The sequence below is a fragment of the Pseudomonas sp. Van50 genome, from assembly GCF_055390755.1.
Genome location: NZ_AP024343.1, coordinates 1,319,584 through 1,376,496 on the forward strand (window position 1 = coordinate 1,319,584; position 56,913 = coordinate 1,376,496).

Sequence of the window (56,913 nt, forward strand, 5' to 3'; positions counted from 1 at the left end):
GCGCCCGTTCGTCACCGGCAGCATCCCGGACGCCGATTTCAAGAAGATCCTGGAAGAGACCTATGGGGTCTTTTCCCACAATGCCATCGCACCGCTGCGCCAGCTCAACGGTAACGAATGGGTCATGGAACTGTTCCACGGCCCGACCCTGGCGTTCAAGGACTTCGCCCTGCAACTGCTCGGTCGCCTGCTGGACTACGTGCTGCAAAAGCGTGGCGAGCGCGTGGTGATCGTCGGTGCCACCTCTGGCGACACCGGTTCGGCGGCCATCGAAGGCTGCAAGCATTGCGAAAACGTCGACATTTTCATCCTGCATCCGCACAACCGGGTCTCGGAAGTGCAGCGTCGCCAGATGACGACGATTTTCGGCGACAACATCCACAACATCGCCATCGAAGGCAACTTCGATGACTGCCAGGAAATGGTCAAGGCCAGCTTCGCCGACCAGAGCTTCCTCAAGGGCACGCGGCTGGTGGCGGTGAACTCGATCAACTGGGCGCGGATCATGGCCCAGATCGTCTATTACTTCCACGCGGCCCTGCAATTGGGCGGTCCGGCCCGTTCCGTATCGTTCTCGGTGCCGACCGGCAACTTCGGCGATATCTTCGCCGGTTACCTGGCGCGCAACATGGGGCTGCCGATCAACCAATTGATCGTCGCCACCAACCGCAACGACATCCTGCACCGCTTCATGAGCGGCAACCAGTACGTCAAGGAAACCCTGCACGCCACGCTGTCGCCTTCGATGGACATCATGGTGTCGTCGAACTTCGAGCGCCTGCTGTTCGACCTGCACGGTCGCAACGGTGCGGCGATTGCCGGGCTGATGGACAGCTTCCGCCAGGGCGGCGGTTTCAGCGTCGAGCCTGAGCGCTGGACCGAAGCCCGCAAGTTGTTCGACTCCCTGGCCGTGGACGATGAGCAGACCTGCGAAACCATCGCCGAGGTGTTCGCGCAGAGCGGCGAACTGCTCGACCCGCACACGGCCATCGGCGTCAGGGCGGCCCGTGAATGCCGTCGCAGCCTGGACCTCCCGATGGTGATCCTGGGCACCGCTCACCCGGTCAAGTTCCCGGAAGCGGTGGAGAAAGCCGGTGTAGGAAAAGCGCTCGAACTGCCTGCGCATCTTTCTGATTTGTTTGAGCGAGATGAGCGTTGCACCGTGTTGCCCAACGACTTGAAAGCCGTGCAGGCCTTTGTCAGCCAGCATGGCAATCGCGGCAAGCCTCTCTGACCGGGTAAACCTGTCACATTTTGAAGCCCGTCTCCTGACGGGCTTTCTTGTTTCTGCATGCCAAACTGGCCGGGTTTTCGCCCTTGGAGGGATGGGCGAGTCATCTCGAAGGAAATGCAGATGTCGTTTTTTATCAAAGGCAAACCGGCCCTGGGCTGGGTAATGGGCCTGGCCCTGATGTACTGGACGCAGGGAGGCAACGCGGCGCCGCTGGCGGCTTTCGAAACGCCACCGCCCAACCCTGGCGAACGGCTGGTGCTGGACGCGCAGGAGTTGAAGTGGATCAAGGAGAACCCCCGGGTCATCGTGGCCACGATGCAGTTTCCGTTGTACCTGTTCAAGAACGAACAGGGGCAGTGGAATGGGCTGAACCACGACGTTCTCCAGCGCATCGCGCACATGACCGGCCTTGAGTTCGTGCATCGTGAATCGTTCTCCCCCGGCGAGTTGCTGACAATGCTGGAGAATGGCGAGGCCGACATGACGACCCTGCTGGCGATGAATGAAGAACGTCGGGACTTCCTGAGTTTCAGCCACGCATTCGGGGGTTCCGGTTGGGTATTCGTCGGCCGTGACGGGGAATCGTCCCTCCATTCGCTGGAGCAGCTCGAAGGGAAGGTCCTGGCACTGCCGGCACGGCATGCATTGGAGGCGGAAATCAGGCGCGATTACCCGGCGATCAAATTGCGTACGACCAAGACCTTTGGCGAGGCGCGGGCGTTGGTGGAGAGCCGGGAAGCCTATGCCACCATCGAAAATGAAACCGGGGTGCATCTCTATCCCGCCGGGCAGTTGCAGGTCGGCAGCGGCCTTGAGGGCAAGTGGGAACCGGACTACCTGGCAGTGCGCCAGGACCTGACCGTGCTGTTGAGTATCTTGAACAAAGCGCTGGAAGCCTTCCCCGCCGAGGACATGCGTGCACTGCGTTCGAAATGGATGGCCGGTGTGACGCCCGTCCAGGCGCCATCGATCTGGGAGCGGATGTCCCGCTGGGGTTACTGGTGTGTGACCGTGGTCGTGGTGTTTGGCCTCTTGTCCCTGCTGTGGAACCGCCGCCTGCAGATACAGATCGACCAACGCCTCAAGGCCGAAGCGGTCCTCAAGGACCAGTTGATGCTCCAGCGGGCCTTGATGGATGCCATTCCCGACCCGATTTTCATCTGTGATCTGGAAGGGCGCCTGATCATGTGCAACAAAAGCTATGAAGACCAGTTTGCGACCCGCTTCGAAAAACTGCGGGGCACGCGGCTTACCGACTCGGCATCATTCCTGCCGGCCACCGCCGAGCTGCTGCACGGGGAAGTGATGGAGCAATTGCGCACCGGCCAATCTCGATTCGTCGACCGGCAATTGATGTTCAGCGGCGGATTGCGGGAAATCTATCATTGGTCGGTGCCGTTCTATGGGGCTGATGGGCAGCTGCGCGGCATTCTGGGCGGCTGGACCGATGTCGGGCGGCGGTGGCGTCGTTGCGACAGGGGCCTGTCTGAGCCGGCCGTCACCTCGTAACAGCTCTCGCAGAGCGCTGTTGTTTACCTGTCATATTGGACGCGCATGCTCGGTTGAACAGGTTGAAGGCATGCCGGTTCGGTGCGCTGACGAACTTTCTGCTGCGGCCCACGGTCATTTACTGTGCACATGCAGTTGTTTCGGACTATTGAAGGGTGAGCGAATGGAAAGTATCAGCCTATTGCTGAATGAAGCCTTAAGCCCGTATCAGGTCTCGCTGACTCCCTCCGGCGCCAAGGGCGAATGCCGGGTGACGCTGAAGAATGCCAGCGGGGTCATCATGGTCGAGCGAGTGTTCAATCAGGCCCAATTGACCGACAAGCGTCAGTTGACGGACGTAGTCGATGGCCTGCATCGCGATGTGCTGATTGCCGAGGGGCGCCTGGAGCCCTGTGTGATTGCGGCGCTGCGCAATCTGGCGCGCGACAAGGTCATGGTCGCGGCGAATTGACTGGGCTTTTGTGGGAACCTTCCTACGCCTTGACCAGTCAGACCCTTTACCAGCAAGAGCGAGCATTGTGCTCCGGTGCTTGTCGCTTGTTGTACGGACCTTGAATGGTCACGTTTAACCCCGAGTCGTCTCCCCACTTCTCGGGGTTTCTTTTTGCCCGGCGTTTATGTTTTTTGGTGTGTTCTGTCGGGCGCAGGAAGCTTTTGTGGGAGCGAGCTTGCTCGCGATAGCGGAGTGTCAGTCGATATCGATGCGGCTGATCTGACGCTATCGCGAGCAAGCTCGCTCCCACGGTTTGATCTCCAGTGACTGCCTCCCTGCGGTGCCTCAAATGGCGCCGTCGCTGCGCAGTTTGGCGATCTGCTGCGGGTCGTAGCCCAGCTCACCGAGCACTTGTGCGTTGTGTTCACCCAGTGCCGGCCCGACCCATTCGCAGGTGCCCGGGGTGTCGGAGAGCTTCGGTACGATCCCCGGCAGCTTGAACGCCTTGCCGTCCGGCAGCTTGGCCTGCAGGAACATCTCACGGGCGAGGAACTGCGGGTCGCTGAACATATCCTCGGCGCTGAAGATCCGACTGGCCGGCACCCCGGCCTGGTTCAGTTGGTCGATAACGCTATCGAGCGGCAGCGCGTTGACCCAGCGATCGATGACCCCGTACAGCTCGTCACGCCGGCTGTCACGGCCATCATTGCTGGCCAGTTGCGGGTCATTGGCCAGGTCGTCACGGCCGATGATCTGCATGAAACGCTTGAAGATCGCATCGCCGTTGGCGCCAATCTGCACGTGCTTGCCATCGGCGCTGGTGTGGATGGACGAGGGGGTGATGCCGGGCATGATATTGCCGGTGCGCTCGCGGATGAAACCGAACACGTCGAACTCCGGCACCATGCTTTCCATCATGGCGAAAATCGCCTCGTACAAGGCCACGTCCACCACTTGTCCGGTGCCGCCGTTGATCTCCCGGTGACGCAGGGCCATCAATGCGCCAATCACCCCCCAGAGGGCGGCGATGGAGTCGCCGATGGAAATCCCGGTGCGCACCGGTGGGCGGTCTTCGAACCCGGTGATGTAGCGCAGGCCGCCCATGGATTCGCCCACCGCGCCAAACCCCGGCTGGTCTTTCATCGGCCCGGTCTGGCCGAAGCCCGAAAGCCGCACCATCACCAGTTTCGGGTTCAGTGCATGCAGCACCTCCCAGCCCAGGCCGAGCTTCTCCAACACGCCGGGGCGAAAGTTTTCGATCAGGATGTCGGCCTCGCCGAGCAGTTTTTTCAGGATCGCCAGGCCTTCGGGGTGCTTGAGGTTCAAGGTCAGAGATTTCTTGTTGCGTGCCTGGACGAACCACCACAACGAGGTGCCTTCGTACAGCTTGCGCCACTTGCGCAGTGGATCACCGCCGTCGGGCGATTCGACCTTGATGACATCGGCACCGAATTCGCCGCAGATGCGCGAGGCGAAGGGCCCGGCGATCAAGGTGCCCAGTTCGATGACTTTGACGCCGGCAAGGGGTTTGGCAGTAAGCGACATGGCGGATCCTGTAGGACAAAGGCAGAACGAATAGAGCGTTTTATCATAGGCCAGGGCCGGTCGCCGCAGGTTGATGGTCGGCAATTCGTGGATTGCCCGCGTCATCGGTTAGACTTGCCGCCTTTCCTCGTATCAAGAAGCCCGTTCATGGCCCAGCCGTCCACGACCTACAAGTTTGAACTGAACCTCACCGACCTCGACCGCAATGTGTACGAGAATGTGAAGCAGACCATCGCCCGCCACCCTTCGGAAACCGAAGAGCGCATGACCGTGCGCCTGCTGGCCTACGCGTTCTGGTACAACGAGCTGCTGGCATTTGGTCGTGGTCTGTCAGACGTCGATGAACCTGCGCTGTGGGAAAAAAGCCTGGATGACCGTGTGCTGCACTGGATCGAAGTCGGCCAGCCGGATGCCGATCGCCTGACCTGGTGCTCGCGCCGGACCGAGCGCACCAGCCTGCTGGCCTATGGCAGCCTGCGGGTGTGGGAAGGCAAGGTGATCCCGGCGGTCAGGAACCTGAAGAACGTCAACATCGCCGCCGTGCCCCAGGACGTGCTCGAAACCCTGGCCCAGGACATGCCCCGGGTGATCAAGTGGGATGTGATGATCAGCGAGGGCACGATTTTCGTGACCGACGACCGTGGCCAGCATGAAGTCCAGCTGCAATGGTTGCTGGGCGAGCGTGGTTGAACCGCCCCGGCATCAAGTGAACTCATTGTGGGAGCGAGCTTGCTCGCGAATACGGTAGATCAGTTTGCATTTATGTTGAATGTGCCGCCGCTTTCGCGAGCAAGCTCGCTCCCACACAAGCTCCCTGCCAGAATTTTCACGATTATCCAGAGAAATGTCGTCACCCCATGCGCATAGAACCCCGCCAACTGCCCGACACCCTGCCATTTCTCGGTGACCTGCCGCCCCTGTTGACGCGCCTGTACGCGGCACGCGGCGTACAGTCCGAGGCTGAACTGGACAAGAGCCTGGCGCGCCTGATTCCCTTTCAGCAGCTCAAGGGGATCGACGCCGCGGTGGATCTGTTGGTGACGGCATTGGAGCAGCGCCAGCGCATCCTGATCGTGGGTGACTTCGATGCCGATGGCGCGACCGCCAGCACCGTGGGGATGCTCGGGTTGCGCCTGCTCGGTGCAGCCCATGTCGATTACCTGGTGCCCAATCGCTTCGAATATGGCTACGGGCTGACCCCGGAAATCGTCGAAGTCGCCCTGGCCCGCGCACCGCAGTTGCTGATCACCGTGGATAACGGCATCTCCAGCGTGGAAGGCGTGGCGGCGGCGAAAGCGGCGGGGCTCCAGGTGCTGGTCACCGACCACCACTTGCCTGGCCTCGAATTGCCGGCGGCCGATGCCATTGTCAATCCGAACCAGCCGGGTTGCGAATTCCCGAGCAAGGCCCTGGCCGGTGTCGGGGTGATTTTTTATGTGCTGATGGCTCTGCGGGCGCGTCTGCGCAGCCTGGGGTGGTATGCCAGCACCCCCAGCCGAACATCGGCGAATTGCTCGACCTGGTGGCCCTGGGCAGCGTGGCCGACGTAGTGCCCCTGGACGCGAATAACCGGATCCTGGTGCACCAGGGCCTGGAACGGATTCGCGCCGGACGCGCCCGGCCCGGCATCAAGGCGATCCTGGAAGTGGCCAAGCGCGACGCTTCACGGATTACCTCCACCGACCTCGGATTTATCCTCGGGCCACGTCTGAATGCGGCAGGGCGCCTGGACGACATGAGCCTGGGCATCGAATGCCTGCTCACCGACGACCCGGCCCTGGCGCGGGAGATGGCGGCGCAACTGGACGGCATGAACCAGGACCGCAAGTCCATCGAGCAGGGCATGCAGCGTGAAGCCCTGGCTCAGCTCAAGGACCTGCCAGTGGAGTCGATGCCATTCGGTTTGTGCCTCTTCGACCCGCAGTGGCACCAAGGGGTCATCGGCATTCTCGCCTCGCGAATGAAAGAGCGCTATTTCCGCCCGACCATCGCCTTTGCCGATGCCGGGGACGGTTTGCTCAAGGGTTCGGGGCGCTCGGTACCGGGTTTTCACATTCGCGATGCGCTGAGCGTGGTGGCGGCGCAGCATCCGACCCTGATCAGCAAGTACGGCGGTCACGCCATGGCGGCGGGGCTGACGTTGCCGGAAGCGAATTTTCCGTTGTTCGCCGAAGCGTTCGACGCGGAAGTGCGTCGGCAATTGCGCGAAGAAGACCTGACCGGCCGGTTGTTGTCGGATGGCACCCTGGCGGTGGAGGAATTCCACCTCGAACTGGCCCGGGCGCTGCGCCATGCCGGTCCCTGGGGCCAGCATTTCCCGGAGCCGATGTTCCATGGCGTGTTTCAGTTGGTCGAACAACGGGTGGTGGGCGAACGGCACCTGAAGGTCATTCTCAAGAGCGAGTGCGGCTCGGTGAAGCTCGACGGCATCGCCTTCGGCATCGACCGCGAGATCTGGCCAAACCCTACCGTGCGTTGGGTGGAACTGGCCTACAAGCTCGACCTCAACGAGTTCCGCGGCCAGGAAACGGTGCAGTTGATGATTGCCCATATCGAACCGCGCTAGCCGATGGGTCTTCGTGGCGAGGGAGCTTGCTCCCGCTGGGCTGCGAAGCGGCCCCCTGAACTTCAGCCATCACATCGCAAGGGGACGCTGGCGCGTCCAGCGGGAGCAAGCTCCCTCGCCACAGGGGTACGCCATTGCGTCACACCGTCGGTTTTTAAGTTCTGAACCCTCCCGCCTCCCGGGTTGTCGACTAGGCTCTAAGCACTGCTTGATAGCCCTTGTGACGTCTTGTCGATTTTTTTGCCCGCGGGGGCGGGTGTTGCACCTTCTTGTCACTCGTCGACTTTTCAAACAGAACCCTGGAGCCTGCCCACTGATTCGAGAGGTGCCCCATGAGTCTGCTGCTGGAACCCTATACCCTTCGCCAATTGACCCTGCCCAATCGCATCGCGGTATCGCCGATGTGCCAGTATTCGAGCACCGATGGCCTGGCCAACGATTGGCACCTGGTGCACTTGGGCAGCCGCGCCGTGGGCGGTGCCGGCCTGGTGTTCACCGAAGCCACCGCCGTGACCGCCGACGGTCGTATCACCGCCCAGGATCTGGGGCTGTGGAACGATGAACAGATCGAACCCTTGCAACGCATCACCCGGTTCATCACCGCCCAAGGCGCCGTGCCGGGCATACAGCTGGCCCATGCCGGGCGCAAGGCCAGCACCTGGCGACCTTGGCTGGGCAAGCATGGCAGCGTCAAACCGGCGGATGGCGGCTGGGTGCCGGTCGGTCCGTCGCCGATTGCCTTCGACCCGCAACACACCCAGCCGGTGCAGTTGGACGAAGGGCAGATCGCCGGAGTCATCCAGGCCTTCGTGGATTCGGCCAAGCGCGCCCGCACGGCCGGTTTCAAGGTGGTCGAGGTCCACGCGGCCCATGGTTATCTGCTGCATCAGTTCCTCTCGCCCTTGAGCAATCAGCGGCGCGATCAATACGGCGGCTCGTTCGAGAACCGCATCCGCCTGGTGCTGCAAGTCACTGAAGCGATCCGGGCCGTATGGCCGCAAGAGCTGCCGGTGTTCGTTCGCGTCTCCGCCACCGATTGGGTCGAGGACGGTTGGAACCCGGATGAAACCGTGGAGCTGGCGCGGCGCTTCAGGGCGCTGGGGGTGGACCTGATCGACGTGTCATCGGGCGGAACGGCCGCCAATGCGGAAATCCCCACCGGCCCGGGTTACCAGACACGCTTCGCCGAGCGGGTGCGCAAGGAGTCGGAAATCGCCACCGGCACCGTCGGCATGATCACCGAACCGGCCCAGGCCGAACACATCCTGCGCACCTGCCAGGCCGACATCATTTTCCTGGCCCGCGAATTGTTGCGCGATCCGTACTGGGCCCTGCATGCCGATGATGACCTGGGCGGCCGCAAGGCGACGTGGCCGGCGCAGTACCAGCGGGCCACGCATCGGGACCAGCCGATTCATGAGTCGGATTTGCGCGATTGAGTGCCCGATAAAACAAAAAGCCCCGGTCGTCATTGGCCGGGGCTTTTTCATCTCTGAAATCGCTGGTGCCTGTGCTGCCGTCTTCGCGAGCAAGCTCGCTCCCACAGGGTAGAACATCAATCTACTGTGGGAGCGAGCTTGCTCGCGATAGGGCCAGCCCAGATACCCGATCCCTGTCAGGGATACTTGCGCTTATCCGGTGCCGGCGGGAAGTACTGGTACAACCAGGTCTCGCTCAAGGTGCGGTCCTTGGTGCGAATGAACAGGCGCATCTGCACCGGGTCCACCCGGTCGTCGGTCGGGTACCAGTCGAAGGTAATGCGGTAGCCCTTGATCGCATCCAGCACCAACACGTTGAAGTCCTTCACTTCGCCGTGGGAGCAGGTCACCACCGGTTCGATGCCGGTGCCCGGCGGCAGTTGGTCGAGGCCGCCGCCGCTGAAGTCCACAGCGAAACGACGTGCCCAGACGGTCGGGTAATGCTCGCCCGGTGCCCAGCCTTCGATGAACCCGCCCATGCCTGAACGGGTGGCGTCGACGTGGGCCAGGTCGGTGCTGACCGGCGGCAGCGCGCTCCAGTAGAGCTTGTAGCCATAGTTCAGCGAATCACCGGCGGCCACCGGTTTTTTCGGCGTCCAGAACGCGACGATGTTGTCCAGGGTCTCTCCGGTGGTAGGAATTTCCAGCAGGTCCACCGAGCCTTCGCCCCACGCCGTCGTCGGTTCGACCCACAGGCTTGGGCGCTTGCTGTACCAGTCCACGGTGTCCTGGTAGCTGGCGAAGTCGTGGTCGGTCTGCACCAGGCCGAAACCTTTCGGATTGTTGTCGGCGAAGGCATTGAATTGCAGGGTGGCAGGGTTGTTCAACGGACGGCAGACCCACTCGCCGTTGCCGCGCCACATGGCCAGCCGGTCGGAGTCGTGGATTTGCGGGTGAATGGTGTCGCACATGCGCCGTTCGACGGTACCGCAGCTGAACATGCTGGTCATGGGGGCGATACCCAGTTGCTCGATGGCGGTACGGGCATTGATGTGCGCATCGATTTCCATCACCACCCGGGTCGGCTGGCAATCGATGTCGAACCGATAGGCACCGGTGGCGCTGGGGGAGTCGAGCAGGGCGTAGACCACGAAACGGGTGCTGTTCTTGTCCGGGGTTTCGAACCAGAACTTGGTGAAGTCCGGGAATTCCTCCCGCTTCTTGGCATAAGTGTCGATGGCCAAGCCGCGAGCCGACAGCCCGTACTGGCCGCTGGCATCCACGGCGCGGAAATAGCTGGCCCCCAGGAACGAAACGATGTCGTGTCGATCCAGCTCCGGCGCCTTGAAGACACGAAAGCCGGCGAAGCCCAGGTCACCCGTCAGTTGCGAGGTGTTGACCGTGGTTTTCTCATAGTTGAACAGTTCCGGACGGAAGTGCACTTCACGGGCCATACGCGTCTTCGGGTCGACGCTGTACATGCGCACCGGCTGCTTGAAACCCATGCCGACGTGGAAGAACTGTGCATCCAGTTGTCGCCCTTCCAGGTCATTCCATAACGAGTGATTGACGTCGTATTGGATGGCGTTGAACTGCAGCGGCGACATTTGCGCCAGGGTGGGTGGCAGGACTTGCTTGGTGTCGACGTAGCGGCTTTCGGCCAGCCGCCGGGCCTGATCCTTCAAACCGTTGAAATCGAAGGGACGGGCTTCGCCGTCGGCAGTCTGATCGGCGGCCCAGGCGCGAGCGGCCATGAGCCCGGAGGCCGACAGCCCGGTGTAGGCGGCGAAGGCCATGGAGGCCTTGAGCAGATTCCTGCGGTGCATAAATACAACCTTTCTCGAAACAATCCCGCGCCGATCCTGGCAACAAAGACTGATAAAAGAGTTCGGACATGCCTTTGGCCAAACGCGACGAACGTTAGAACAGATACCTGAGAGCTGGATCGGTTCACCGAGGCGCAAAATCATAGGGGAAATACAGGCTTTGAGAGCAAGGAAAGCGTGGCTTGGTCAAATTTTCTTACAGTTATTTCTTTTTTTATAAGGATTGCGGCATTTTTTGACTAATTACTCTAAAACTCCCTTTTCACGCTTTGAATCCTCCCTATTCTTTAGCGTGATAGACGATCTAACCCGGGTTCAGACGGCGCTATCAGGTCAACCTCGACGTAAAGAAGGACAACTCATGACAAAAATACAGGGCATTACCGAAATGCTGGGGATCTTTCCAGGCCTGACCAACCCGCGCAGGACACGCCGCCTCAGCCTTGAAGAATTGAGACTGGTGGAGCGCTATCGGGAGTTGTCGGAAAACGACCGCATCGCCATGCGCTATCTGGTGGATGCGATGAGGAGTGTTTCGCGGTTTTGAAGCGTGGCGCAGGTGAGCGGTCGGGGCAGGCGCGCCGGCCGACATCACTCCACCGACCAGTCCTGGGGACGTTCGGTGCGCTGGTGCAGTATCCGCAGGACTTGCAGTTGCCCCTGATGGAGCCGGTAGGGGGCAACGAACGGGTAGCGTGTCAACACCAGCTCTCGAATATCGGGAACGACCGAAGGACGGCCCGAGCCGGGAAAGCGTTGCAGTTGGCGCAATGTCTCCAGGATGGCGAGGATGACCTCATCGGCGCCTTCTGCGCCGATAGCGCTTTGGTAATGTTCGTGGATCGAGTCGAGGTCACTCTGTGCTTTGTCGGTCAGTACGATGCTTGGCACGCTTTGCCCACTTAGCCTTCACGGCGTCCAGATCGGTCAGATTTCCAGCGTCGGCATCGGCCATGCCTTCGCTGATGGCTTGCAGATGCCAGGATTCGGCTTCCACATATCGAACCAGTGCACGCTTGAGGTGATATTGGCGGTCGCGGTCGGTGGCGGCAGCCAGCAAGTCCAGCTGTTGGGCCAGACCTTCTTCCACACGAAAGGACAAAACGGGCGAGGCCATGGCTGATCTCCAAGGTGTATACGTTGTAGACACCCTAGGTGCTGCCAGGATTTCCGTCAACCGGCGGGCGTGCACCGATCGACGAAAACCTTAGCAGGACGAACGCCGGGCAGGCGCGAGCATGTGTTGCCAACGTTGTCTTGTCGTCAATGCTTGAACATCACATGCCGCACCACCGTGTAGTCCTCCAGCCCATACATGGACATGTCCTTGCCATAGCCGGAACGTTTCTGACCGCCATGGGGCATTTCACTGACGAGCATGAAGTGGGTGTTCACCCAGGTGCAACCATATTGCAGGCGTGCCGACAGGCGATGGGCGCGGCCGATGTCGGCGGTCCAGACCGATGAAGCCAGGCCATAATCCGAGTCGTTGGCCCAGGCCAGCACTTGCGCTTCGTCGAGGAACGGGGTGACGGACACCACCGGCCCGAAGACTTCCCGGCGGACGATTTCGTCATCCTGCTGGGCGTCGGCCAGCACCGTCGGTTCGAAAAAGAACCCGTTGCCGTCCACGGCCTTGCCACCGGTGACCAGGCGGATATGCGGCTGGGCGATGGCCCGCTCGACGAAAGCGGCCACGCGGTCGCGGTGCTGGGCGGTGATCAGCGGGCCCATCTCGGTGTCGGACGCGGTTTGCAGGCCGTACTTGATGCTGCCCACCGCGGCGCCGAGTTTCTCGACGAACTGCTCGTAGATGCCTTGCTGGGCATAGATGCGGCAGGCGGCGGTGCAGTCCTGGCCGGCGTTGTAGAAACCGAAGGTGCGGATGCCCTCCACGGCCGCGTCGATGTCGGCATCGTCGAAAATGATCACCGGGGCTTTGCCGCCCAGTTCCATGTGCATGCGCTTGACGCTGTCGGACGTGCTGGAAATGATGTTCGAGCCGGTGGCGATGGAGCCGGTCAGCGACACCATGCGCACTTTCGGGTGGGTGACCAGCGGGTTGCCGACGGTCTGCCCACGGCCGAAGATCACGTTGAGCACGCCGGCCGGGAAAATTTCCGACGCCAGTTCCGCCAGGCGCAACGCTGTCAGTGGGGTTTGCTCCGACGGCTTGAGCACCACGGTATTGCCGGCGGCCAGGGCCGGGGCGATTTTCCAGGCGACCATCATCAGCGGGTAGTTCCATGGCGCGATGGAGGCGATGACGCCCACCGGGTCGCGACGGATCATCGACGTGTGCCCCGGCAGGTACTCGCCGCCCGCCGAGCCGCTCATGCAGCGGCTGGCACCGGCAAAGAAACGGAACACGTCGGCAATCGCCGGGATCTCGTCGTTCAGCGCGGCGCTAAGGGGTTTGCCGCAGTTGTCCGACTCCAGCTTCGCCAGTTCTTCGCCGTGGGCTTCGATGGCGTCGGCCAGCTTGAGCAGCAACAGGGAACGGTCCTTGGGCGCAACCTGCGACCAGCTGTCGAAGGCGCTGTCGGCCGCACGCACGGCGGCATCGACCTGGGCTTCGCTGGCCTCGTTGATTTCCACCAGCACTCGCCCCAGCGAGGGGTTAAACACGGCCTGGCCGGGGCCTTCGCCGTCTACCAGGTGGCCGTTGATCAGCAGTTTGGTTTGCATGTCCAAGTCCTCTTGAATGTTTCCCAAATCCCCTGTGGGAGCGAGCTTGCTCGCGATAGCGGTGGTCATTCACCCTTTGCAGCGACTGCCACGACGCCTTCGCGAGCAAGCTCGCTCCCACAGGATTGCGGTTCCCCAGTGAGCGATCACTGTTGATTATTTCCCGCCGCTACCGGCCACGCTCTCACCCCGCGGGTCAGGTAATACGCGCCCAATATCGGCAACATCGTGACCATCATCACCAGCATCGCCACTACGTTGGTCACCGGCACGTCGCGCGGACGGCTGAGCTGGTTGAGCAGCCACAGCGGCAGGGTGCGTTCGTGGCCAGCGGTGAAGGTGGTGACGATGATTTCGTCGAACGACAGGGCGAAGGCCAGCATCCCGCCGGCCAGCAGTGCCGACCCCAGGTTAGGCAGGATGATGTAGCGAAAGGTCTGCCAGCCGTCGGCACCCAGGTCCATCGAGGCCTCGATCAGGCTGTGGGAGGTGCGGCGCAGGCGGGCGATCACGTTGTTGTAGACGATCACCACGCAGAAGGTGGCGTGGCCGACGACGATGGTGAACATCCCCGGTTCGATGCCCAGGGCCTTGAAGGTCGCCAGCAGGGCAATGCCGGTGATGATCCCCGGCAAGGCAATCGGCAGGATCAGCATCAGCGAAATGCCCTGTTTACCGAAGAAGTCGCGACGGTACAGCGCCGCCGAAGCCAGGGTGCCGAGCACCATGGCGATCAGCGTGGCGATGGCCGCGACCTGCAACGACAGCTTGATCGCCTCCAGCACATCCGGGCGCGAGAAGGCGACGCTGAACCACTTCAGGGTCAGGCCCTTGGGGGGAAACTGAAGGCCGCGTCCTCGGTGTTGAAGGCATAGAGGAAGATGATCAGGATCGGGAAATGCAGGAACAGCAGCCCGCCCCACGCCGCGATCCGCAAGCCCCACGAGGCTCGGTCTTGAGAGTCAGAGCGCATCGAAAGCTCCCAGTCGCTTGACGATGGATAGATAGACCGCGATCAGCACGATAGGCACCAGCGTGAACGCCGCGGCCATGGGCATGTTGCCGATGGCGCCTTGCTGGGCGTAGACCATGCTGCCGACGAAGTAACCCGGCGGGCCCACCAACTGGGGCACGATGAAATCCCCCAGGGTCAGCGAGAAGGTGAAGATCGAGCCGGCGGCAATGCCCGGGATCGACAGCGGCAGGATCACCTGCGTGAACGTCTGGCGTGGCCTGGCGCCCAGGTCCGCCGAGGCTTGCAGCAGCGAGGGCGGCAGGCGCTCCAGGGACGCCTGGATCGGCAGGATCATGAACGGCAGCCAGATGTAGACGAACACCAGGAAACGTCCCAGGTGCGAGGTGGACAAGGTGCTGCCACCCACGCCTGGGATCCCCAGCACGAACTGCAACACCGGCCCCAGGCCCAGGTGGTGGACGAACCACTGCGCCACGCCGCCCTTGGCCAGCAGCAGCGTCCAGGCGTAGGCCTTGACGATATAGCTGGCCCACATCGGCAGCATCACCGCGATGTAGAAAAACGCCTTGGTCTTGCCGCGGGTGTAGCGCGCCATGTAGTAGGCGATCGGGAACGCGACGATGGCGCTGGCGATGGACACGGCAATCGCCATGCTCAGGGTGCGCAAAATAATGTCGAAGTTCGAGGGCTGGAACAGCGCCGCGAAGTTCGCCAGGGTCAGGTCCGGCGTGACCGCCATGGTGAAGTCATCGAAGGTGTAGAACCCCTGCCACAGCAAGGTCAGCAGCGAGCCGAGGTAGATCGCGCCGAACCAGAGCAGCGGCGGCACCAGCAACATCGACAGGTACAGGTTGGGCCGTCGGTACAGCAGGTTGGCAAAGCGCCGCAGCGGCGAACCGGGCGCAGGCGCTTGGGTGATGGCCAGGGTGTTCATCTCACACCTCGCCACTGACGGTGTCGTGCAGCGCGACCATCGCCTCACGGGCCCAGCGAACACTGAGGGGTTGGCCGGTCTGGTGCTGGGCTGCGTTGTCGAGCCACTGGGTGTTGGCCTGGCTGAGGTTCAGGGTCTGGCCGTTGGCAAGTTTCAATTCGTAGCGTGTGGCGCTGCCCTGGTACTGGATGTCGTGCAGCAGGCCGTGGACCTCGATCTCATCGCTGGCCAACGGGCCCTCGGCGAAACGCACGTGTTCCGGGCGGATCGAGAACGGCTGTGGATAACCGCTCAGTTCCCGGGCCAGCTCGCCACGAATCACGTTGGAGGTGCCGACGAATTCGGCGACGAAGGTGGTCGCCGGTTTCATGTACAGGTTGCGTGGGGTATCGACCTGTTCGATGCGCCCCTTGTTGAACACCGCCACGCGGTCGGACATCGACAGCGCTTCGGTCTGGTCGTGGGTGACGAAAATGAAGGTGATGCCCAGCTGGCGTTGCAGCTTCTTCAATTCGCCCTGCATCTGTTCGCGCAGCTTCAGGTCCAGGGCGCCCAAGGGTTCATCGAGCAACAACACCCGCGGACGGTTGACCAGCGCCCGGGCCAGGGCCACGCGTTGGCGTTGACCGCCGGAGAGCTGCACCGGCTTGCGTTCGCCATAGCCACCCAAGGCCACCATTTCCAGGGCTTCGTTGGCGCGCTGGATGCGCTCGGCCTTGGCGACGCCTTTGACTTTCAAGCCGTAGGCCACGTTGTCACGTACGTTCATGTGGGGGAAAAGGGCGTAATCCTGGAAAACGGTGTTCACGTCCCGCTGATACGGCGCGAGCCCGGTGGCTTCTTCGCCGTGGATGCGAATCGAGCCGGCACTGGGTTGCTCGAACCCGGCGATCAGCCGCAGGCAGGTGGTCTTGCCCGAGCCGGACGGGCCCAGCATGGAAAAGAACTCGCCGTCCTGGATATCAATGGAGACCCGGTCAACGGCTTTCACATCGCCGAACTGACGGGATACCTGGGTGAACTGGACTGCAAGCGTCATGGTGCGGGGCTCCAAAAACGGGGCTTGTGTTGAACATGGCTGAATCGTCGGGCGAGGGGCTTGGTGGGAGCAAAGCTTGCTCGCGATACGGGCGTCTCGGTTTTCCAAGAAGCCGCGTCCTCTTCATCGCGGGCAAGCCTTGCTCCCACACAGCGAACTACACCGGCTGATTGGGCTTAGCGCCCACCCATGATCGCAATGTAGTCCTGGGTCCAGCGGCTGTACGGCACGAACTTGCCGCCCTCGGCCTGTGGGGTTTTCCAGAAGGCGATCTTGTCGAACTGATCGAAGCCGTTGGTCTTGCAGCCTTCGGCGCCCAGCAGTTCGCTGCCCTTGCACGCTGCCGGCACCGCAGGCAAGGAACCGAACCACGCGGCCACGTCACCCTGGACTTTCGGTTGCAGCGACCAGTCCATCCACTTGTACGCGCAGTTGGGATGCTTGGCCTCGGCGTGGAGCATCGTCGTATCGGCCCAGCCGGTGGCGCCTTCTTTCGGAATGGTCGAGGCGATCGGTTGCTTCTCGTTCATCAGGCCGTTGACCTGATACGGCCAGGCACCGGACGCCACCACGCCTTCGTTCTTGAAGTCGCTCATCTGCACAGTGGTGTCGTGCCAGTAGCGGTGGATCAACGGCTGCTGAGCCCTCAGCAATTCCAGCACGGCCTTGTACTGGGCTTCGTCGAGTTGGTACGGGTCCTTGATGCCCAGTTCAGGCTTGGCGGTCTTGAGGTACAGCGCCGCGTCGGCGATGTAGATCGGGCCATCGTAGGCTTGCACGCGCCCCTTGTTCGGCTTGCCGTCGGGCAGGTCCTGGGCATTGAACAGCACGCTCCAACTGGTGGGCGCCTGCTTGAACACGTCGGTGTTGTACATCAGCACGTTCGGGCCCCATTGGTAGGGGGTGCCGTAGGTCTGCTGGTTGACCACGTACCACGGCGCATCCTTCAGGCGCGGGTCGAGATTCTTCCAGTTGGCGATCAGCGCGGTGTTGATCGGCTGCACGCGCTTGCCGGCAATCAGCCGCAACGAGGCGTCGCCGGAGGCGGTGACCAGGTCATAGCCGCCCTTGGTCATCAGGCTGACCATTTCGTCGGACGTGGCGGCGGTTTTCACATTGACCTTGCAGCCGGTTTCTTTCTCGAAACCGCTGACCCAGTCGTAGGCCTTGTCGCTTTCGCCGCGTTCGATGTAACCCGGCCAGGCAACGATATCCAGTTGACCTTCGCCGGCACCGACGGCCTTGAGCGGTTCGGCGGCCTGGAGGCTGACGCTGGTCAGCAGCGCCGTGGTGAGTGCACTGAGCAATACGGTCTTGTGCGCGTACATGGAAATCCCTCTTGCTTTAATTATGGTCGGGGCAGTGTTCGAACCGGGTGAAGCGCCATGGCTGGCCTGTTATTAGAGTAGTTCTGTTAGCTACAGATGCTGGCCGTGGCGGGCCATGATGTGGCGCACCACGCTGTAGTCCTGGAGCGAATCGCTGGACAGGTCTTTCCCATAACCCGAACGTTTCAGGCCGCCGTGGGGCATTTCGCTGACCAGCATGAAATGGCTGTTGATCCAGGTGCAGCCGTATTGAAGCCGCGCCGCCACCTGCATGGCCTTGTCCAGGTTCTGCGTCCACACCGAGGAGGCCAGGCCGTATTCGGAATCGTTGGCCCAGTCCACCGCCTGGCTGAGTTCGTCGAAACGGGTCACGGTGACGACCGGGCCGAACACCTCGCGCTGGACGATTTCATCGCTTTGCTTGCAGCCGGCCAGCAGCGTGGGTTGGTAATAGAAACCGGCGCCGGAATGCACCGCCGCGCCGGTGATGCGTTCGATGTGCGGCTGGCCGAGGGCGCGCTCGACAAAACTGGCCACGCGGTCGCGCTGGCGGGTGCTGATCAGCGGGCCGATCTCATTGTCGGCGTCGCGCTTGCCGGCAAAGCGCAGGCTGCTGACCGCCGCGCCGAGCTCGGCCACCAGGCGGTCGTGAATCCCGTCCTGGGCGTAGATCCGGCAGGCTGCGGTGCAATCCTGCCCGGCGTTGTAATAGCCGTAGGTGCGCACGCCTTCGACCACGGCCTGGATGTCGGCGTCGTTGCACACGATCACCGGCGCCTTGCCGCCCAGTTCCAGGTGCGTGCGCTTGAGGGTTTTCGCCGCCGCCTGGAGGATCTTCTGCCCGGTGACGATGTCGCCGGTCAGCGAGACCATGCGCACTTTCGGGTGGCTGACCAGATGGCTGCCCACACCTTCGCCGCCCCCGCAAATGATATTGATGACGCCTCGCGGCAGGATCCTGGCCAGTGCCGGGGCCAGGGCCAGGATCGACAGCGGCGTGTGTTCCGAGGGCTTGAACACCAGCGTATTGCCGGCGGCCAGGGCCGGGGCGATTTTCCAGGCGGCCATCATGATCGGGTAATTCCACGGTGCAATGGACGCCACTACGCCGATTGGGTCGCGGCGCACCATGCTGGTGTAGCCGGGCAGGTATTCGCCACTGAGCTGGCCGGTCTGGCAGCGCACGGCGCCAGCGAAGAAACGGAACACGTCCACCGTGGCGCTCAGGTCATCCTGGCGCGCCAGGTGCAGCGGCTTGCCGCAGTTCAGGGATTCGAGGCGGGCCAGCTCATCGGCGTTCTTTTCGATGGCGCTGGCGATGTCCAGCAACAGGTTCGAGCGTTGTTGCGGCGTGGTGCGCGACCAGCCGTCGAAGGCGCGATGGGCGGCGAGGATCGCGGCTTCCACCTGTTCGGTGCTGGCCTCGGCGACGTGAGCCACCACTTCACCGGTGGCCGGGTTGAGGATCGGTTCGACAAGGCCTTCGCCGGCAACGAACTCTCCGTCGATCAGCAACGCGGTGCACAACGGGGTTTGCGTGCCAGCCATGTCCGATTTCTCATTTAAGGGTGATGACTACTGCCAGTTAAAAATAGTCCCTGTGGGAGCTGAGCTTGCTCGCGATAGCGGTCTGTCAGTTGAATCAATTTTGCCTGACCCACCGCTATCGCGAGCGAGCTCAGCTCCCACAGGAAGGGGGGCGTAATCAGATTAGGGCTCAGCCCCGAGGCCGACAAATTCGAAATACTCAAGGCTGCATTCGATTAAATAGATGGCTTGCGCCCGCCATGAGGTTGTTCCCGGGCGACGGCCAGGAACGGGTCGACCGACGCCGGTCGCGCCGTGCCCCGGCGCCAGGCCAGGCCTACGTCGAGGGTCTGGTTGAGGTCGGCGATCGGTCGGGCTTCGATGATGTCGCCTTCCAGCGACCAAGGGCGGTAGGTCATGTCCGGCTGGATCGACACACCCAATCCCGCCGCCACCAGGCTGCGCACCGCTTCGGTCGAGGCGGTGCGCAGGGTGACCCTCGGTTGCAGGCCGGCGCCGCGCCACAGGCGTTGGGCGTTGCGGTCCATTTCATCGACATTCAGCTGGATCAGCGGTTCGCGGGCCACGTCGGCCAGGTTGATGCTGTCGTGCTCCAGCAGTGGGTGCTGCGCCGGCAACCACAAGCGGTGTGGCGAATGGGTCAGGACTTCGGTCTGCAACGCGTGGCGGTCTTCCAGGTTGGACAGGATCAGCACCCCGACATCGATTTCGCCGCTGACCAGCAAATGCTCGATGTACGGCCGTTCGTCCTCCATCACGCGGATCTCTACGTTGGGGTAGGCACGCTGGAAACGGGTGAGCAGGTCCGCCAGGTAATAGCCGGCGACCAGGCTGGTGACGCCAATGGTGACTTGGCCGGCCACCTGATCGGTGCTTTGTTGCAGGCTGCGCTTGGCGTTGTCGACGGTGGCCAGGATCACATGGGCCTGGCGCAGGAATTGATGGCCCTGGTGGGTCAGGGTCATGCCCTTGGCATGGCGGCTGAACAGGCTGACGCCGATGTCCTGCTCCAGTTGCTGGATCGCCAGGGTCAGGGTGGACTGGGAAATGAACGCCGTTTGCGCAGCAGCGGAGATGGAACCGGTTTCGGCCACGGCGATGAAGTGGCGGATCTGACGCAGGGTCATCATGGGCGTATACCCGTTGGGTGATTTTTATCGATGTACTGGAGTGTATATCGTTTTTTTAGAAGGATAGGTGAGTGCGCCTTTGAATGAGCCAGGCAACATCTGGAAGCAATCTCGCCTGCGGCGTCAGGGCACTTTCGATCTAGGCTGGGGGCCTTACGTTGACCCGACAATGTGGAGGCAACAAATGAACACCCGTGGATTGCTCGATCAGCTTCTCAAGTCCGGCCAGGAAATGTTGCAGAACAAGGCTGGCGGCTCACAGGGCAAGTCGTCCGGCGGCCTGGGCGGGTTGCTCGGCGGCTCCGGCAACCTGGGCGGGATGCTTTCCGGCGCGGGCGGCGGGGCCCTGGCCGCCGGGGCCATGGGCCTGTTGCTGGGCAACAAGAAAGCCCGCAGCTTCGGTGGCAAGGCCCTGGCCTACGGTGGTTTGGCTGCCTTGGGCGTGATCGCCTACAAAGCCTATGGCAACTGGCAGGCCCAACAGGGCACCGCGCCGAAAACCGAACCGCAGACCCTCGACCGCGTGCCCCGGCGCAGGTGGAACAGCATAGCCAGGCGATCCTCAAGGCCCTGGTGGCGGCGGCCAAGGCCGATGGTCATGTGGACGAGCGGGAGCGGCAGTTGATCGAAGGTGAATTCACCAAGCTCGACAACGACCAGGAGCTGCAACACTGGCTGCACGCCGAACTCAACAAACCCCTGGACCCCACCGACGTCGCCCGCGCCGCCAGCACCCCGGAAATAGCCGCGGAAATGTACATCGCCAGTGTGATGCTGGTGGACGAGGAAAACTTCATGGAGAAGTCCTACCTCGACGAACTGGCGCGCCAACTCAAGCTGGAGCCGGGTTTGAAGGTGGAACTGGAAAAACAGGTGCGCCAGGCGACCGCCTAAACAGCCCCAACGCTATTCCCTGTGGGAGCGAGCTTGCTCGCGATGGCGCCCGGTCAGTCGCAGCATTTTTGACTGATACACCGCTATCGCGAGCAAGCTCGCTCCCACAGGGATGGATTTCATCGCGAACCTCGGCCTGTCAAAAATCCTCCCACGCCGCCATACAGACGCCACGCCGCCCTCGGCTATACTCCCCAGCATTTCAAGTGCCCGAGGTTTTACTGTGAAGAATTGGACATTGCGCCAACGCATCCTGGCGAGTTTTGCGGTGATCATCGCCATTATGCTGCTGATGGTGGTTGTCTCGTATTCACGGTTGTTGAAGATCCAGGACAGTGAAGAAAAGGTCCGGACCGATGCGGTGCCAGGGGTGTATTTCAGTTCGATGATCCGCGGTGGCTGGGTCGACAGCTATGTCCTGACCCAACAGATCGTCGGCCTCTCGGGGAACCGGGAAATCACCGCCGAGGACAAGGCCCGCTACCAGGGTTTCGAGCAGCACCTGCGCGAAGAGATACAGAACTACCAGAAGTTGATCCAGAACCCGGCCGACCAAGTCTCTTTTGACGAGTTCGAAGTCAATCACCAGGACTTCAACAAGGCCCTGGCGAAGGTCCTGGACCTGTATCAGCGCAAGGATTACGAAGGGGCGCGACTGGCGCTGAACACAGAGCTGACGACGGCGTGGCTCGACGGCCGCGGGCATTTGAATCAAATCATCGAGCGTAATCGCGAGCTGGCGGAAAGCGCCACCCAGACCATTGGCGACGCGGTGACGGCGGCCAAGGTCGCCATGGGCCTGTCGTTCCTGGTTGCGCTGATCGTCGCCGTACTGTGCGGGTTGTTGTTGATGCGGGCGATCATGGCGCCGATGAACCGCATCGTCGAGATCCTCGCGATCATGCGCAGCGGCGACCTGAGCGGGCGCCTGAACCTGGCGCGCAAAGACGAATTCGGCGCCGTGGAAACCGGCTTCAACGACATGATGGCTGAACTGACCTCGCTGGTGTCCCAGGCCCAGCGCTCTTCCGTGCAGGTCACCACCTCGGTCACCGAGATCGCCGCCACCTCGCGCCAGCAACAGGCCACGGCCACCGAAACCGCCGCCACCACCACCGAGATCGGCGCGACGTCCCGGGAAATCGCCGCCACCTCCCGGGACCTGGTGCGCACCATGACCGAAGTCTCCACCGCCGCCGACCAGGCCTCGGTGGCTGCCGGCTCCGGCCAGCAGGGCCTGGCGCGCATGGAGGAAACCATGCATTCGGTGATGGGCGCCGCCGACCTGGTGAACGCCAAGCTGGCGATCCTCAACGAGAAGGCCGGCAACATCAACCAGGTGGTGGTGACCATCGTCAAAGTGGCCGACCAGACCAACCTGCTGTCCCTCAACGCGGCCATCGAGGCCGAGAAGGCCGGTGAGTACGGGCGCGGTTTCGCCGTGGTGGCCACGGAGGTGCGGCGCCTGGCCGACCAGACCGCCGTGGCGACCTATGACATCGAGCAGATGGTGCGCGAGATCCAGTCCGCAGTGTCGGCCGGGGTGATGGGCATGGACAAGTTCTCCGAAGAAGTGCGCCGGGGCATGGCCGAAGTGCAGCAGATCGGCGAGCAACTGTCGCAGATCATCCATCAGGTCCAGGCCCTGGCCCCGCGGGTGTTGATGGTCAACGAAGGCATGCAGGCCCAGGCCACCGGCGCGGAGCAGATCAACCACGCCTTGGTGCAACTGGGCGATGCCAGCAGCCAGACCGTGGATTCCCTGCGCCAGGCCAGTTCCGCCATCGACGAGCTGAGCCAGGTCGCCGTGGGGCTGCGCAGCGGCGTCTCGCGTTTCAAAGTCTGATGGGCGAAATCGATCCCCGGCGCGGCGCCGCACCGACGGTCCGCCAGTCGTTGTTCCTGGTGTTCTGCATCGGCAACGAACGGTACGCCCTGCAGGCCATCGATGTGGTGGAGGTGCTGCCGCGCTTGCCCCTCAAACCGATTGCCCGGGCGCCGTCCTGGGTGGCGGGGGTGCTTGCCTGGCGCGGCACGATGGTGCCGGTGATCGACCTGTGCGCCCTGACGTTCGGCCAGAATGCCGAGGCCCGGACCAGCACACGATTGGTGCTGGTGCGTTATCGAAGCGACGGGCAACAAGCCGGGCACGTGCTGGGATTGATCCTGGAACAGGCGACCGACACCGTGCGTTGTGATCCGGCCGATTTCAAACCCTATGGCCTGGACAATCGGCAGGCGCCGTACCTCGGCCCCGTACGCGAGGATGCCCACGGGTTGCTGCAATGGGTGCGGGTCAATGACCTGCTCGACGAATCCGTTCGGGCGCTGCTGTTTCCTGCGCCGCCGCTGGACCTCGACGACCTCGGGCCAACGCCATGAACGACGATCAACGTTTTTTCGATTTTCTCAAGGAGCGCATTGGCCTCGACGTGACCTCCGTCGGCACCGCGATCATCGAGCGGGCCGTGCGCCAACGGATCAGTGCCGTGCCCGGGCGAACCGCCGATGAATACTGGCAGGCCCTGCAGCATTCGGCCCCGGAGCAGCAGGCGCTGATCGAAGCGGTGATCGTCCCGGAGACCTGGTTCTTCCGCTACCCCGAATCCTTCGCAACCCTCGCCAGGCTGGCCGTCAAGCGTCTGGCCGAGATCAAGCACCTGCGTGCGCTGCGCATCCTCAGCTTGCCGTGCTCCACGGGCGAAGAGCCGTATTCCATCGCCATGGCCTTGCTCGACGCGGGCCTGGGGCCCCATCAGTTCAAGGTCGATGGCCTGGACGTCAGCCCGCTGTCGGTGGCACGGGCCAAGGACGCGCGCTACGGCAAAAACTCCTTCCGTGGCGCCGACCTGGTTTTTCGCGAACGGCATTTCGACGTCGCGGACGAGGGTTACCGCCTCAGTGAACGGGTGCGTGAACAGGTACGCCTTCAGGTGGGCAACCTGCTGGATCCGGCCTTGCTGGTGAACGAGGCACCTTACGATTTTGTGTTCTGTCGCAACTTGCTGATCTATTTCGACCAGCCGACCCAGCAGCAGGTGTTCGAGGTGCTCAAGCGCCTGACCCATCAGGACGGCGTGCTGTTTATCGGCCCCGCCGAGGGCAGCTTGCTGGGACGCCTGGGCATGCGCTCGATCGGGATAGCCCAATCGTTCGCCTTCAGCCGCCACGGGGCTGCGGAGCCTCAACCGTTGCCAGCGTTGATGCCGCCGCCGTTGCCGGTTCGTCAGCCGCCGCCCCGGGTCGTTGCGCCGGTGATTCGGCCGCGGCCGTTTGCCGCGAACGTCACGCCGATTGCCCCACCCAAGAGCAGCGACGCCGCGACCTTGCTGGCCAATATCGCCGCCCTGGCCAACGGTGGCAAAAGCGCCGAGGCCCGTGCGGCGTGCGAAGAGTATTTGCGCAGCCATGCGCCGAACGCCCAGGTGTTCTATTGGCTGGGCCTGCTCAGCGACATGGCTGGCAGCGCGCTTGAAGCCCAGGGTTTTTATCGCAAGGCGCTTTATCTTGAACCGCAACACGCCGAGGCCCTGGTGCATCTGGCGGCGCTGCTGGCTTCCCAGGGAGACGCGGCCGGAGCCCGTCGATTGCAGGAACGCGCCGCCCGTAGCGGGCGCACGGTAGACAGTGAGCACAAACGATGAGCGGTTCGGCTTCTTACAACGTCACCCATGACGATGCCCAGGCAATCGATGATTGCTGGAATCGCATCGGGGTGCATGGCGATAAATCCTGTCCACTGTTGGTCGAGCATATCCACTGCCGCAATTGCTCGGTGTATTCGGCGGCCGCCACCCGGCTGCTCGACCGTTACACCTTGCCGCAGGATCAACGGGACTTGTCCCTGGCCCCGGTGGACAACGAGGTGGTCACGCGCTCGCTGCTGATGTTCCGCCTCGGCGAGGAATGGCTGGGCCTGACGACGCGCAGCCTGGTGGAAGTGGCACCGTTGCAGCCGATCCACTCGTTGCCCCACCAACGCTCACGGGCCTTGCTGGGGGTGGCGAATGTGCGCGGGGCACTGGTGGCCTGCCTGTCGCTGGTGGAGCTGTTGGACCTGGAGCCCGGCGCGGCGGTTACCGGTACACGGGTCATGCCGCGCATGTTGATTGTCGCGGCCAAGGGTGGGCCGGTGGTGGTGCCGGTGGATGAGGTGGACGGCATCCACGCCATCGATGAACGCATCCTGGCGAGCGCTTCGCCATCGGCGGGCAAATACACCCGTGGCGTGTTGCCCTACAAAGGCCGCAGCCTGCGCTGGCTGGATGAAGAACAGCTGCTGTCCGCCGTGGCCCGGAGCCTGTCATGACCCCTGACCAGATGCGCGACGCCTCATTGCTGGAACTGTTCAGCCTGGAAGCCGAAGCCCAGGTCCAGGTGCTGAGCACCGGCTTGCTGGCGCTGGAGCGCGATCCGACCCAGGCCGAATACCTCGAGTCGTGCATGCGCGCGGCGCACTCCCTCAAGGGCGCGGCACGGATCGTCGGGGTGAACGCTGGCGTCAGCGTGGCCCACGTCATGGAGGATTGCCTGGTCGGTGCCCAGGAGCGGCGCCTGGTGCTGGGGCCGAGCACATCGACGCCTTGCTGCAAGGCACCGACCTGCTGACGCGCATCGCCACGCCGGGCAACAACGTCGGCGCCCCGGATATCGATGCCTATGTGGCGTTGATGGGGCGATTGCTCGACCCCAACGCTGCACAACTGCCAGCGCCGGTACCGACAAGCATCGAGGTGCCTGTCGACCCCATCGGTGTCGAGCTGCTCGTTCCGGAACCGTTCGCGACAGCGGAGCCGGCTTCGAAGAGTAAACGGGTCACCGAAGGCGGCGAGCGGGTCTTGCGGGTCACGGCCGAACGTCTCAACAGCTTGCTCGACCTGTCGAGCAAGTCTTTGGTCGAGACCCAGCGCCTCAAGCCCTGGCTGGCGACGCTGCAACGGCTCAAGCGCCAGCAAGGCACTGGCTTGCGCGCCCTTGAAGAGTTGAACGTACACCTCAAGGACCATGCCCTGAGCCTGCAGGCCCAGGAAGCCCTTGGCGATGCCCGCCGCTTGCTCGCCGAGACCCAGCAGTTGCTGGCGCAGAAAGCCGCCGAACTGGATGAATTCGCCTGGCAGGCCAGTCAACGGGCGCAGGTGCTGTACGACACGGCGCTGGCCTGTCGCATGCGGCCGTTCGCCGATGTGCTTTCGGGGCAGGTGCGTATGGTCCGTGACCTGGGCCGCAGCCTGGGCAAACAGGTACGCCTGGAGATCGAAGGCGAGAAAACCCAGGTCGACCGCGATGTGCTGGAAAAGCTCGAAGCGCCACTGACCCACTTGCTGCGCAACGCCGTGGACCACGGCATCGAAGCACCGGAGCAACGGATACTGGCCGGCAAGCCCGCCGAAGGCCTGATCCGCCTGCGCGCCTCTCATCAGGCTGGCCTGCTGGTCTTGGAGTTGGTGGACGACGGCGCCGGGGTGGACCTGGAGCGGGTGCGCCGCAGCATCGTCGAGCGCGGTCTTTCCCCTGAGCAAACCGCCGCCAGCCTGAGCGAAGAGGAACTGCTGACCTTCCTGTTCCTGCCCGGTTTCAGCCTGCGCGACAAAGTCACCGAAGTATCCGGGCGCGGCGTCGGCCTGGACGCCGTCCAGCACATGGTCCGGCAGTTGCGCGGGGCGGTGGTGCTGGAGCAGACGGCGGGGGAGGGCAGTCGTTTCCATCTCGAGGTGCCGCTGACGCTGTCGGTGGTGCGCAGCCTGGTGGTGGAAGTCGGCAGTGAGGCGTACGCCTTTCCCCTGGCTCACATTGAACGCATGTGCGACCTGGCGCCGGAAGACATCGTCCAGGTCGAAGGGCGTCAGCATTTCTGGCACGAAGGCCGGCATATCGGCTTGGTCGCCGCCAGCCAGTTGCTCGATCGCCCGTCGACGCAGAACGGCGGCCAGACCCTCAAGGTTGTGGTGATCCGCGAGCGCGAGACGATCTACGGGGTGGCGGTGGAGCGGTTCATCGGCGAGCGAACCCTGGTGGTCCTGCCCCTGGACGAACGCCTGGGCAAGGTCCAGGACATTTCCGCCGGGGCCCTGCTCGACGATGGCTCGGTGGTGTTGATTATCGATGTCGAAGACCTGCTGCGCTCGGTGGAAAAGTTGCTCGATACCGGGCGCCTGGAGCGCATCGCCCGGCAGAACCAGGCCCAGGCCCCGCGCAAGCGAATCCTGGTGGTGGACGATTCCCTGACCGTGCGCGAGCTGCAACGCAAGTTGCTGCTCAATCGCGGCTATGACGTGGCGGTGGCGGTGGATGGCATGGATGGCTGGAATGCATTGCGCTCAGAGGATTTCGACTTGTTGATCACCGATATCGACATGCCGCGCATGGACGGTATCGAACTGGTGTCGCTGTTGCGGCGCGACAACCGCTTGCAGTCGCTGCCGGTGATGGTGGTGTCCTACAAGGATCGTGAAGAAGATCGTCGCCGTGGCCTCGACGCCGGCGCCGACTATTATTTGGCCAAGGCGAGCTTCCACGACGACGCCTTGCTCGACGCCGTGGTTGAACTGATCGGAGGGGCGCGCGCTTGAAGATCGCCATCGTCAATGACATGCCCCTGGCGGTCGAGGCCCTGCGTCGCGCCTTGGCGTTCGAGCCGGCGCATCAGCTGGTCTGGGTGGCCGTCAACGGGGCCGAGGCGGTGCAGCGTTGCGCCGAATACACCCCTGACCTGATCCTGATGGACCTGCTCATGCCGATCATGGATGGCGTGGAGGCCACCCGGCGGATCATGGCCGACAGCCCCTGCGCTATCGTGATTGTCACCGGGGACAGCCAGCAGAACGTCCACCGGGTGTTCGAGGCCATGGGCCATGGCGCGCTGGATGTGGTCGATACCCCGGCCCTGGGTGTTGGTAATCCGGCGGACGCGGCTGCGCCGCTGCTGCGCAAGATCGCCAACATCGGCTGGCTGATCGGTGAGCGCAACAGGCATGAACGCCCCGCGCCAGCGGCGCAGCGTACGGCGGTGTCGCGCAAGAGCCTGGTGGCCATCGGGTCATCGGCGGGCGGGCCGGCGGCGCTGGAAGTGCTGCTCAAGGCGTTGCCGCGGGACTTTGCCCCAGCGATCGTGCTGGTCCAACATGTGGACGAGGTGTTCGCCGCGGGCATGGCCGAGTGGCTGGGCAGCGTGTCGGGCCACACGGTGCGCCTGGCCCGGCACGGCGAGACGCCGCAAAGTGGCACGGTGTTGCTGGCCGGGACCAACCATCATCTGCGTTTGTTGAAGGACGGCACACTGGCCTACACCGCCGAGCCGGTGAACGAGATCTACCGGCCCTCCATCGACGTGTTTTTTGAAAGTGTCGCCCAGTACTGGAGCGGTGACGCGGTGGGCGTATTGCTCACCGGCATGGGCCGCGACGGTGCGCAAGGGCTTAAACTCATGCGTCAGCAGGGCTACGTGACCATCGCTCAGGACCAGCGCAGCAGCGCGGTGTATGGCATGCCCAAAGCCGCGGCCGCCATCGATGCCGCCGTCCATATTCTTGCCCTGGACGCCATCGCGCCACGGCTGTTGGAGATTGTGACCCCATGAAGAACCCCGCGAGCCTTGCCCCGGCCGTACCCAGGTAAGCCACCATGATGAATGACCTGCAGCTCGACGATTTCAAGCGCGATGAGAACGCCGCCATGGTCTTGCTCGTCGACGATCAGGCGATGATCGGCGAAGCGGTGCGGCGCGGGCTGTCGAATGAAAAAAACATCGACTTCCATTTCTGCTCCGACCCCCACCAGGCCATCGCCCAGGCGATTCGTATCAAGCCGACGGTGATTCTCCAGGACCTGGTGATGCCCGGCCTCGACGGCCTGAGCCTGGTGCGCGAGTACCGTAACCATCCCGCCACCCGCGATATTCCGATCATTGTCCTGTCCACCAAGGAGGACCCGCTGGTCAAGAGCGCGGCGTTCGCCGCCGGGGCCAACGACTACCTGGTCAAGTTGCCGGACAACATCGAACTGGTGGCGCGCATCCGCTATCACTCGCGTTCCTACATGATGCTGTTGCAGCGCGACGCGGCCTATCGCGCACTGCGGGTCAGCCAGCAGCAGCTGCTCGACACCAACTTGGTGCTGCAACGGTTGATGAACTCCGACGGCCTGACCGGGCTGTCCAATCGCCGGCATTTCGATGAGTACCTGGAGCTGGAATGGCGCCGGGCGATGCGCGACCAGAGCCAACTGTCGCTGCTGATGATCGACGTGGACTACTTCAAGGCCTACAACGACAACTTCGGTCACCTGGAGGGCGACGAAGCCCTGCGCAAGGTCGCCACGGCGATCCGCGAGGCGTGCAGCCGTCCGTCCGACTTGCCGGCCCGCTACGGCGGCGAGGAGTTTGCCCTGGTGCTGCCCGGCACCTCGCCGGGCGGCGCCCGGTTGATGGCCGAGAAACTGCGCCAGAGCGTCGTCGCCCTGAAAATCCCCCACACCACGCCCGACGGCGGCGAGAACCTGACCATCAGCATTGGTGTGTCGACCGTCACGCCGCAGCAAGGTGGCGATTGCCGGCAACTGATCTCGGCGGCGGACAAGGGGCTGTACCTGGCCAAGCACAATGGGCGGAACCGGGTGGGGGTCGAATAATACAGCTGGGCGAGGTGGCTTTTGTGGTGAGGGATAAGCTTGTGGGAGCAAGGCTTGCCCGCGATGAAGGCACCTTGTTTCCACTTGAAACCGCACCGACTCCATCGCGGGCAAGCCTTGCTCCCACAGCTCACTTGTCACGAGCGATCTGCGCTGAGCAAGCCTCAATCCTCTAAAGCCGCCAGGCGGGCTGCCGCTGGCGCTTGATTACGTTATACTCGCCGGCTTTCAAAAGTTCGCCAACGAGTGCTGCCCGCCATGGAAATCAACCCGATCCTTAACACCATCAAGGACCTGTCCGAGCGCTCCGAAACTATTCGGGGGTATCTTTGACTACGATCAAAAGCATGAGCGCCTGACCGAAGTCAATCGCGAGCTTGAAGATCCGAATGTCTGGAACAACCCTTCGTACGCCCAGGAACTGGGCCGCGAGCGTTCTGCGCTGGCGCAGATCGTCGAGACCCTGGACGAGTTGTCCAGCGGCCTGGCCGATTGCCGCGACCTGCTGGACATGGCTGTCGAAGAGAACGATGAAGGCGCGGTCGGCGATGTCGTCGCCGAGCTGACACGCCTCGACGAGAACCTCGCCAAGCTGGAATTCCGCCGCATGTTCAGCGGCGAGATGGACATGAACAACGCCTACCTGGACATCCAGGCCGGTTCCGGCGGCACCGAGGCCCAGGACTGGGCCAACATCCTGCTGCGCATGTACCTGCGCTGGGCTGACAAGCGCGGTTTCGACGCCACCATCATGGAACTGTCGGCCGGTGAAGTCGCCGGGATCAAGGGCGCCACCGTGCACATCAAGGGCGAATACGCCTTTGGCTGGCTGCGGACCGAGATCGGCGTGCACCGCCTGGTGCGCAAGAGCCCGTTCGACTCCGGCAACCGTCGCCACACCTCGTTCTCGGCCGTGTTCGTTTCGCCGGAAATCGACGACAACATCGAAATCGAGATCAACCCGGCGGACCTGCGTATCGACACCTACCGTTCCTCCGGGGCCGGTGGCCAGCACGTCAACACCACCGACTCGGCGGTACGGATTACCCACGTACCGACCAACACTGTGGTCAGCTGCCAGAACGAGCGTTCCCAGCACGCCAACAAAGACACCGCGATGAAGATGCTGCGGGCCCGCCTGTACGAGCAGGAAGTGCAGAAACGCAACGCGGCGTCCCAGGCGCTGGAAGACACCAAGTCGGACATCGGCTGGGGTCACCAGATCCGTTCGTACGTGCTCGACGCCTCGCGGATCAAGGACCTGCGTACCAGCATCGAACGCAGCGATTGCGACAAGGTGCTCGACGGCGATATCGATGAATACCTGATCGCCAGCCTCAAACAAGGGCTGTAACGCGACACCCATGCGGCGGGCGGGCACGCTTCCATCAAGAAGCGCGGCTCGCTCGCAAACTCCGGCCCGGGCCGGGGGCAACGAACCTGTGATGGAATCCTTAAAGACATGAGCGACCTAGAACTCGACCCGCAAGCCCTGCAACAGGAAGAAAACTCCCTGATCGCCCTGCGCAAGGAAAAGCTTGCTGCCGAGCGCGCCAAGGGCCAGGCCTTCCCCAACGACTTCCGCCGCGACGCCTACTGCGACGTCTTGCAGAAGCAGTATGCGGACAAGACCAAGGAAGAGCTGGCCGAGGCGGCGATTCCAGTCAAGGTGGCCGGTCGTATCATGCTCAATCGTGGTTCGTTCATGGTGATCCAGGATATGACCGGGCGCATCCAGGTCTACGTCAACCGCAAGACCCTGTCGGAAGAAACCCTGGCTGCCGTCAAGACCTGGGACCTGGGCGACATCATTGCCGCCGAAGGCACCCTGGCTCGTTCCGGCAAGGGCGACCTGTACGTCGAGATGACCAGCGTGCGCCTGCTGACCAAGTCCCTGCGCCCGCTCCCGGACAAGCACCACGGCCTGACCGACACCGAGCAGCGCTATCGCCAGCGCTACGTCGACCTGATCGTCAACGAAGACGTGCGCCAGACGTTCCGCGTGCGCTCGCAAGTCATCGCCCACATCCGCAGCTTCCTGATGAAGCGTGACTTCCTGGAAGTCGAGACGCCGATGCTGCAGACCATCCCTGGCGGTGCGGCGGCCAAGCCGTTCGAAACCCACCACAATGCCCTGGACATGGAAATGTTCCTGCGCATCGCGCCGGAGCTGTACCTCAAGCGGCTGGTGGTCGGTGGCTTCGAGAAAGTCTTCGAGATCAACCGCAACTTCCGTAACGAAGGTGTTTCGACCCGGCACAACCCCGAGTTCACCATGCTCGAGTTCTACCAGGCCTACGCCGACTACGAAGACAACATGGACCTGACCGAAGAACTGTTCCGCGAGCTGGCGCAGCTTGTTCTCGGGACTACCGACGTGCCGTACGGCGACAAGGTGTTCCACTTCGGCGAGCCGTTCGTGCGCCTGTCGGTGTTCGACTCGATCCTCAAGTACAACCCTGAGATCACCGCCGCCGACCTGCAGGACATCGACAAGGCCCGCGCCATCGCCAAGAAGGCCGGCGCCAAGGTGCTTGGCTTCGAAGGCCTGGGTAAGCTGCAAGTGATGATTTTCGAAGAACTGGTCGAGCACAAGCTGGAACAGCCGCACTTCATCACCCAGTACCCGTTCGAAGTGTCGCCGCTGGCCCGTCGCAACGACGAGAACCCAAGCGTGACCGACCGTTTCGAGCTGTTCATCGGTGGGCGTGAAATCGCCAACGCCTATTCCGAGCTCAACGATGCCGAAGACCAGGCCGAGCGTTTCATGGCCCAGGTGGCCGACAAGGACGCCGGCGACGACGAAGCCATGCACTACGATGCCGACTTCGTGCGCGCCCTGGAGTACGGCATGCCGCCGACCGCCGGCGAAGGCATCGGCATCGATCGCCTGGTGATGTTGTTGACCAACTCACCGTCGATCCGGGATGTGATTCTCTTCCCGCACATGCGGCCTCAAGCGTAAGTGCTTCAACTAAAAAGCCGCCTGGAAGGGCGGCTTTTTATTGCCTGTCTGGTACAAACGTATCAATTGGTTAGTTTTTCAAAGAGCGAGGAAGACCTGTCGTGAATCGTGCAATGGCTTCAGAAGGTGCAGCGGGCGTCGCCACGGCTGTCGCTGAAAGTGTTCAGTACCAGGGCCGCAAGGCCAGCCGACAGGGCAGTGAGCAGCGTCGCCAGGAGATTCTCGATGCGGCCATGCGCATTGTCGTGCGCGATGGCGTGCGTGCGGTGCGTCACCGCGCGGTGGCCGCTGAAGCGGGCGTGCCGCTGTCGGCCACCACGTATTATTTCAAGGACATCGATGACCTGCTCACCGACACCTTCGCCCAGTACGTGGAACGTAGCGCGGCGTTCATGGGCAAGCTGTGGGCCAACAACGAAGGCCTGCTGCGGGAAATGGTCGCCTATGGTGACGGCAGCGCCCAATCGCGCTCGCAACTGGCGGACGACATTGCCCGGATGACCGCCGACTACGTGCGGCATCAGCTGGACAGTCGTCGTGACTACCTGATGGCCGAGCAGGCCTTTCGCCAGGAAGCCCTGCTCAACCCGCGCCTGGCGGAGTTGGTGCGTTCCCACCAGCAGATTTTGTTGCACGGCACGTGTCAGTTTTTCCAGGTATTAGGCTCCCGCGAGCCGCAACAGGATGCCAAAGTGTTGACGGCGATTATCGGACGGATGGAATATCAGGGCTTGCTCAATGGCGCCGAGCCGGTCGCCGATGAAGATATGCTCGGCATCCTGACCCGCTACATGCACCTGGTACTGGCGTCGGTGTAATCCCGACGGGTTCACCACAGCTCTTGTGGCGAGGGAGCTTGCTCCCGCTTGAGCGCGCAGCGCTCACCAAAAAAGGGGGCCGCTGCGCAGCCCAGCGGGAGCAAGCTCCCTCGCCACAAAGGCAAGGCGCCACCTGCCATAGGGAGTTCAAATGAAAGCCTGGCGTGCCGTTGTACTGGCCGTGTCGTTGCTGCTGCTCAGTGGCTGCCTGGTGTCGTTCAAGGCGCCGTTGCCTGACAGCGAGGCCGCGCCCGCGGGCCTGCTCGGCCACTGGACCAGCACCAATGCCTGGGGCGAACCGTTGAACCTGGAGCTGACGCAGGTCGGCAAGCACCGCTACCAGGCCATCAGCTACTTCAGGGCCAGGCCCCATGAGCGCGAAGCCATTCCCCTGACCGTCTCCCGTCACGGCAGCCGCTGGTACCTGTCGGCCAAGGTGCCGGCCCGCTATGGCGGCCATTTCCTGATTGCCGGTTTCGAATTGACCGATAAACAGGAACTGGTGGTCTACAACCTGGACCTGGAGCAGATCAACCAGGCCATCGGCCAGAAGCTCCTCAGCGGCCAGCCGAACCAGAGCGAGGAGGGCGAAGGCGTGTTGGTGGACAGCGACATGAACAAGGTTTTCAGCTACCTCGACGACCCGGCCAATTCCGATGTGTTCTCGGAAGCCGTGCGTTACCAGCGACTGGCCAAATCCCAATAATTGCTACAAGCGGACGTTTTTTCACAGGAGTTCCGGGTGGACGATTACCAGCAGACGATACGCACCTTGTCCGATCGCATTGTGCTGGCGCAAACGCCGATTCGCATCCTCGATGCGGTGAAGTGGGACGAGAGCATCCGTAAAGGATTTCTCAAGGCCAAAGGCAAGGAAATGCCTGCGGTGGATCGCGACTATTACCTCAACCGGCCACTGTCCTTCGATTCCAGCAAGGTGAAGCTGGAGTTCCAGAACATCGAGCGCGACATTACCCGACAACTGGGGCAGTTCAACCCGGTTGGCCAGATCATGCGCCGCATGTGCAAGGAATACCGCATGGTGGTGCGCATGCTCGAAGCCCGTGGCACCGAGGATTTCGGGCTGATCTCCCAGGAACTCTATGGCGCCGCCTCCGATGCCTTCCACGCCGGCGACCCGACCTTGGCCGACCTGGGCCTGATGCTTTCCGATTACCTGAACAACATCGATGGCCGTGGCGACCTCAAGGACGAGCCGAAAGTCCTCAGCGCCAAGGAAGCCGTCAGCCTGTTGCAACACCGTCTCAACCGGGTGTTCGGCGAAGCCGAGGAAACCATCCGGGTGTTCGAGTCCGATGGCATCGTGGCCGACGCGGCGGCGGGCGCGGACTACATCAAGATCCGCACCGATGCGATGTTCAACGAACGCGATGTGCGGGCGCTGGAGGTCCATGAAGGGCTGGTGCACGTCGGCACCACCCTCAACGGCCTGAACCAGCCGATCTGCACCTTCCTGTCCAAGGGCCCGCCCTCGTCCACGGTGACCCAGGAAGGCCTGGCGATCCTGATGGAAATCATCACTTTCGCCTCCTACCCCAGTCGCCTGCGCAAGCTGACCAACCGCACCCGGGCCATTCACATGGTGGAGGAGGGCGCCGATTTCCTGCAGGTCTTCGAGTTCTTCCGCGAGCAGGGTTTTGAAATGGCCGAAAGCTACGGTAACGCCAGCCGGGTGTTCCGTGGCTCGGTGCCGACCGGGCTGCCATTCACCAAAGACTTGTCCTACCTCAAGGGCTTCATCATGGTTTACAACTACATTCAGCTGGCCGTGCGCAAAGGCAAGCTGGAGCAGGTGCCGCTGCTGTTCTGCGGCAAGACCACTCTTGAGGACATGCGCACGTTGCGCCAGTTGGTGGACGAAGGCCTGGTGGTGCCGCCCAAGTACCTGCCCGAGCAGTTCCGCGACATGAACGCCCTGTCGGCCTGGATGTGTTTCTCCAACTTCCTGAATCACCTGAGCCTGGATCGGATCGAAGCGGATTATTCCAATATCCTTTGAACACAATACCTACCCCCTGTGGGAGCGAGCTTGCTCGCGATAGCATCAGGACAGTCAACACAGCCGTGACTGACATACCGCTATCGCGAGCAAGCTCGCTCCCACAAGGGGGTTATGTTTCAACCCTGATCTTGCGAGGTTTCACCGGATGCGAACCCTCGGCATCATGTGCCTGTTGCTGGCCCTGAGCGGTTGCAGCTCACTGCTGTTCTACCCCGAGCGCGGCCTGCCGTTTACCCCCGAGCGGGCCAAGCTCGAGTACCGCGACGTCACCCTGACCACCGCTGACGGCCTCAAGCTCCGAGGCTGGTGGCTGCCCGTCAAGCCAGGCGTGGAGGTCAAGGGCACGGTGCTGCATTTGCACGGCAACGGCGGCAACCTGGCCTGGCACCTGGGCGGGAGCTGGTGGTTGCCGGAGCAGGGTTACCAGGTGTTGATGGTCGATTACCGGGGGTACGGCGTGTCCGAAGGCGAGCCGAGCCTGCCGGCGATTTACCAGGACATCGACGCCGCGTTCCAATGGCTCGACCAGTCGCCCGAGGTCCAGGGCAAGCCGCTGGTGCTGCTCGGCCAGAGCCTGGGCGGTGCGCTGGCGGTGCATTACCTGGTGGAACATCCCCAGCGGCAACGGCAGCTCAAGGCCCTGGTGCTCGATGGCGTGCCCGCCAGTTACCGCGACGTCGGGCGGTTTGCCCTGAGCACATCGTGGCTGACCTGGCCGCTCCAGGTGCCGTTGTCGTGGCTGGTGCCGGACGGTGACAGCGCGATCAGTTCCGTGGCGCAATTGAATGGCGTGCCGAAATTGATCTACCACAGCCTGGACGATCCCATCGTGCCTCTTTCCAACGGCATCCGCCTGTATCAAGCTGCGCCGCCACCGCGGGTCCTGCAATTGACCCGCGGCGGCCATGTGCAGACATTCGCCGACCCGACCTGGCGCACCGTGATGCTGCGCTACCTCGACGACCCCCAGCACTTCGACGGCCTGCGCCGCCTGGGCGAAGTCCCGAACTACCCGAAATCCCCCGTTGAATCACCAGAGAACCCGCAATGAGCGAAGAACGTAACGCCATCCCCCTGATCATCACCGGTATCTGCAGCATCCTCGGCACCGTTGCTGTGCTGTGGTACTACGGCTACCTGCACTTCGCCAAGCCCGAGGACGCATTGCTGCTCAACCAGTTCACCATGCTCAAGACCGTGCCGGGAGAGGACTACAAAGTGTCCCTGGAACCGGCCCCTCAGGTCGCCCAATGCATCGACGGTGTACTGGTGTTGTTCGACACCGAGCAGAAAGGCCTGACCGGTGTGCTGATCAACGAGAAGAAGCGCGCGGTGCGCTGCATGGGCCAGGAGACGCCGCAGAAGCTTCAGCCGTAATGCCCTGAATGTCGGTGATCCCTGTGGGAGCGAGCTTGCTCGCGATAGCGGTGGATCAGTCAGCACCTATGTCGACTGGCCTGCCGCCATCGCGAGCAAGCTCGCTCCCACAGGGGGATACGACCGGCTCAACTCATTAAAAAGCCCCGCCTGATTGAAGTCAGGCGGGGCTTTTTTGTTGCATTCAGCCGATCAGTTGGCGCTCATGGTCGAGCGCGGGGCCACTGGCTGGTTGTCGTTGGAGATGGTCACTTCCACGCGACGGTTCATGGCGCGGCCCGAGACGCTGGTGTTGTCGGCCACCGGGAACTCCTTGCCGTAACCCTGGGTCACGATACGGGCTGGGTCGACGCCCATCTTCACCAGCTCGGTGCGCACGGAGCCCGCGCGGCGTTCCGACAGCGACTGGTTGTAGGAATCCGAACCGGTGCTGTCGGTGTAGCCTTCGATGATCACCTTGCGGTCCGGGTTTTCCTGGAGGAACTGGGCCAGTTTGTTCACATTGACCAGGCCGCTGGAGCGCAGGTCGGACTTGTTGGTAGCAAACAGTACGTCGCCGAAGGTCACCAGCGTACCGCGTTCGGTCTGCTTGGCGTTCAGGCTGTCCTGCAGTTGCTTGATCTGCGCATTGCGAGCGTCGAGCAGCGCACGGGCACGTTCGTCGCCGGCGTTTTTCAGCTCGGCTTCGGCGTTGCGCAGGGCGATGGTCTGCTTGGCCACCTCGACGCGCTGGTTGGTCAGGTAGGCCAACTGGTCGACCTTGGCCTCGTCTTCCTTGTCCAGGTAGGCCTTGTCGGCCTTGGCCAGGAAGTCCGCCGCGTCTTTGGTCTCCAGGGCCGCCACTTTAGTCGCCGCCGGGTCGGCCTGCAGGCCGTTGTAGTTGGTCCGAGCCTGTTCCAGGTTCGCGTTCGGGTCATGGGAGCAAGCGGCCAGGGCTACGCAGGCAGCGAGCAGGGCGGGCATCATCAAGTGTTTGTGCATCATAGTCTGTCGTCCTTTTATCAATGAGAAGTACGTCGTGGCGTGAACGGTTTACTGAACCTTGTTCATGCCTTCCTGACGCAGTTCCTGAACCCCTTTCTGAGAATCCTTGAGTGCTTGTTCGGCCTTGGCGGCCTGGGCCTTGCGCTCGGCGACGCGGGCATCCCACTCGGCCTGTTCGGCCAGTCGCTTGGCTTCGTCGTACTTCTTGTCATGCATGGCGATTTCGGCTTGCTTCAGTTTGTCCTGGGCCGATTTCATTTCCACAGCGGCGAATTCGGTGCCGCCGGCGCTGACCGCGCTGTTGACCGCCGATTGGGTCACCGCGTACTGCTCGGACGGTGGATTACCGGCGCAACCGGCGAGAATGAAGCTGCTACCGATCGCCAGGGCAGCCAACTTCAAGCCGCGCAGGCCAGTGGATGAGGGTTTGGCAGTGCAGGTATTCATAGGCTTCAACTCCATTGGAAAACTCCTGAGAAAACGACAAATCCATGCTGGGACCGAAACCGTGACGTCTGGTTTGGCGTTGGCGCCAAGGCGCGTTTATTTAAACAACCGTTCCAGTATGGTTACTCGGTGTGACCCGAGGCGTTTTTCAAAAGTTCAGCGAGGATGGCCATTCGCCAAAAGAATTACTGACTGATCGGTCAGTGACAGAAAAGCTGAACTTTCAAGGCGCGCAGCGGTATTCCCGGCGTAGGGAGACATGCGTTTTTGGGGAGGGCGCGCGCGTAGGCGCTGCCGAGCGAAGCAAGGCTGCGATCTTTCCCCTGCCGCTTGAGTCTCAAGCGAAAGATCAAAAGCTCGCAGCCTTCGGCAGCTCCTACAAGATTTGGGCTGTAGGGAAATCAGTGTTTGGATTTGTCGTTCTGCGAGGAAAGTTCGTGCAGATGCCGACGGGACAACGCGAGGAATCGCGGGGTCGGGCCCACATCTTCGTACAGCGGGTCACCTTCTTCGTCGGTGGCCACGACTTGCGAACCCTTGATATAGGGGAAGCTGGCTTCCAGCTCTTCCAGCGCTGCCCCGATCAGCTCGCCCAGCAGCTCCTCGGGCTGGCGCTTGGGGTACATATCGCAGATCGCTGCCAGGCGCGCGGCGGCTTCCACGTCCAGATGGATCGTGTAGCCGGTCTGGGTCAGGCGACCCTTGGCGTTTTCTTCCCAATGCTGGGCAAGCTCACGAATTTTCATGATGACCTCAATCAGCCTGCTCGTGGCAGGCGCGGTGAGTGACAAGCCGTTGTGTGGCTTACTCATGAGACTAGCTTTGTTGGACAAGGTTTAAAGTCCCTTCGTCGCTTGTCATAAGCGACGGGCATCGGCACTCTTCTAAGCCAAGAGCTGTCCGGACTTTTTTGCTGGAGAAATGCTGATGACCGATATCGATGCCCGCTTGCGCGAGGATGTCCACCTGCTCGGCGAACTGCTGGGCAATACCATCCGCGAACAGTACGGGGACACGTTTCTCGACAAGATCGAGCAGATCCGCAAGGGGGCCAAGGCTGACCGACGCGGCTCCGTGGACGCCGAACTCAGCGCCAGCCTCAACCAACTGAGCGAGGACGAATTGCTGCCGGTGGCGCGAGCGTTCAACCAGTTTCTCAACCTCGCCAACATTGCCGAACAGTACCAACTGATCCACCGTCGCGACGAGTCGCAACCGGCGCCCTTCGAGGCACGGGTCCTGCCCGAGCTGCTCGCCCGGTTGCGGGCCGAGGGCCATGGTGCCGAGGCCCTGGCCCGGCAGTTGGGGCGCCTGGAGATCGAACTGGTCCTCACGGCCCACCCCACGGAAGTGGCTCGCCGTACGCTGATCCAGAAATACGACGCCATCGCCGCGCAATTGGCCGGCCAGGATCACCGCGACCTGACCAGCGCCGAGCGCGCGCAGATTCACGAACGGCTGCAACGCTTGATCGCCGAAGCCTGGCACACCGAAGAGATCCGCCGCACCCGGCCGACCCCGGTGGACGAAGCCAAGTGGGGGTTCGCGGTGATCGAGCATTCGCTGTGGCAGGCCATCCCCAATTACCTGCGCAAGGCCGACCAGGCCCTGCATGCCGCCACCGGCCTGCGTCTGCCGCTGGAGGCCGCGCCGATCCGCTTTGCCTCGTGGATGGGCGGCGACCGTGACGGCAACCCGAATGTCACTGCCGCCGTGACCCGCGAGGTGCTGTTGCTGGCGCGGTGGATGGCGGCGGACCTGTACCTGCGTGACGTCGACCAACTGGCGGCCGAGCTGTCCATGCAAAACGCCAGTGAGGCCTTGCGTGCCCAGGCCGGCGACAGCGCCGAACCGTATCGCGCCGTGCTCAAGCAATTGCGTGAACGCCTGCGCGCCACCCGCAACTGGGCCCACGCCTCCTTGAGTGCCGCCACGCCAGCCAGCGCCGAGGTGCTGCAGCACAACCGCGAACTGTTGGACCCCTTGGAGCTGTGCTACCACTCCCTGCACGAGTGCGGCATGGGCGTGATTGCCGACGGGCCGTTGCTCGATTGCCTGCGCCGGGCCGTGACCTTCGGCTTGTTCCTGGTGCGCCTCGATGTGCGCCAGGACTCGACGCGTCATAGCGCCGCCATGACGGAAATAACCGACTACTTGGGCCTGGGCCGCTATGAGGATTGGAACGAGGAGCAGCGCATCAGCTTCCTGCTCGAGGAGCTGAACAACCGGCGCCCGCTGTTGCCGGCCCATTTCAAGCCCTCGGCCGACACCGCGGAAGTGTTGGCGACGTGCCGTGAAGTGGCGGCGGCGCCGGCGGCGTCCCTGGGTTCCTATGTGATCTCCATGGCTGGTGCGGCTTCCGATGTCCTCGCCGTGCAGTTGTTGTTGAAGGACGCCGGCGTGTTGCGGCCGATGCGCGTGGTGCCGCTGTTCGAAACCCTGGCCGACCTGGACAACGCCGGGCCGGTGATCGAGCGGTTGTTGTTGCTGCCCGGCTATCGCTCACGACTGCAAGGCCCCCAGGAAGTGATGATCGGCTATTCCGACTCGGCCAAGGATGCCGGAACCACGGCGGCGGCCTGGGCACAGTATCGGGCCCAGGAGCGGCTGGTGGACATCTGCCGCGAGCAGCAAGTCGAACTGCTGTTGTTCCACGGGCGTGGCGGCACCGTGGGCCGTGGTGGCGGTCCGGCGCACGCGGCGATCCTGTCCCAGCCACCCGGTTCGGTGGCCGGGCGTTTCCGCACCACCGAACAAGGCGAAATGATTCGTTTCAAATTCGGCCTACCGGACATCGCCGAACAGAACCTCAATCTTTACCTCGCCGCGGTGCTTGAAGCGACGTTGCTGCCACCGCCGCCACCCACGCCGCAGTGGCGGAACTTGATGGACGAACTGGCGGCCGACGGCGTGAGTGCCTACCGCGCCGTGGTGCGGGAGAACCCACAATTCGTCGAGTACTTCCGCCAGTCCACCCCCGAGCAGGAACTCGGGCGCCTGCCCCTGGGCAGCCGTCCGGCCAAGCGTCGGGCCGGCGGCATCGAAAGCCTGCGGGCGATCCCGTGGATCTTCGGCTGGACCCAGACCCGCCTGATGCTGCCGGCCTGGCTCGGCTGGGAAACCGCGCTGAGCAAGGCCCTGGAACGCGGCGAAGGTGAGTTGCTGGGGCAGATGCGCGAGCAATGGCCATTCTTCCGGACCCGCATCGATATGCTGGAGATGGTGCTGGCCAAGGCCGACGCCGATATCGCGCGCTCTTACGACGAGCGTTTGGTGGAACCTGGGCTGCTGCCTTTGGGTGCGCATTTACGCGACCTATTGTCGCAGGCCTGCTCGGTGGTCCTTGGCTTGACCGGTCAGTCGCAGCTACTGGCACATAGCCCAGCCACGCTGGAATTCATTCGCCTGCGCAACACCTACCTCGACCCGTTGCACCTGTTGCAGGCCGAGCTGTTGGCGCGCTCGCGGCAGCAGGATGTGGCCCAGGGCAGCCCCGTGGAACAGGCGTTGCTGGTGTCTGTGGCGGGAATTGCCGCCGGTTTGCGCAATACCGGCTAACATCAGGCAGCGCACCGAAACGGCTCGTCCGGCGTTCCCGGGCGCTGTCCGCCAGGGGAGGGCGCAGGTCGAGCAGGCGACAGTTTGTTGTTCGGTTGCGACGCTCGCCACCCCCTCCGAAGGTCGTATCGGGCGCGGGTTACTCCGACTTTCGGCGGCTTGTGTGGGTCGGGCCTGCTGTGTATCTTGATCAGCCTTTGGCCGTTTGGGCGGTCACGATCCTGTTTTTCGAAGATTGGCCCCACGAGGCGAATCCGAGCGTTTTACATAAAAAAATTGAGGAGCACATCGATGCGCGTCATTCTGCTGGGAGCTCCCGGGGCCGGTAAAGGTACTCAGGCAAAGTTCATCACCGAAAAATTCGGTATCCCGCAAATCTCCACTGGCGACATGCTGCGCGCCGCGGTCAAGGCGGGCACTCCACTGGGCGTTCAAGCCAAGAGCATCATGGATGCCGGCGGCCTGGTGTCGGATGACCTGATCATCGCCCTGGTCAAGGATCGCATCGCTCAATCCGACTGCGCCAATGGCTTCCTGTTCGATGGCTTCCCGCGCACCATTCCCCAGGCTGAAGCCCTGGTGACGGCTGGTGTCGAGCTGGATGCGGTGGTTGAAATTGCCGTCGAAGACGAGGAAATCGTCCAGCGCATTGCCGGTCGACGCGTTCATGAGCCTTCCGGTCGCGTTTACCACACCGTCTACAATCCGCCGAAAACCGAAGGCAAGGACGACGTGACGGGTGAAGACCTGGTGCAGCGCAAGGACGACACCGAAGAAACCGTGCGTCATCGCCTGTCGGTCTACCATTCCCAGACCAAGCCGCTGGTGGATTTCTACCAGAAACTGTCGGCTGCCAATGGCAAGCCGAAGTACAGCCACATCGAAGGTGTCGGTTCGGTTGAAGCGATCACGGCCAAGGTGCTTGCAGCCTTGAGCTGAAAAGTCTGATCAGCTGCATCAACTACGGCCCGCTTGCGGGCCGTAGTTGTTTATACTGGCGCACTTTTTTCCCACCTGATTTACGGACACATCGATGAGCACCTTGCTGGCCCTGGACACCGCGACCGAAGCTTGCTCCGTTGCCTTGCTGCACGACGGCAAGGTCACGAGCCATTACGAGGTGATCCCGCGCCTGCATGCGCAGAAATTGTTGCCGATGATCCAGCGACTGTTGAGCGACGCCGGGACGAGCTTGCAGGCGGTGGACGCGATTGCCTTCGGGCGCGGGCCAGGGGCTTTTACTGGCGTGCGCATTGCCATCGGTGTAGTGCAGGGGCTGGCCTTTGCCCTGGAGCGGCCGGTGTTGCCGGTCTCGAACCTGGCGGTGCTGGCCCAGCGGGCGATGCGTGAGCACGGCGCCCGCCAGGTGGCGGCGGCCATCGATGCGCGTATGGACGAGGTGTACTGGGGCTGCTACTGCGAAACCGACGGCGAGATGCGCCTGGTCGGTTCTGAGGCGGTATTGCCACCCGAGGCTGCGGCGTTGCCAAGCGGGGCCGACGGTGAGTGGTTCGGCGCCGGCACCGGTTGGGGTTACAGCGAGCGCATCGCCGTCAGCCTGACCGGCCAGGACGCCACCCTGCTGCCTCACGCCGAAGACTTGCTGGCCCTGGCCCGCTTTGCCTGGGCACGGGGCGAAGCCATTCCCGCCGATGATGCGCAGCCGGTGTACCTGCGAGACAAGGTTGCAACACCCAAGTCCGAGCGGTAACTCGACAGCGACGGGTATTCAAGCGAGCACCGTTGTGGCGAGGGAGCTTGCTCCCGCTGGGGCGCGAAGCGGCCCTTAAGTCTCATTCGCACCATTCTGGTCCTGGTATTGGGGCTGCTTTGCAGCCCAGCGGGAGCAAGCTCCCTCGCCACAAAGTCATTTGCGCCTCCAGAAGTCACACTCAATATTGCCAGTCGTCACTTTTTCGGCCCGTTTTTAAACCTTTTTGACTTTATGTGTTCTAGTTATCACTTGCGCATTTGCGCGGCTGCGAAAGTGCCGCTAAATTGCCATCATTGATACCGAGCATTCTGTTATGCGTATAGACGGCTTTCCATCCCAGTCCTACCCCATCAAGCGTCGGCCTCGTGCGGGTAAAGCCACTGAGCCGGAAAACTTCGATGATATCGAAGGCGACCTGGAGTTTCCGTCCGAGGAGCAACTGGCCGCCCGCGCCGCCAAAGCTTCCGCGCAACGCCTGAGCAATCTTCCCGCCCGTCAGCAAGACATGATTTATCACCGTGCGATGAGCCGCAGTGTCGCCACGGCCCTGGCGAGCTACCTGAGCACCGCCGGTTTCGTCGATTGGGATATGGAAGTGCTGGGACTCGATCTCTACATCTGATGGTCTTGCCTTACTACCTGGGCTGTCCGTCCTGGAGCGAAAACGCCTGGCGCGATTACCTTTATCCCCAGGACGCCAAAAGCACCGACTTCCTCAATCTCTATTCCCAAGTGTTCAATGCCGTGGAAGGCAATACGACCTTCTATGCCAGCCCGTCTGCGGCCACGGTCCAGCGCTGGGCCGACATCATGCCCGAGCACTTTCGTTTCACCGCCAAGTTTCCCGGTGACATCAGCCACAATGGCGACTTGCGCGAGCGCCTGACGGCCACCGACACCTTCCTGCAACTGCTCAGCCCCCTGGGCGAGCGCGTCGCGCCGTACTGGCTGCAACTGTCCAAGGCCTTCACCCCGAACCGGTTAGCGGAACTGGCAGGGTTCATCGACGCCTTGCAGCGCCCTTTGGCCGTGGAAGTCCGTCACGATGAGTTCTTTGCCAAGGGCGACGCCGAGCGGCGCCTCAATCGGCTGTTGCTCGATCGCGGCGTCGAACGCATCTGCCTCGATCCCCGGGCCTTGTTCAGTTGCACCTCCCTTGATCCCGCGGTGCTTCACGCGCAATCGAAAAAGCCCCGCGTGCCACCCCGGCCGGCGGCGTTCACGCAATGCCCGCAAGTGCGCTTCATCGGCCATCCGGTGCTGGAAGCCAACGAGCCGTTCCTGACGCCCTGGGTGGAGAAAATCGCCGACTGGATCGAAGAGGGGCGCACGCCTTACATCTTCCTGCATACTGCCGACAACCGGCTGGCGGCCCGGCTCGCGCAACGCTTTCACGAACGTTTGATGAGTCGATTGCCTGGCTTGCCGGCCCTACCTGCGCTATACAGAGAGCCCGCCGCCGAGCAACTGGGTTTGCTCTGAGGCCCACTTCCTCTCTGCTCAGGAGCGAACTACATGGATGCGCAAACTCGTCGAGCCCAGGCGTTCAAGGCCTTGCACGAACGCGAAGGGGCCTTTGTCATTCCCAACCCGTGGGATGCCGGCTCGGCCAAGATGCTGGCCAGCCTCGGCTTTGAAGCCTTGGCCACCACCAGTGCCGGTCATGCCTTTTCCTTGGGCCGACCCGACGGCGCGCTGGGTCTGGAGGACACGTTGGCTAACGTACGGGCGATTGTGGCGGCCACTGACCTGCCGGTGGCCGTCGACCTGGAGAACGGTTTTGCCGATGCCCCCGAGGATTGCGCGCGTAACCTGCTCCGTGCGGCGCAGGCCGGTGCGGTGGGTGGTTCGATCGAGGATGCCACGGGGCGTGAAGACAGTCCGATCTATTGCTTCGACCACGCCGTGGCGCGGGTCAAGGCCGCCGCCGAGGCCGTGCGCAGCTTGCCGTATCCCTTCCTGCTGACGGCCCGGGCGGAAAACTTCCTGCACGGCAATCTGGATCTGGACGACACCATTCGCCGCTTGAAGGCTTTCGCGGAGGCGGGGGCCGACGTGCTGTACGCCCCGGGGCTGAGCAGCGCCGGGCAAGTGCTCGCAGTGGTGCAGGCCGTGGCACCGAAACCGGTGAATGTACTGATGTCCGGGGCGCTGGACCTGACCGTCGCGCAGTTGAGCGAGTTGGGCGTCAAGCGCATCAGCGTCGGGTCGGCGCTGGCCCTGGCCGCGTATGGCGAGTTCTTCCGCGCCGCCGAGGAAATCCAGGAGCAGGGCACGTTCACCTTCACGCGCCGCTCGATGCCGTTCAAGCAGGCCAACCAATTATTCAAGGGTTGATGCCCGAGGCATTGTCGTGCGGTTTTTGAAAGCTCTTGCGATCGTAGCACTGCTCGTTGGCTTTGCCGTGCTGGCGGTATGGCGTGGCTGGGTGGCGCTGCCGCCCCAATGGAATCCCTGGGCGCCCTTGGACGTCAATCTCGCGCCCAACCTGCTGACCCGCTTCAAACTCATGGCCCTGCGCAATGATCCGCAGTTGTGTGACCAGGCCCTCGCCACCTCGGGGCTGCGCACCGCGCGCCAGGCCGACAGCGGCGCCAATACGTCGTGCCCGTTGACCAACGTGTTGAGGGTGCAGGGCGGTGAGGTGGCGCTGAGCAGCAGTTTCCTCGCCAGTTGCCCGCTGGCGGTGGCGTTCGCGCTGTTCGAGCGCCATGGGTTGCAGCCGGCGGCAGTGGCGGCCTACGGGCAGAGAGTGACGCGGGTCGATCACCTCGGCAGTTTCGCCTGTCGCAACATGTACGGTCGTGAGAGCGGTGCGCGTAGCCAGCACGCCACCGCCAGTGCGTTGGATATCGCCGGGTTTCGCCTGGCCGATGGGCGCACGATCAGCGTGCTCAGGGACTGGCCCAAGGACAATGCCGATGCGCGCTTTCTGCGTCAGGCACGGGACGGCGCCTGCGATATGTTCAGTGTGGTGTTGAGTCCGGATTACAACGCGGCGCACCGCAACCATTTTCATCTGGACGTGGGGCCATGGTGGATCTGTCGCTGATCAGGCGGCGATGCGCAGGTTCTGCAGCACGATCGGACGCGCCCAGCGGGTGTCGAAGTCCAGTTGTTTCTGTTGCGCCACCCGTTCTTCTTCCGGGAAAGGTGGGAACGGTTTGTCCAGCAGGTCGAGTTCGAACTCGGCGATCGGCAGGTGCAATGGGCGCGGTTGTGGCGCCGGGCCTGGTTCTGGCAGCGGTTGGCCGGCGGCGAGGACGAGTGGGCGAACCCAGTTGCTTTCGAAGGTCTGCTGTTTTTGCTGGGCGGCGATTTCTTCCGGCGGGAAGGGCGGGAAGGGCTTGTCCAGCAGGTCGAGTTCGAATTCGGCGATGGGCAGGAACAGCGGTTCAGGCGGCTTGACCGGCGTGTCGGTCACTTCACAGGTGCGCTGGCTGACGATGTGCGCCAGCAGCTCGGCGCCGAGGGTCGGTTCAACAGCCTCATCGAGGGGCACTGGCTGGTAGCTGCCAGGCGCCGGTGCGTTATCACCCAGTTGATCGGCCAGGGCCCGGGCAAAAAAGTCCTGCCACAGGTGACTGACGCCGCTCAGCGCTTGGGTGTTACGCAGGCTGTAATCGCCGTAAGGGGAGATAACGCCTATCGATGTGGATTGAATGTCTGACATTTTTCTCGGTCGACGCTCAGCTCTGGCAAAATGCCGTTCACCGTTGTTATCGGCCGTTTTTGCCGATCCTTAATTTTTTGAGCATGTTTCCATGAATGAACAACCCGCGGCCTGTCGCATCCATGTCGAGGCCCTGGCCCCGGCCTTCCAACCGCAGGCCGAACACTGGGCCGAGCGGCTTGGCCTGCCTTTGCAAGGGGACGATGGCGAGTTTGCCTTGCAGGTCGGTGAGCAGGGGTTGCAATTGCAGCAGTTGGGCCCGGATGCACCCGGGCCGGTGCGCGTGGACTTCGTCGAAGGCGGTGCGGCCCATCGGCGCTTGTACGGCGGCGGCAGCGGCCAGATGATCGCCAAGGCGGTCGGCATCGCCCAGGGCGTGCGTCCGCGGGTGCTGGATGCCACGGCCGGGTTGGGCAAGGATGCGTTTGTGCTGGCCAGCCTGGGCTGCGACATGAGCCTGATCGAGCGCCAGCCGCTGATTGGCGCCTTGCTGGAGGATGGCCTGGCCCGTGGGGCGGAGGACTTCGAGGTGGCGCCGATCGTGGCGCGCATGCGTTTGCTCAAGGGCAACTCCATCGAGGTGATGCGCAACTGGGAAGGCGAACCGCCCCAGGTGATCTACCTCGACCCGATGTTCCCTCATCGTGAGAAAACCGCCCTGGTGAAGAAGGAAATGCGCCTGTTCCGCCCCCTGGTGGGCGATGACCCGGACGCCCCGGCACTGCTCGCCGCGGCCCTGGCCCTGGCGACGCACCGGGTGGTGGTCAAGCGCCCACGCAAAGCTCCGTGCATCGAAGGGCCGAAGCCGAGCCATGGGCTCGATGGCAAATCCAGTCGCTACGACATCTACCCGAAGAAAGCGCTCAAGCCCTGAGGCCGGGTCGCCTGCATCGCGAGCAAGCTCGCTCCCACATTGGAACTGTGGTGCACATCAAACCCTGTGGGAGCGAGCTTGCTCGCGATGAGGCCCTTCCAGCCCGCGAAAAGCTACCGGTCGAGCTACGGCCGATAAGCCCGCATGAACAACCCCACCACTTCCTGCACATGAGCCTCGGCCGCTTCCGGTTCCTGGGGTTCGCCGCAGCCAGACAACAACCGGAAATTCGCCGCGCCCTTGATCAGGCAGAAGAAATGCTCGGCGGCATTGCGCGGTTTATCGATGCTCAGGGCACCGCTCTGGTTGACCTTGGTCAGCAGCCGCTCCATGCCTGAGAGCATCCGCTGTGGGCCTGCTTCGTAGAAAATCGTCGACAAGTTCGGGTCCTGGCTGCCCAGGGCCATGATCAGTCGATGCAGGTTCAAGGATTCGTCGCTGTTGATCAATTGGTTGAACCCGCGGGCGATGTTCAACAACACCCGTTCGATCGGAACGCCGTCGGGCCATTCATAAAACAGCGGTGGCACCTGCTCTTCGCATTTGGCCATCACGGCAGCGGAAAACAGCGTCTCCTTGTCGTTGAAATGGCTATAGACCGTCAGTTTAGAAACCCCGGCCTCGGTGGCCACGGCGTCCATGCTGGTATTGGCATAACCCATGCTCAGGAACAGGCGTTTCGCCGCGTCGAGAATGGCCTGGCGCTTGGCCAGATCCTTGGGGCGACCAGGGCCGCTGGAGGGTGACGGATTGTTCGACATTTCTTCGCTTTAATACTGGACTGGTGAGTTTGCTATTAATAACATACTCGCCAGTATAATTATTCCAAGCACCATTAGCGAAAGGTCACTCGTCATGTTCCGCTATGCCCTGCCCCTCGCCGTGCCAGTCGCCCTGGTTTTTTTATTGTCTGCGTGCGGTCATGACGAGCCGGTGCCCGTCGCCGTGCGCCCCGCCATGGTGGTCAAGCCCGAGCCGTCGGCCCAGGCGATGGACAGTTACCCTGGCGAAGTGCGGGCGCGTTTCGAGCCCGACCTGGCCTTTCGCATTGGCGGCAAGGTGAGCCGGCGACTGGTGGAAGAGGGTCAGCGGGTCAAGGCCAATCAACCGTTGGCCGAGCTCGATCCCGAAGATGTGCGCCTGCAACTGGAAGCGACCCGTGCCCAGGTCGCCGCCGCCGAGGCCAACCTGAACCTGGTCCGCGCCGAGCGTGACCGCTATAAAACCTTGATGGAGCGGCAGATGGTCAGCCGCTCCCAGTACGACAACGCCGAAAACCTTTATCGCTCCGGCACCGCACGGCTCAAGCAGATCAAGGCCGAGTTCGATGTCGCCAACAACCAGGCCAGCTATTCGGTGTTGCGTGCGCCCCAGGATGGCGTGGTGGCCCGGCGTTCGGTTGAAGTCGGGCAGGTGGTCTCGGCCGGGCAAACGGTCTTCACCCTGGCCACCGACGGTGAGCGTGAGGTGCTGATCAGTCTGCCGGAACAGGGGTTTGGCCGGTTCAAGATCGGCCAGCCGGTCTCGGTCGAACTGTGGAGCCAGCCCGACCAGCGTTTCAGCGGGCGTATTCGCGAACTGTCACCCGCCGCGGACCCCAAGTCCCGTACCTTCGCCGCCCGCGTGGCCTTCACCGCCGGCAGCGTTCCGGCCGAGTTGGGCCAGAGCGCGCGGGTGTTTATCCAGACCGCCGACAAGGTGCCGCTGTCGGTGCCCTTGTCGGCCCTGACGGCTGAAAACGGCGCGACGTATGTCTGGGTGGTCAACGCCAACAACACCTTGAAAAAAGTCCCGGTGCGGGTCGGTGCCTTCGGCGAAAAGACGGTGCCGGTGCTGGAAGGCCTCAGTCCCGATGACTGGGTGGTGGCTGCTGGCGTGCATGTGCTCCTCGACGGCCAGCAGGTGCGGCCGGTGGATCGCTCCAACCGCGTGGTCAACCTGACGGCCAAGGAGTAATCCGCGATGGGTTTCAATCTTTCCGAATGGGCGCTGCGTAACCGCCAGATCGTACTGTTCCTGATGTTGTTGCTGGCCATCGTCGGTGCGCTTTCCTACACCAAGCTCGGTCAGAGCGAAGACCCGCCGTTCACCTTCAAGGCCATGGTGATCCGCACCAACTGGCCAGGCGCCACGGCCGAGGAAGTTTCGCGGCAAGTCACTGAGCGCATCGAAAAGAAACTGATGGAAACCGGTGACTACGAGAAAATCGTCTCGTTCTCCCGCCCCGGGGAATCCCAGGTGACCTTCATGGCCCGCGACTCCCTGCATTCGGCACAGATTCCCGAGCTGTGGTACCAGTTGCGCAAGAAGGTCGGCGATATCCGCCACACCTTGCCGCCGGGTATCCAGGGGCCGTTCTTCAACGACGAGTTCGGGACCACCTTCGGCAATATCTACGCACTGACCGGCGACGGCTTCGACTACGCCGTGCTCAAGGACTACGCCGATCGCATCCAGCTCCAGCTGCAGCGGGTCAAGGACGTGGGCAAGGTCGAGCTGCTCGGCTTGCAGGACGAGAAGATCTGGATCGAGTTGTCGAACGTGAAGCTGGCGACCCTCGGCCTGCCCTTGGCCGCAGTCCAGCAGGCCCTTGAAGAGCAGAACACGGTTTCCACTGCCGGTTTCTTCGAAACTGGCAGCGAGCGCTTGCAACTGCGGGTTTCGGGGAATTTCCAGACGGTGGAAGAGATCCGCAACTTCCCGATCCGGGTCGGCGATCGTACGTTCCGCATCAGCGACCTGGCGGATGTGCGCCGTGGTTTCAACGACCCGCCCGCGCCACGCATGCGCTTCATGGGCGAGGACGCCATCGGCCTGGCCGTGGCGATGAAGGAAGGCGGGGATATCCTGATTCTGGGCAAGGCCCTTGAAGCCGACTTTGCCCGTATCCAGAACACCCTGCCGGCCGGCATGCAATTGCGCAAGGTTTCGGACCAGCCGGCGGCGGTGAAGACCGGGGTCGGAGAGTTTGTCCAAGTGCTGGTGGAAGCGCTGACGATTGTGTTGCTGGTGAGCTTCTTCTCCCTGGGGTTGCGCACCGGGATGGTGGTGGCCCTGGCGATCCCGCTGGTGCTGGCGATGACGTTCGCCGCCATGTATTACCTGGGGATCGGCCTGCACAAGATTTCCCTCGGCGCGCTGGTATTGGCCCTGGGGCTGCTGGTGGACGACGCGATCATTGCGGTGGAGATGATGGCGATCAAGATGGAGCAGGGCTTCGACCGGATCAAGGCCGCCAGCTTCGCCTGGACCAGCACCGCATTCCCGATGCTCACCGGTACGTTGATCACGGCGGCGGGCTTCCTGCCGATCGCTACCGCACAATCGGGCACCGGTGAGTACACCCGTTCGATTTTCCAGGTGGTGACCCTGGCGTTGCTGGCGTCCTGGGTGGCCGCCGTGGTGTTCGTGCCGTACCTGGGGGAAAAGCTCCTGCCAGACCTGGCGAAAATTCATGCGGCCAAACACGGCACGACTGACGGCCAGACCGACCCTTATGGCACGCCGTTTTATCAGCGTGTCCGGCGGATGGTGGAATGGTGCGTGCGTCGGCGCAAAACCGTCATCCTGCTGACCGTGCTGTTGTTCGTCGGCTCGGTGGTGTTGTTCCGGTTCGTGCCGCAACAGTTCTTCCCGGCATCGGGGCGGCTGGAGTTGATGGTCGACTTGAAGCTCCAGGAAGGCGCCTCCCTGAGCAATACCGCCGAGCAGGTCAAGCGCCTGGAAGCGCTGCTCAAGGACCATGCCGGCATCGACAACTACGTGGCCTACGTCGGTACCGGTTCACCGCGTTTCTATCTACCGCTGGATCAACAACTGCCGGCTTCCAGCTTTGCCCAGTTCGTGGTGCTGGCCAAGACCATCGAAGACCGCGAGCCGTTGCGCAGTTGGTTGATCACCACCCTGAACGAACAATTCCCGACCCTGCGCTCGCGGGTCACGCGCCTGGAAAACGGCCCGCCGGTCGGCTATCCGGTGCAGTTCCGCGTCACGGGTGAGCACATCGAAGAAGTCCGGGCCCTGGCGCGGAAAGTGGCGACGAAAGTTCGCGAAAACCCCTACGTGGTCAATGTGCACCTGGATTGGGAAGAACCGAGCAAGGTGGTGTACTTGAACGTCGATCAGGACCGCGCCCGGGCCCTGGGTGTCAGCACCACCGACCTGGCGAGTTTCCTGCGCAGCTCCCTCACCGGCTCCAGCGTCAGCCAGTACCGGGAGGACAACGAACTGATCGAAATCCTGCTGCGCGGTACGGTGCATGAACGCACCGAGCTGTCGTTGCTGCCGAGCCTGGCGGTGCCAACCGACAACGGCCAGAGCGTGGCCCTGTCGCAGATCGCAACCCTGGAGTACGGTTTCGAAGAGGGCGTGATCTGGCACCGCAACCGCCTGCCGAGCGTAACCGTGCGGGCCGATATCTATGGCAAGGAACAACCGGCGACCCTGGTCCAGCAGATCTTCCCGACCCTGGAGCCGATTCGTGCCGAACTGCCGGACGGTTACCTGTTGGAGGTGGGCGGTACGGTGGAGGATTCGGCCCGCGGCCAGAAATCGGTGAATGCCGGTGTACCGTTGTTCATTGTGGTGGTGCTGACGTTGCTGATGCTGCAACTGCGCAGTTTTTCCCGCACGGCCATGGTGTTTCTCACCGCACCCCTGGGGTTGATCGGCGTCACGCTGTTCCTGTTGGTGTTCCGCCAGCCGTTCGGCTTCGTCGCCATGCTCGGCACTATTGCGCTGTCGGGGATGATCATGCGCAACTCGGTGATCCTGGTGGACCAGATCGAACAGGACATCAAGGCTGGCCTGGCGCCCTGGCAGGCGATCATCGAAGCCACGGTGCGCCGCTTCCGCCCGATTGTGCTCACCGCACTGGCCGCAGTGCTGGCGATGATCCCACTGTCACGCAGCCTGTTCTTCGGGCCGATGGCGGTGGCGATCATGGGCGGCTTGATCGTGGCCACGGCGTTGACGCTGTTGTTCCTGCCGGCGTTGTATGCGGCGTGGTTCAGGGTCAAGAAAACCTGAACCGATCCAGCGACCAGCGCAGATCCAATGTGGGAGCGAGCTTGCTCGCGATAGCGGTGCAACAGCCAACAAAGATGTTGAAGCTGATACCGCTATCGCGAGCAAGCTCGCTCCCACAATTGTTTTGGGTTGGGGCTCAGAGGGTGCCGAAGACTTTCTTGGCCAAACTGGTCGCCGCCGCCGCCGGGTTCTGGCGAATGGTGGCTTCCTGCTTGCCGATCATTTCGAACAACCCATCCAGCGCCTGTTCGGTCACGTAGTTCTCGATGTTGGCGCTTTTGGCGTCCAGCACGCCGAACGTCGCGGCCTGGCCGGCGAAGGCATTGTATTTCTGGGCCAGGCCGACCTTGTCGGTGGCTTGCTTGACGATGGGCAGGAACTTGGCGCGGATCTGCTCGCGGCTGCTCTTGTTCAGGTATTGCGTGGCCGAGTCGTTGCCGCCGCTCAAGATGCCCTTGGCATCGCTCACGCTCATGTTCTTCACGGCATTGACCAGGATCGGCTGGGCCTGGACCACGGCGGCCTCGGCAGCCTGGTTCATGCTGGTTTCCAGTTGATCGACCTGTTCACCCATGCCGAAGGCCTTCATTTTGCTGGCGACTTTGCCCAGCTTGCCTGGCAGTTCGATTTTCACATCCGGGTTGTTGCTGAAGCCGCCGGGTGTGCCCAGTTGCTTGACCGCCACCTGTGCGCCTTGGGTCAAGGCGTCCTTGAGGCCGCCCGAGGCATCTTGTTGCGACAGGTCGCCCAGGGACAGGGCCATGGCATTGGCGCAGATCAACAGGCCCGCGCACAGGCCGGTGAAACGGAGGGTAGAGCGGAGCATGATGGCGTCCTTGAAAAAAGTTGGAAAAAGCAATCAGCGTGCGGCGTTGACGCGGATCTTCAACGGCTGCGGATCCTTGCCATCGAGTTGCACGGCGTGTTGTTCGGTGGTGATGAACATCAACTGGCCATCCACTTCGATGCGGGCGCTCACGGCATAACGATGGCCGGGCTTGACCTGTGCGGGATCATAACTGAGGTGGAACGGCAGCGGGACCTGGCCTTTGATCGGGCCGCTCTGTTCATCGAGCACCACCGCAGGAGCGTCGGCCAGGGAAACGTCCTGCAGGCTAACACTCAAGGTAGCGTTGGGCGGCAGGGCGATGCGTTGCAGATAGAAGACTTCGCCGTCGAGGGACGCGGCGGGTGGTGTTGTCGATTGGCAGGCGGCCAGCAAGGCCATGGATGCAAGCAGAGCGAGTCTTTTCATGGGGGAAGCACCTGGCTCGTTGACGCCAGCCACACATGGGCGTCAACGAGCATTTAGCGGATTTGCGTCCAAGCATCCCTGCGTAACGTCGCGGTTCAGGAACCGAACACGGGCGCTTGAACAGTTTCAGCCAGCGATGCTGGCGCCAGGCTCAGGGGGATGTCAACGTGTTGATCGCCGCCATCCCAGGTGAAGGCCTGTTCGGTATCAAGGAAAAGAGCGGTATCACCTTGGTACATTTGCACCTTTACCGAGAGCTTATCGCCGACGGACGCCCTCTCGGAATTGATCTGGAAGCGATATTGCCAAGGCTGCTGGAGCGGCTCCCCTGGCGCCATGTTGGAGCCCTGGCCGCCACTGGTGCTGATCTGCACACCGTCGGCATTTCGAACACTGATTTCGGCACGGCCGGCTTCCGGGAGTTCGTAGCCTGCGGGCAGTTGCAGGGTGAGGGTGATGATGTTCATGTTGAATTCCTTTTCAATACGTCGACATTGACGTGGGCTCATCCTAGAGGCCTGCTCCAAAGTTCTCTGTAGGTCTTTTCTTCGTTTGACGTCGCCTTGGCCGCTGCGCAGCGTCGGAGTACGCCTGCCGATTGACCGAAACACTCACCAGAACCGTTCCATGTTCAGGGTGAGTGATCGGCAAATGTCAAAGGTCGGGGCTGACGGCGATCTCCGCCGCATCTTCACTGCGATGCAACGCCACCTGGCGAATCGACAGGCGAATCTCCGCCGGCAGCACCCGCTTGGCCGCGCCTTCGGCCAGTTCGCCCAGCAATTCGTGGTAGCTGAGTTTGCCGGCCTCGTCGCGGCGCAGCACATCCAGGTCCAGCATCGTCTGGATGAAGTGGCGGAATAGGCTCTTGTCGAAGAATTCCGGTGCGTTCAGGCCATGGAGGATCGACAGGCGCTGGGCCATGACGGTGCAGAGGTCTTCCAGTTCTTCGGCGCTGACGCTGTTCTGACCGCTGTTGAGCAGCAGCGAGACGGTCATGTAGAAGCGCTGCAAGGTCTGGGCAATGCTTTTGGACAGCAGGGTCAGCAGCACGAAGTGCCGTGAACTTGGCGCCGGACGCAGGTACAGGTCGTTTTCGAAACGCAGCAGGCCCTGTTCGACAAACGCGTCGAGCCATTGGTCGACCACGCCGTCCAGCTCTGCCAGCGACCAGCGAATGAACAACTCCGATTGCAGGTACGGGTACAGCGCATGGGTGTAGCGCAGGATCTGTTCGCGGCTCATGCGCGAGCTGCTCTGGAAGAAGCTCGCCAGCAACGCCGGCAGGGCGAAGATGTGCAGCACGTTGTTGCGGTAGTAGGTCATCAGCACCGCGTTCTGCTCGTCCAGGTACAGAATCTTGCCCAAGGCATCGCTCTGTTCCGACAGCAGGTCCATGCCCTTCACGTGTTCGATCAGCGCTTGGCCATCGCCTTCGGGCAGGGTGGTGTGGGGCGAGTACGGGACTTTGCGCAGCAACGCCAGGTACAGGTCGAGCACTCGCGCCATGGCGCGGTCGTCCAGGGCCAGGCGGCTGGTGGACAGCAGTGCCAGGGCGACAAGGTTGACCGGGTTGATGGCCGCGGCTTCGTTCAGGTGCCGGGCCACGCGCTCGCCGAGGCGATGGGTGGTTGCGTTGAGCCAGGCCGGTTTGAATTGCGGGCCCAGTTCCTGTTGGCGCCAACCGGGTTGTTCGCCGTCGAGAAATTCCGCCAGCTTGATCGGTTCGCCGAAGTTCACCGCCACCTGGCCGAAGCGCTGCTTGAGGGCGCCGATGACCTTGAAGATGTCGAAGATCGATTCCTTCTTCTTGCTGGCCCCGCGCAGTTCGCCCAGGTAGGTGCGGCCTTCCAGCACCCGCTCATAACCGATGTAGACCGGCACGAACACGATGGGCATGCGCGACGAGCGCAGGAAGCTGCGCAGGGTGATGGCGAGCATGCCGGTCTTGGGTTGCAGCATGCGCCCGGTGCGCGAGCGACCGCCCTCGACGAAGTACTCCACCGGGAAACCCTTGGTGAACAGCGTGTGCAGGTATTCGTTGAACACCGCGGTGTAGAGCGGGTTGCCCTTGAAGGTGCGGCGCATGAAGAACGCCCCGCCTCGGCGCAGCAGGCCACCGATCACCGGCATGTTGAGGTTGATGCCGGCGGCGATGTGCGGTGGCGTCAGGCCGTTGCGAAACAGCAGGTACGACAGCAGCAGGTAGTCGATGTGGCTGCGGTGGCACGGCACATAGATGACTTCGTGGCCCTGGGCGACGTTCTGCACGCCTTCGATGTGGTTGACCTTGATGCCATCGTAGATCTTGTTCCAGAACCAGCTCAGCACCACCTCCAGGAAACGGATCGCGGTGTAGGTGTAGTCCGAGGCGATCTCGTTGCCGTAGCGCAGGGCCTGGGCCTTGGCTTTTTCCGGGGAGATCTTTTCCCGTTCGGCTTCCTCGGCAATCGCCTGCTTGACCAGCGGCTGGTTCAACAGACCCTTGACCAGGTTGCGTCGGT

At 62.6% G+C, this 56,913-nt stretch carries 48 protein-coding genes and 4 pseudogenes (2 of these 52 cut by a window edge); 32 read left to right on the top strand and 20 right to left on the bottom strand.

Features of this window, described 5'->3' with window-relative positions; genetic code table 11:
- The 3 genes from thrC to ACZ5M5_RS05695 form a co-directional block, all read left to right on the top strand.
- Window positions 1-1,234 carry the 3' portion of a threonine synthase gene (gene thrC / locus ACZ5M5_RS05685; protein ID WP_060739054.1) on the top strand. The gene continues 176 nt to the left of window position 1, outside the view, so only the last 1,234 of its 1,410 coding nucleotides appear in the window; the start codon falls outside the window, past its left edge; its stop codon occupies window positions 1,232-1,234.
- Between the two features lie 120 nt (window positions 1,235-1,354).
- Entirely contained in the window at window positions 1,355-2,743 is a 1,389-nt protein-coding gene (locus tag ACZ5M5_RS05690) for a transporter substrate-binding domain-containing protein (RefSeq protein WP_464738754.1), read from the top strand.
- Between the two features lie 163 nt (window positions 2,744-2,906).
- The gene (locus ACZ5M5_RS05695) at window positions 2,907-3,194 is read left to right on the top strand and encodes a DUF3509 domain-containing protein (RefSeq protein ID WP_060739052.1); all 288 of its coding nucleotides are present in this window, start codon (window positions 2,907-2,909) and stop codon (window positions 3,192-3,194) included.
- A gap of 327 nt (window positions 3,195-3,521) precedes the next feature.
- On the opposite strand, the gene ACZ5M5_RS05700 is transcribed toward ACZ5M5_RS05695, so the two are convergent.
- Window positions 3,522-4,721, bottom strand: a complete 1,200-nt coding sequence (locus tag ACZ5M5_RS05700) for a CaiB/BaiF CoA transferase family protein (RefSeq protein WP_464738755.1) — start codon at window positions 4,719-4,721, stop codon at window positions 3,522-3,524.
- Window positions 4,722-4,868: 147 nt separating this feature from the next.
- Between ACZ5M5_RS05700 and ACZ5M5_RS05705 the strand changes: the two genes are divergently transcribed.
- The 3 genes and pseudogenes from ACZ5M5_RS05705 (at window position 4,869) to ACZ5M5_RS05715 (ending at window position 8,726) form a co-directional block, all read left to right on the top strand.
- The gene (locus ACZ5M5_RS05705; protein ID WP_464738756.1) at window positions 4,869-5,411 is read left to right on the top strand and encodes a YaeQ family protein; all 543 of its coding nucleotides are present in this window, start codon (window positions 4,869-4,871) and stop codon (window positions 5,409-5,411) included.
- 167 nt (window positions 5,412-5,578) lie between these two features.
- Window positions 5,579-7,287: pseudogene (gene recJ, locus ACZ5M5_RS05710) on the top strand (single-stranded-DNA-specific exonuclease RecJ).
- A 332-nt stretch (window positions 7,288-7,619) separates the two neighbouring features.
- Complete coding sequence (locus ACZ5M5_RS05715) at window positions 7,620-8,726, top strand: NADH:flavin oxidoreductase/NADH oxidase (RefSeq protein WP_464738757.1); 1,107 nt, start codon at window positions 7,620-7,622, stop codon at window positions 8,724-8,726.
- A gap of 176 nt (window positions 8,727-8,902) precedes the next feature.
- Here ACZ5M5_RS05715 and ACZ5M5_RS05720 read toward each other — a convergent pair whose 3' ends face one another.
- The gene (locus ACZ5M5_RS05720) at window positions 8,903-10,531 is read right to left on the bottom strand and encodes a glucan biosynthesis protein D (RefSeq protein WP_060739047.1); all 1,629 of its coding nucleotides are present in this window, start codon (window positions 10,529-10,531) and stop codon (window positions 8,903-8,905) included.
- A gap of 361 nt (window positions 10,532-10,892) precedes the next feature.
- On the opposite strand from ACZ5M5_RS05720, the gene ACZ5M5_RS05725 reads away from it, so the two are divergent.
- On the top strand, window positions 10,893-11,078 hold the full coding sequence (locus ACZ5M5_RS05725) for a hypothetical protein (RefSeq protein WP_003198116.1): 186 nt from the start codon (window positions 10,893-10,895) through the stop codon (window positions 11,076-11,078).
- A gap of 44 nt (window positions 11,079-11,122) precedes the next feature.
- On the opposite strand, the gene ACZ5M5_RS05730 is transcribed toward ACZ5M5_RS05725, so the two are convergent.
- From ACZ5M5_RS05730 to ACZ5M5_RS05770, 9 genes and pseudogenes are all read right to left on the bottom strand, one after another.
- Window positions 11,123-11,422 carry a type II toxin-antitoxin system RelE/ParE family toxin gene (locus ACZ5M5_RS05730; protein WP_464738758.1) on the bottom strand — a complete coding sequence of 100 codons (300 nt, stop codon included), beginning with the start codon at window positions 11,420-11,422 and terminating at the stop codon, window positions 11,123-11,125.
- Window positions 11,385-11,648 carry a CopG family ribbon-helix-helix protein gene (locus tag ACZ5M5_RS05735; RefSeq protein WP_060739045.1) on the bottom strand — a complete coding sequence of 88 codons (264 nt, stop codon included), beginning with the start codon at window positions 11,646-11,648 and terminating at the stop codon, window positions 11,385-11,387. Before ACZ5M5_RS05735 ends, ACZ5M5_RS05730 begins: the two co-directional genes overlap by 38 nt.
- A gap of 146 nt (window positions 11,649-11,794) precedes the next feature.
- Entirely contained in the window at window positions 11,795-13,219 is a 1,425-nt protein-coding gene (locus ACZ5M5_RS05740) for a gamma-aminobutyraldehyde dehydrogenase (RefSeq protein WP_464738759.1), read from the bottom strand.
- 156 nt (window positions 13,220-13,375) lie between these two features.
- A pseudogene (locus ACZ5M5_RS05745) lies at window positions 13,376-14,192 on the bottom strand (ABC transporter permease).
- Window positions 14,182-15,129 carry an ABC transporter permease gene (locus ACZ5M5_RS05750; RefSeq protein ID WP_464738760.1) on the bottom strand — a complete coding sequence of 316 codons (948 nt, stop codon included), beginning with the start codon at window positions 15,127-15,129 and terminating at the stop codon, window positions 14,182-14,184. The pseudogene ACZ5M5_RS05745 and the gene ACZ5M5_RS05750 overlap by 11 nt, the downstream one beginning before the upstream one ends.
- Window position 15,130: 1 nt before the next feature.
- The gene (locus tag ACZ5M5_RS05755) at window positions 15,131-16,168 is read right to left on the bottom strand and encodes an ABC transporter ATP-binding protein (RefSeq protein WP_060739041.1); all 1,038 of its coding nucleotides are present in this window, start codon (window positions 16,166-16,168) and stop codon (window positions 15,131-15,133) included.
- Between the two features lie 176 nt (window positions 16,169-16,344).
- Complete coding sequence (gene ydcS, locus ACZ5M5_RS05760) at window positions 16,345-17,496, bottom strand: putative ABC transporter substrate-binding protein YdcS (protein WP_060739040.1); 1,152 nt, start codon at window positions 17,494-17,496, stop codon at window positions 16,345-16,347.
- Window positions 17,497-17,586: 90 nt separating this feature from the next.
- The gene (locus tag ACZ5M5_RS05765; RefSeq protein ID WP_103307904.1) at window positions 17,587-19,044 is read right to left on the bottom strand and encodes a gamma-aminobutyraldehyde dehydrogenase; all 1,458 of its coding nucleotides are present in this window, start codon (window positions 19,042-19,044) and stop codon (window positions 17,587-17,589) included.
- Between the two features lie 215 nt (window positions 19,045-19,259).
- On the bottom strand, window positions 19,260-20,174 hold the full coding sequence (locus tag ACZ5M5_RS05770; protein WP_060739038.1) for a LysR family transcriptional regulator: 915 nt from the start codon (window positions 20,172-20,174) through the stop codon (window positions 19,260-19,262).
- A 184-nt stretch (window positions 20,175-20,358) separates the two neighbouring features.
- On the opposite strand from ACZ5M5_RS05770, the pseudogene ACZ5M5_RS05775 reads away from it, so the two are divergent.
- From ACZ5M5_RS05775 to ACZ5M5_RS05845, 15 genes and pseudogenes are all read left to right on the top strand, one after another.
- A pseudogene (locus ACZ5M5_RS05775) lies at window positions 20,359-21,068 on the top strand (tellurite resistance TerB family protein).
- Window positions 21,069-21,291: 223 nt separating this feature from the next.
- Window positions 21,292-22,914 (top strand): methyl-accepting chemotaxis protein, encoded by a 1,623-nt coding sequence (locus ACZ5M5_RS05780; protein WP_060739036.1) that lies wholly within the window; start codon window positions 21,292-21,294, stop codon window positions 22,912-22,914.
- Window positions 22,914-23,450 carry a chemotaxis protein CheW gene (locus ACZ5M5_RS05785; RefSeq protein WP_464738761.1) on the top strand — a complete coding sequence of 179 codons (537 nt, stop codon included), beginning with the start codon at window positions 22,914-22,916 and terminating at the stop codon, window positions 23,448-23,450. Before ACZ5M5_RS05780 ends, ACZ5M5_RS05785 begins: the two co-directional genes overlap by 1 nt.
- Window positions 23,447-24,712, top strand: a complete 1,266-nt coding sequence (locus ACZ5M5_RS05790) for a CheR family methyltransferase (protein WP_103307901.1) — start codon at window positions 23,447-23,449, stop codon at window positions 24,710-24,712. Before ACZ5M5_RS05785 ends, ACZ5M5_RS05790 begins: the two co-directional genes overlap by 4 nt.
- Entirely contained in the window at window positions 24,709-25,377 is a 669-nt protein-coding gene (locus ACZ5M5_RS05795; protein WP_060739033.1) for a chemotaxis protein CheW, read from the top strand. Before ACZ5M5_RS05790 ends, ACZ5M5_RS05795 begins: the two co-directional genes overlap by 4 nt.
- Window positions 25,374-27,637: pseudogene (locus tag ACZ5M5_RS05800) on the top strand (response regulator). The gene ACZ5M5_RS05795 and the pseudogene ACZ5M5_RS05800 overlap by 4 nt, the downstream one beginning before the upstream one ends.
- On the top strand, window positions 27,634-28,644 hold the full coding sequence (gene cheB / locus ACZ5M5_RS05805) for a chemotaxis response regulator protein-glutamate methylesterase (protein ID WP_060739031.1): 1,011 nt from the start codon (window positions 27,634-27,636) through the stop codon (window positions 28,642-28,644). The pseudogene ACZ5M5_RS05800 and the gene cheB overlap by 4 nt, the downstream one beginning before the upstream one ends.
- Window positions 28,645-28,691: 47 nt before the next feature.
- Window positions 28,692-29,693: a response regulator gene (locus tag ACZ5M5_RS05810; protein WP_060743078.1), complete on the top strand. Its 1,002-nt coding sequence runs from the start codon at window positions 28,692-28,694 to the stop codon at window positions 29,691-29,693.
- Window positions 29,694-29,951: 258 nt separating this feature from the next.
- Window positions 29,952-31,047 (top strand): peptide chain release factor 2 gene (prfB, locus tag ACZ5M5_RS05815; protein WP_095963568.1). Its coding sequence is split into 2 segments (ribosomal slippage): window positions 29,952-30,023 and window positions 30,025-31,047, totalling 1,095 coding nucleotides; the frame shifts between segments, so codons are not numbered across the junction.
- Window positions 31,048-31,155: 108 nt separating this feature from the next.
- Window positions 31,156-32,658 (top strand): lysine--tRNA ligase, encoded by a 1,503-nt coding sequence (gene lysS / locus ACZ5M5_RS05820; protein WP_060739030.1) that lies wholly within the window; start codon window positions 31,156-31,158, stop codon window positions 32,656-32,658.
- A gap of 101 nt (window positions 32,659-32,759) precedes the next feature.
- Entirely contained in the window at window positions 32,760-33,476 is a 717-nt protein-coding gene (locus ACZ5M5_RS05825) for a TetR/AcrR family transcriptional regulator (protein WP_103307898.1), read from the top strand.
- A gap of 151 nt (window positions 33,477-33,627) precedes the next feature.
- Window positions 33,628-34,182: a hypothetical protein gene (locus tag ACZ5M5_RS05830; RefSeq protein WP_103307897.1), complete on the top strand. Its 555-nt coding sequence runs from the start codon at window positions 33,628-33,630 to the stop codon at window positions 34,180-34,182.
- A 36-nt stretch (window positions 34,183-34,218) separates the two neighbouring features.
- Window positions 34,219-35,496 (top strand): flavohemoglobin expression-modulating QEGLA motif protein, encoded by a 1,278-nt coding sequence (locus ACZ5M5_RS05835; RefSeq protein ID WP_014336757.1) that lies wholly within the window; start codon window positions 34,219-34,221, stop codon window positions 35,494-35,496.
- A 148-nt stretch (window positions 35,497-35,644) separates the two neighbouring features.
- Entirely contained in the window at window positions 35,645-36,550 is a 906-nt protein-coding gene (locus tag ACZ5M5_RS05840; RefSeq protein WP_103307896.1) for an alpha/beta hydrolase, read from the top strand.
- Window positions 36,547-36,876: a hypothetical protein gene (locus tag ACZ5M5_RS05845; RefSeq protein ID WP_030139524.1), complete on the top strand. Its 330-nt coding sequence runs from the start codon at window positions 36,547-36,549 to the stop codon at window positions 36,874-36,876. The genes ACZ5M5_RS05840 and ACZ5M5_RS05845 overlap by 4 nt, the downstream gene beginning before the upstream one ends.
- A 192-nt stretch (window positions 36,877-37,068) precedes the next feature.
- Here ACZ5M5_RS05845 and lptF read toward each other — a convergent pair whose 3' ends face one another.
- The 3 genes from lptF to ACZ5M5_RS05860 all read right to left on the bottom strand — a co-directional run bounded on the left by lptF (window position 37,069) and on the right by ACZ5M5_RS05860 (window position 39,053).
- The gene (gene lptF, locus ACZ5M5_RS05850) at window positions 37,069-37,857 is read right to left on the bottom strand and encodes a lipotoxin F family OmpA-related lipoprotein LptF (RefSeq protein WP_060743077.1); all 789 of its coding nucleotides are present in this window, start codon (window positions 37,855-37,857) and stop codon (window positions 37,069-37,071) included.
- Between the two features lie 51 nt (window positions 37,858-37,908).
- Window positions 37,909-38,322, bottom strand: a complete 414-nt coding sequence (locus ACZ5M5_RS05855) for a DUF4398 domain-containing protein (RefSeq protein ID WP_003198164.1) — start codon at window positions 38,320-38,322, stop codon at window positions 37,909-37,911.
- Window positions 38,323-38,708: 386 nt separating this feature from the next.
- Entirely contained in the window at window positions 38,709-39,053 is a 345-nt protein-coding gene (locus ACZ5M5_RS05860; protein WP_003198166.1) for a hypothetical protein, read from the bottom strand.
- Window positions 39,054-39,234: 181 nt separating this feature from the next.
- Here ACZ5M5_RS05860 and ppc point away from each other — a divergent pair, with 181 nt between their 5' ends.
- From ppc to ACZ5M5_RS05895, 7 genes are all read left to right on the top strand, one after another.
- Window positions 39,235-41,865, top strand: coding sequence for a phosphoenolpyruvate carboxylase (gene ppc / locus ACZ5M5_RS05865; RefSeq protein WP_464738762.1), 2,631 nt, complete (start codon window positions 39,235-39,237; stop codon window positions 41,863-41,865).
- Between the two features lie 291 nt (window positions 41,866-42,156).
- Window positions 42,157-42,804, top strand: a complete 648-nt coding sequence (gene adk / locus ACZ5M5_RS05870) for an adenylate kinase (RefSeq protein ID WP_060739025.1) — start codon at window positions 42,157-42,159, stop codon at window positions 42,802-42,804.
- Between the two features lie 94 nt (window positions 42,805-42,898).
- Entirely contained in the window at window positions 42,899-43,576 is a 678-nt protein-coding gene (gene tsaB / locus ACZ5M5_RS05875) for a tRNA (adenosine(37)-N6)-threonylcarbamoyltransferase complex dimerization subunit type 1 TsaB (RefSeq protein WP_464738763.1), read from the top strand.
- 316 nt (window positions 43,577-43,892) lie between these two features.
- Window positions 43,893-44,201, top strand: coding sequence for a hypothetical protein (locus ACZ5M5_RS05880; protein WP_060739023.1), 309 nt, complete (start codon window positions 43,893-43,895; stop codon window positions 44,199-44,201).
- Window positions 44,201-45,061, top strand: a complete 861-nt coding sequence (locus ACZ5M5_RS05885) for a DUF72 domain-containing protein (protein WP_464738764.1) — start codon at window positions 44,201-44,203, stop codon at window positions 45,059-45,061. The genes ACZ5M5_RS05880 and ACZ5M5_RS05885 overlap by 1 nt, the downstream gene beginning before the upstream one ends.
- Window positions 45,062-45,094: 33 nt before the next feature.
- Window positions 45,095-45,916, top strand: a complete 822-nt coding sequence (locus ACZ5M5_RS05890) for an isocitrate lyase/PEP mutase family protein (RefSeq protein ID WP_060739021.1) — start codon at window positions 45,095-45,097, stop codon at window positions 45,914-45,916.
- A 16-nt stretch (window positions 45,917-45,932) separates the two neighbouring features.
- Window positions 45,933-46,631 (top strand): extensin-like domain-containing protein, encoded by a 699-nt coding sequence (locus ACZ5M5_RS05895; RefSeq protein WP_060739020.1) that lies wholly within the window; start codon window positions 45,933-45,935, stop codon window positions 46,629-46,631.
- On the opposite strand, the gene ACZ5M5_RS05900 is transcribed toward ACZ5M5_RS05895, so the two are convergent.
- Window positions 46,632-47,252: a hypothetical protein gene (locus ACZ5M5_RS05900; protein ID WP_060739019.1), complete on the bottom strand. Its 621-nt coding sequence runs from the start codon at window positions 47,250-47,252 to the stop codon at window positions 46,632-46,634. It lies immediately after the preceding gene.
- A 91-nt stretch (window positions 47,253-47,343) separates the two neighbouring features.
- Between ACZ5M5_RS05900 and ACZ5M5_RS05905 the strand changes: the two genes are divergently transcribed.
- A complete protein-coding gene (locus ACZ5M5_RS05905) occupies window positions 47,344-48,126 on the top strand; it encodes a class I SAM-dependent methyltransferase (RefSeq protein WP_060739018.1) in 783 nt (260 codons plus the stop codon).
- Between the two features lie 125 nt (window positions 48,127-48,251).
- Here the strand turns inward: ACZ5M5_RS05905 and ACZ5M5_RS05910 are convergent, their stop codons facing one another.
- Complete coding sequence (locus ACZ5M5_RS05910) at window positions 48,252-48,887, bottom strand: TetR/AcrR family transcriptional regulator (RefSeq protein WP_060739017.1); 636 nt, start codon at window positions 48,885-48,887, stop codon at window positions 48,252-48,254.
- A gap of 94 nt (window positions 48,888-48,981) precedes the next feature.
- Between ACZ5M5_RS05910 and ACZ5M5_RS05915 the strand changes: the two genes are divergently transcribed.
- Window positions 48,982-50,082: an efflux RND transporter periplasmic adaptor subunit gene (locus ACZ5M5_RS05915; protein ID WP_103307891.1), complete on the top strand. Its 1,101-nt coding sequence runs from the start codon at window positions 48,982-48,984 to the stop codon at window positions 50,080-50,082.
- Between the two features lie 6 nt (window positions 50,083-50,088).
- The gene (locus ACZ5M5_RS05920; RefSeq protein WP_060739015.1) at window positions 50,089-53,154 is read left to right on the top strand and encodes an efflux RND transporter permease subunit; all 3,066 of its coding nucleotides are present in this window, start codon (window positions 50,089-50,091) and stop codon (window positions 53,152-53,154) included.
- Window positions 53,155-53,290: 136 nt separating this feature from the next.
- Here the strand turns inward: ACZ5M5_RS05920 and ACZ5M5_RS05925 are convergent, their stop codons facing one another.
- The 4 genes from ACZ5M5_RS05925 to plsB all read right to left on the bottom strand — a co-directional run.
- Window positions 53,291-53,980, bottom strand: a complete 690-nt coding sequence (locus ACZ5M5_RS05925; RefSeq protein ID WP_464738765.1) for a DUF4197 domain-containing protein — start codon at window positions 53,978-53,980, stop codon at window positions 53,291-53,293.
- A 33-nt stretch (window positions 53,981-54,013) separates the two neighbouring features.
- Window positions 54,014-54,409: a YbaY family lipoprotein gene (locus ACZ5M5_RS05930; RefSeq protein WP_103307889.1), complete on the bottom strand. Its 396-nt coding sequence runs from the start codon at window positions 54,407-54,409 to the stop codon at window positions 54,014-54,016.
- 95 nt (window positions 54,410-54,504) lie between these two features.
- Window positions 54,505-54,876 carry a hypothetical protein gene (locus ACZ5M5_RS05935; protein WP_464738766.1) on the bottom strand — a complete coding sequence of 124 codons (372 nt, stop codon included), beginning with the start codon at window positions 54,874-54,876 and terminating at the stop codon, window positions 54,505-54,507.
- A 187-nt stretch (window positions 54,877-55,063) separates the two neighbouring features.
- A protein-coding gene (gene plsB, locus ACZ5M5_RS05940; RefSeq protein ID WP_060739012.1) for a glycerol-3-phosphate 1-O-acyltransferase PlsB crosses the window boundary here: on the bottom strand, window positions 55,064-56,913 show its 3' portion. 649 nt of this gene lie beyond the right edge of the window; the window shows 1,850 of its 2,499 coding nt (coding positions 650-2,499); its start codon lies off the right edge, out of view — the gene reads right to left on this strand; its stop codon occupies window positions 55,064-55,066.

What these genes read in the sequence shown, in the direction of transcription:
- ACZ5M5_RS05690 (WP_464738754.1), top strand. Translation starts at nt 1,355, where the DNA reads ATGTCGTTTTTTATCAAAGGCAAACCGGCCCTGGGCTGGGTAATGGGC.
- ACZ5M5_RS05695 (WP_060739052.1), top strand. Translation starts at nt 2,907, where the DNA reads ATGGAAAGTATCAGCCTATTGCTGAATGAAGCCTTAAGCCCGTATCAG.
- ACZ5M5_RS05700 (WP_464738755.1), bottom strand. Translation starts at nt 4,721, where the DNA reads ATGTCGCTTACTGCCAAACCCCTTGCCGGCGTCAAAGTCATCGAACTG.
- ACZ5M5_RS05705 (WP_464738756.1), top strand. Translation starts at nt 4,869, where the DNA reads ATGGCCCAGCCGTCCACGACCTACAAGTTTGAACTGAACCTCACCGAC.
- ACZ5M5_RS05715 (WP_464738757.1), top strand. Translation starts at nt 7,620, where the DNA reads ATGAGTCTGCTGCTGGAACCCTATACCCTTCGCCAATTGACCCTGCCC.
- ACZ5M5_RS05720 (WP_060739047.1), bottom strand. Translation starts at nt 10,531, where the DNA reads ATGCACCGCAGGAATCTGCTCAAGGCCTCCATGGCCTTCGCCGCCTAC.
- ACZ5M5_RS05725 (WP_003198116.1), top strand. Translation starts at nt 10,893, where the DNA reads ATGACAAAAATACAGGGCATTACCGAAATGCTGGGGATCTTTCCAGGC.
- ACZ5M5_RS05735 (WP_060739045.1), bottom strand. Translation starts at nt 11,648, where the DNA reads ATGGCCTCGCCCGTTTTGTCCTTTCGTGTGGAAGAAGGTCTGGCCCAA.
- ACZ5M5_RS05740 (WP_464738759.1), bottom strand. Translation starts at nt 13,219, where the DNA reads ATGCAAACCAAACTGCTGATCAACGGCCACCTGGTAGACGGCGAAGGC.
- ACZ5M5_RS05750 (WP_464738760.1), bottom strand. Translation starts at nt 15,129, where the DNA reads ATGAACACCCTGGCCATCACCCAAGCGCCTGCGCCCGGTTCGCCGCTG.
- ACZ5M5_RS05755 (WP_060739041.1), bottom strand. Translation starts at nt 16,168, where the DNA reads ATGACGCTTGCAGTCCAGTTCACCCAGGTATCCCGTCAGTTCGGCGAT.
- ydcS (WP_060739040.1), bottom strand. Translation starts at nt 17,496, where the DNA reads ATGTACGCGCACAAGACCGTATTGCTCAGTGCACTCACCACGGCGCTG.
- ACZ5M5_RS05765 (WP_103307904.1), bottom strand. Translation starts at nt 19,044, where the DNA reads ATGGCTGGCACGCAAACCCCGTTGTGCACCGCGTTGCTGATCGACGGA.
- ACZ5M5_RS05770 (WP_060739038.1), bottom strand. Translation starts at nt 20,174, where the DNA reads ATGATGACCCTGCGTCAGATCCGCCACTTCATCGCCGTGGCCGAAACC.
- ACZ5M5_RS05785 (WP_464738761.1), top strand. Translation starts at nt 22,914, where the DNA reads ATGGGCGAAATCGATCCCCGGCGCGGCGCCGCACCGACGGTCCGCCAG.
- ACZ5M5_RS05790 (WP_103307901.1), top strand. Translation starts at nt 23,447, where the DNA reads ATGAACGACGATCAACGTTTTTTCGATTTTCTCAAGGAGCGCATTGGC.
- ACZ5M5_RS05795 (WP_060739033.1), top strand. Translation starts at nt 24,709, where the DNA reads ATGAGCGGTTCGGCTTCTTACAACGTCACCCATGACGATGCCCAGGCA.
- ACZ5M5_RS05810 (WP_060743078.1), top strand. Translation starts at nt 28,692, where the DNA reads ATGAATGACCTGCAGCTCGACGATTTCAAGCGCGATGAGAACGCCGCC.
- lysS (WP_060739030.1), top strand. Translation starts at nt 31,156, where the DNA reads ATGAGCGACCTAGAACTCGACCCGCAAGCCCTGCAACAGGAAGAAAAC.
- ACZ5M5_RS05830 (WP_103307897.1), top strand. Translation starts at nt 33,628, where the DNA reads ATGAAAGCCTGGCGTGCCGTTGTACTGGCCGTGTCGTTGCTGCTGCTC.
- ACZ5M5_RS05840 (WP_103307896.1), top strand. Translation starts at nt 35,645, where the DNA reads ATGCGAACCCTCGGCATCATGTGCCTGTTGCTGGCCCTGAGCGGTTGC.
- ACZ5M5_RS05845 (WP_030139524.1), top strand. Translation starts at nt 36,547, where the DNA reads ATGAGCGAAGAACGTAACGCCATCCCCCTGATCATCACCGGTATCTGC.
- lptF (WP_060743077.1), bottom strand. Translation starts at nt 37,857, where the DNA reads ATGCACAAACACTTGATGATGCCCGCCCTGCTCGCTGCCTGCGTAGCC.
- ACZ5M5_RS05855 (WP_003198164.1), bottom strand. Translation starts at nt 38,322, where the DNA reads ATGGAGTTGAAGCCTATGAATACCTGCACTGCCAAACCCTCATCCACT.
- ACZ5M5_RS05860 (WP_003198166.1), bottom strand. Translation starts at nt 39,053, where the DNA reads ATGAAAATTCGTGAGCTTGCCCAGCATTGGGAAGAAAACGCCAAGGGT.
- ppc (WP_464738762.1), top strand. Translation starts at nt 39,235, where the DNA reads ATGACCGATATCGATGCCCGCTTGCGCGAGGATGTCCACCTGCTCGGC.
- adk (WP_060739025.1), top strand. Translation starts at nt 42,157, where the DNA reads ATGCGCGTCATTCTGCTGGGAGCTCCCGGGGCCGGTAAAGGTACTCAG.
- tsaB (WP_464738763.1), top strand. Translation starts at nt 42,899, where the DNA reads ATGAGCACCTTGCTGGCCCTGGACACCGCGACCGAAGCTTGCTCCGTT.
- ACZ5M5_RS05880 (WP_060739023.1), top strand. Translation starts at nt 43,893, where the DNA reads ATGCGTATAGACGGCTTTCCATCCCAGTCCTACCCCATCAAGCGTCGG.
- ACZ5M5_RS05885 (WP_464738764.1), top strand. Translation starts at nt 44,201, where the DNA reads ATGGTCTTGCCTTACTACCTGGGCTGTCCGTCCTGGAGCGAAAACGCC.
- ACZ5M5_RS05890 (WP_060739021.1), top strand. Translation starts at nt 45,095, where the DNA reads ATGGATGCGCAAACTCGTCGAGCCCAGGCGTTCAAGGCCTTGCACGAA.
- ACZ5M5_RS05900 (WP_060739019.1), bottom strand. Translation starts at nt 47,252, where the DNA reads ATGTCAGACATTCAATCCACATCGATAGGCGTTATCTCCCCTTACGGC.
- ACZ5M5_RS05905 (WP_060739018.1), top strand. Translation starts at nt 47,344, where the DNA reads ATGAATGAACAACCCGCGGCCTGTCGCATCCATGTCGAGGCCCTGGCC.
- ACZ5M5_RS05910 (WP_060739017.1), bottom strand. Translation starts at nt 48,887, where the DNA reads ATGTCGAACAATCCGTCACCCTCCAGCGGCCCTGGTCGCCCCAAGGAT.
- ACZ5M5_RS05915 (WP_103307891.1), top strand. Translation starts at nt 48,982, where the DNA reads ATGTTCCGCTATGCCCTGCCCCTCGCCGTGCCAGTCGCCCTGGTTTTT.
- ACZ5M5_RS05920 (WP_060739015.1), top strand. Translation starts at nt 50,089, where the DNA reads ATGGGTTTCAATCTTTCCGAATGGGCGCTGCGTAACCGCCAGATCGTA.
- ACZ5M5_RS05925 (WP_464738765.1), bottom strand. Translation starts at nt 53,980, where the DNA reads ATGCTCCGCTCTACCCTCCGTTTCACCGGCCTGTGCGCGGGCCTGTTG.
- ACZ5M5_RS05930 (WP_103307889.1), bottom strand. Translation starts at nt 54,409, where the DNA reads ATGAAAAGACTCGCTCTGCTTGCATCCATGGCCTTGCTGGCCGCCTGC.
- ACZ5M5_RS05935 (WP_464738766.1), bottom strand. Translation starts at nt 54,876, where the DNA reads ATGAACATCATCACCCTCACCCTGCAACTGCCCGCAGGCTACGAACTC.